The sequence below is a fragment of the Pseudoxanthomonas sp. SORGH_AS_0997 genome (genome assembly GCF_031453535.1).
GTDB lineage: Bacteria > Pseudomonadota > Gammaproteobacteria > Xanthomonadales > Xanthomonadaceae > Pseudoxanthomonas_A > Pseudoxanthomonas_A winnipegensis.
Genome location: NZ_JAVIZI010000001.1, coordinates 339426 through 397096, shown reverse-complemented (window position 1 = coordinate 397096; position 57671 = coordinate 339426). Strand labels below are relative to the sequence as shown.

At 66.2% G+C, this 57671-nt stretch carries 50 protein-coding genes, 2 tRNA genes and 1 pseudogene (1 of these 53 only partly in view); 15 read left to right on the top strand and 38 right to left on the bottom strand.

The genetic code is table 11. The features are described 5' to 3' along the window. Nucleotides 1–712 precede the first annotated feature (712 nt). Both QE438_RS01805 and grxC read right to left on the bottom strand, forming a co-directional pair. Nucleotides 713–1108 carry a carboxymuconolactone decarboxylase family protein gene (locus tag QE438_RS01805; RefSeq protein ID WP_130523499.1) on the bottom strand — a complete coding sequence of 132 codons (396 nt, stop codon included), beginning with the start codon at nt 1106–1108 and terminating at the stop codon, nt 713–715. Further along, nucleotides 1105–1374 carry a glutaredoxin 3 gene (gene grxC / locus QE438_RS01800; RefSeq protein WP_130519979.1) on the bottom strand — a complete coding sequence of 90 codons (270 nt, stop codon included), beginning with the start codon at nt 1372–1374 and terminating at the stop codon, nt 1105–1107. Before grxC ends, QE438_RS01805 begins: the two co-directional genes overlap by 4 nt. A 147-nt stretch (nt 1375–1521) precedes the next feature. Here grxC and QE438_RS01795 point away from each other — a divergent pair, with 147 nt between their 5' ends. The 8 genes from QE438_RS01795 to QE438_RS01760 all read left to right on the top strand — a co-directional run bounded on the left by QE438_RS01795 (nt 1522) and on the right by QE438_RS01760 (nt 12856). Continuing rightward, nucleotides 1522–3186 (top strand): M48 family metalloprotease, encoded by a 1665-nt coding sequence (locus tag QE438_RS01795; protein WP_235871687.1) that lies wholly within the window; start codon nt 1522–1524, stop codon nt 3184–3186. A 95-nt stretch (nt 3187–3281) separates the two neighbouring features. Next, nucleotides 3282–3971 carry a phosphate regulon transcriptional regulator PhoB gene (gene phoB, locus QE438_RS01790; protein WP_306992966.1) on the top strand — a complete coding sequence of 230 codons (690 nt, stop codon included), beginning with the start codon at nt 3282–3284 and terminating at the stop codon, nt 3969–3971. A 139-nt stretch (nt 3972–4110) separates the two neighbouring features. Continuing rightward, nucleotides 4111–5445, top strand: coding sequence for a phosphate regulon sensor histidine kinase PhoR (phoR, locus tag QE438_RS01785; protein ID WP_130519974.1), 1335 nt, complete (start codon nt 4111–4113; stop codon nt 5443–5445). Next, the gene (gene ppk1, locus QE438_RS01780) at nt 5442–7523 is read left to right on the top strand and encodes a polyphosphate kinase 1 (RefSeq protein WP_131659915.1); all 2082 of its coding nucleotides are present in this window, start codon (nt 5442–5444) and stop codon (nt 7521–7523) included. The genes phoR and ppk1 overlap by 4 nt, the downstream gene beginning before the upstream one ends. 58 nt (nt 7524–7581) lie before the next feature. Further along, complete coding sequence (ppx, locus tag QE438_RS01775) at nt 7582–9114, top strand: exopolyphosphatase (RefSeq protein ID WP_130523497.1); 1533 nt, start codon at nt 7582–7584, stop codon at nt 9112–9114. 182 nt (nt 9115–9296) lie between these two features. After that, the gene (locus QE438_RS01770) at nt 9297–10547 is read left to right on the top strand and encodes an EAL domain-containing protein (RefSeq protein WP_309731694.1); all 1251 of its coding nucleotides are present in this window, start codon (nt 9297–9299) and stop codon (nt 10545–10547) included. Nucleotides 10548–11181: 634 nt separating this feature from the next. Beyond that, on the top strand, nt 11182–12327 hold the full coding sequence (locus QE438_RS01765) for a glycosyltransferase family 1 protein (protein ID WP_306992971.1): 1146 nt from the start codon (nt 11182–11184) through the stop codon (nt 12325–12327). Further along, nucleotides 12311–12856, top strand: coding sequence for a phosphatase PAP2 family protein (locus QE438_RS01760; RefSeq protein WP_306992973.1), 546 nt, complete (start codon nt 12311–12313; stop codon nt 12854–12856). The genes QE438_RS01765 and QE438_RS01760 overlap by 17 nt, the downstream gene beginning before the upstream one ends. Before the next feature lie 16 nt (nt 12857–12872). Here QE438_RS01760 and hflX read toward each other — a convergent pair whose 3' ends face one another. The 6 genes from hflX to acnD form a co-directional block, all read right to left on the bottom strand. Then, entirely contained in the window at nt 12873–14231 is a 1359-nt protein-coding gene (hflX, locus tag QE438_RS01755; RefSeq protein WP_130529128.1) for a ribosome rescue GTPase HflX, read from the bottom strand. Between the two features lie 140 nt (nt 14232–14371). Continuing rightward, nucleotides 14372–14656 carry an RNA chaperone Hfq gene (gene hfq / locus QE438_RS01750; protein WP_130533796.1) on the bottom strand — a complete coding sequence of 95 codons (285 nt, stop codon included), beginning with the start codon at nt 14654–14656 and terminating at the stop codon, nt 14372–14374. A 149-nt stretch (nt 14657–14805) separates the two neighbouring features. After that, the gene (miaA, locus tag QE438_RS01745) at nt 14806–15762 is read right to left on the bottom strand and encodes a tRNA (adenosine(37)-N6)-dimethylallyltransferase MiaA (RefSeq protein ID WP_306992978.1); all 957 of its coding nucleotides are present in this window, start codon (nt 15760–15762) and stop codon (nt 14806–14808) included. A 286-nt stretch (nt 15763–16048) separates the two neighbouring features. Further along, a complete protein-coding gene (gene prpF, locus QE438_RS01740; protein WP_306992980.1) occupies nt 16049–17236 on the bottom strand; it encodes a 2-methylaconitate cis-trans isomerase PrpF in 1188 nt (395 codons plus the stop codon). 38 nt (nt 17237–17274) lie between these two features. Further along, nucleotides 17275–17928 carry a 2'-5' RNA ligase family protein gene (locus QE438_RS01735; protein ID WP_309731677.1) on the bottom strand — a complete coding sequence of 218 codons (654 nt, stop codon included), beginning with the start codon at nt 17926–17928 and terminating at the stop codon, nt 17275–17277. 4 nt (nt 17929–17932) lie between these two features. Then, complete coding sequence (gene acnD / locus QE438_RS01730) at nt 17933–20542, bottom strand: Fe/S-dependent 2-methylisocitrate dehydratase AcnD (protein WP_306992984.1); 2610 nt, start codon at nt 20540–20542, stop codon at nt 17933–17935. Nucleotides 20543–20749: 207 nt separating this feature from the next. On the opposite strand from acnD, the gene QE438_RS01725 reads away from it, so the two are divergent. The 3 genes from QE438_RS01725 to QE438_RS01715 all read left to right on the top strand — a co-directional run bounded on the left by QE438_RS01725 (nt 20750) and on the right by QE438_RS01715 (nt 23664). After that, entirely contained in the window at nt 20750–22435 is a 1686-nt protein-coding gene (locus QE438_RS01725) for an electron transfer flavoprotein-ubiquinone oxidoreductase (protein ID WP_306992986.1), read from the top strand. A 161-nt stretch (nt 22436–22596) separates the two neighbouring features. Then, a complete protein-coding gene (locus QE438_RS01720; protein ID WP_130523487.1) occupies nt 22597–23319 on the top strand; it encodes a glycosyltransferase family 2 protein in 723 nt (240 codons plus the stop codon). 3 nt (nt 23320–23322) lie between these two features. Then, nucleotides 23323–23664, top strand: coding sequence for a lipid-A-disaccharide synthase N-terminal domain-containing protein (locus QE438_RS01715; RefSeq protein WP_130519944.1), 342 nt, complete (start codon nt 23323–23325; stop codon nt 23662–23664). Between the two features lie 13 nt (nt 23665–23677). On the opposite strand, the gene QE438_RS01710 is transcribed toward QE438_RS01715, so the two are convergent. The 16 genes from QE438_RS01710 to uvrB all read right to left on the bottom strand — a co-directional run bounded on the left by QE438_RS01710 (nt 23678) and on the right by uvrB (nt 39802). Then, nucleotides 23678–24028: a DUF4189 domain-containing protein gene (locus QE438_RS01710; RefSeq protein ID WP_307184038.1), complete on the bottom strand. Its 351-nt coding sequence runs from the start codon at nt 24026–24028 to the stop codon at nt 23678–23680. A gap of 175 nt (nt 24029–24203) precedes the next feature. Beyond that, the gene (locus QE438_RS01705; RefSeq protein ID WP_306992991.1) at nt 24204–25292 is read right to left on the bottom strand and encodes a type IV secretion system protein; all 1089 of its coding nucleotides are present in this window, start codon (nt 25290–25292) and stop codon (nt 24204–24206) included. Nucleotides 25293–25332: 40 nt separating this feature from the next. Then, on the bottom strand, nt 25333–26100 hold the full coding sequence (locus tag QE438_RS01700; protein ID WP_306992993.1) for a hypothetical protein: 768 nt from the start codon (nt 26098–26100) through the stop codon (nt 25333–25335). A 40-nt stretch (nt 26101–26140) separates the two neighbouring features. After that, nucleotides 26141–28600 (bottom strand): VirB4 family type IV secretion/conjugal transfer ATPase, encoded by a 2460-nt coding sequence (locus tag QE438_RS01695; protein ID WP_306992994.1) that lies wholly within the window; start codon nt 28598–28600, stop codon nt 26141–26143. Nucleotides 28601–28664: 64 nt separating this feature from the next. Next, nucleotides 28665–28976, bottom strand: a complete 312-nt coding sequence (locus QE438_RS01690; RefSeq protein WP_130519931.1) for a VirB3 family type IV secretion system protein — start codon at nt 28974–28976, stop codon at nt 28665–28667. A 3-nt stretch (nt 28977–28979) separates the two neighbouring features. Continuing rightward, nucleotides 28980–29390, bottom strand: a complete 411-nt coding sequence (locus tag QE438_RS01685) for a TrbC/VirB2 family protein (RefSeq protein WP_306992996.1) — start codon at nt 29388–29390, stop codon at nt 28980–28982. Nucleotides 29391–29470: 80 nt separating this feature from the next. Then, the gene (locus QE438_RS01680) at nt 29471–30304 is read right to left on the bottom strand and encodes a lytic transglycosylase domain-containing protein (RefSeq protein WP_306996185.1); all 834 of its coding nucleotides are present in this window, start codon (nt 30302–30304) and stop codon (nt 29471–29473) included. A gap of 202 nt (nt 30305–30506) precedes the next feature. Next, on the bottom strand, nt 30507–31568 hold the full coding sequence (virB11, locus tag QE438_RS01675) for a P-type DNA transfer ATPase VirB11 (RefSeq protein ID WP_306996187.1): 1062 nt from the start codon (nt 31566–31568) through the stop codon (nt 30507–30509). Continuing rightward, complete coding sequence (locus QE438_RS01670; protein ID WP_306992998.1) at nt 31568–32791, bottom strand: TrbI/VirB10 family protein; 1224 nt, start codon at nt 32789–32791, stop codon at nt 31568–31570. Before QE438_RS01670 ends, virB11 begins: the two co-directional genes overlap by 1 nt. After that, nucleotides 32788–33573: a TrbG/VirB9 family P-type conjugative transfer protein gene (locus tag QE438_RS01665; protein ID WP_130519925.1), complete on the bottom strand. Its 786-nt coding sequence runs from the start codon at nt 33571–33573 to the stop codon at nt 32788–32790. Before QE438_RS01665 ends, QE438_RS01670 begins: the two co-directional genes overlap by 4 nt. Continuing rightward, a complete protein-coding gene (locus QE438_RS01660; protein ID WP_306993000.1) occupies nt 33570–34457 on the bottom strand; it encodes a type IV secretion system protein in 888 nt (295 codons plus the stop codon). Before QE438_RS01660 ends, QE438_RS01665 begins: the two co-directional genes overlap by 4 nt. 67 nt (nt 34458–34524) lie before the next feature. Further along, a complete protein-coding gene (locus QE438_RS01655; protein ID WP_306996189.1) occupies nt 34525–34944 on the bottom strand; it encodes a hypothetical protein in 420 nt (139 codons plus the stop codon). A gap of 433 nt (nt 34945–35377) precedes the next feature. Continuing rightward, nucleotides 35378–37048: a type IV secretory system conjugative DNA transfer family protein gene (locus QE438_RS01650; RefSeq protein WP_306993002.1), complete on the bottom strand. Its 1671-nt coding sequence runs from the start codon at nt 37046–37048 to the stop codon at nt 35378–35380. Between the two features lie 43 nt (nt 37049–37091). Continuing rightward, nucleotides 37092–37361: a hypothetical protein gene (locus tag QE438_RS01645; RefSeq protein ID WP_306993004.1), complete on the bottom strand. Its 270-nt coding sequence runs from the start codon at nt 37359–37361 to the stop codon at nt 37092–37094. A 217-nt stretch (nt 37362–37578) separates the two neighbouring features. After that, nucleotides 37579–37653: transfer RNA gene (locus QE438_RS01640), tRNA-Val, on the bottom strand. A gap of 127 nt (nt 37654–37780) precedes the next feature. Further along, nucleotides 37781–39802 (bottom strand): excinuclease ABC subunit UvrB, encoded by a 2022-nt coding sequence (gene uvrB / locus QE438_RS01635; RefSeq protein WP_307184039.1) that lies wholly within the window; start codon nt 39800–39802, stop codon nt 37781–37783. Between the two features lie 157 nt (nt 39803–39959). Between uvrB and QE438_RS01630 the strand changes: the two genes are divergently transcribed. Further along, entirely contained in the window at nt 39960–40511 is a 552-nt protein-coding gene (locus QE438_RS01630; protein WP_130533780.1) for a GspH/FimT family pseudopilin, read from the top strand. A 176-nt stretch (nt 40512–40687) separates the two neighbouring features. On the opposite strand, the gene QE438_RS01625 is transcribed toward QE438_RS01630, so the two are convergent. The 12 genes from QE438_RS01625 to grxD form a co-directional block, all read right to left on the bottom strand. After that, nucleotides 40688–40764: transfer RNA gene (locus QE438_RS01625), tRNA-Asn, on the bottom strand. A gap of 95 nt (nt 40765–40859) precedes the next feature. Then, nucleotides 40860–41270, bottom strand: coding sequence for a type IV pilin protein (locus tag QE438_RS01620; protein WP_306993007.1), 411 nt, complete (start codon nt 41268–41270; stop codon nt 40860–40862). Beyond that, on the bottom strand, nt 41267–44980 hold the full coding sequence (locus QE438_RS01615; RefSeq protein ID WP_306993009.1) for a PilC/PilY family type IV pilus protein: 3714 nt from the start codon (nt 44978–44980) through the stop codon (nt 41267–41269). Before QE438_RS01615 ends, QE438_RS01620 begins: the two co-directional genes overlap by 4 nt. A gap of 8 nt (nt 44981–44988) precedes the next feature. Further along, complete coding sequence (locus QE438_RS01610) at nt 44989–45447, bottom strand: PilX N-terminal domain-containing pilus assembly protein (protein ID WP_306993011.1); 459 nt, start codon at nt 45445–45447, stop codon at nt 44989–44991. 56 nt (nt 45448–45503) lie between these two features. After that, a complete protein-coding gene (locus tag QE438_RS01605) occupies nt 45504–46667 on the bottom strand; it encodes a PilW family protein (protein ID WP_306993013.1) in 1164 nt (387 codons plus the stop codon). Next, a complete protein-coding gene (pilV, locus tag QE438_RS01600; RefSeq protein WP_306993015.1) occupies nt 46664–47155 on the bottom strand; it encodes a type IV pilus modification protein PilV in 492 nt (163 codons plus the stop codon). The genes QE438_RS01605 and pilV overlap by 4 nt, the downstream gene beginning before the upstream one ends. After that, on the bottom strand, nt 47152–47694 hold the full coding sequence (locus QE438_RS01595; RefSeq protein ID WP_309731638.1) for a GspH/FimT family pseudopilin: 543 nt from the start codon (nt 47692–47694) through the stop codon (nt 47152–47154). The genes pilV and QE438_RS01595 overlap by 4 nt, the downstream gene beginning before the upstream one ends. Nucleotides 47695–47852: 158 nt before the next feature. Next, nucleotides 47853–49235, bottom strand: a complete 1383-nt coding sequence (gene ppnN / locus QE438_RS01590; protein WP_130529070.1) for a nucleotide 5'-monophosphate nucleosidase PpnN — start codon at nt 49233–49235, stop codon at nt 47853–47855. A gap of 141 nt (nt 49236–49376) precedes the next feature. Further along, nucleotides 49377–52652, bottom strand: a complete 3276-nt coding sequence (locus QE438_RS01585; RefSeq protein ID WP_306993021.1) for a TonB-dependent receptor — start codon at nt 52650–52652, stop codon at nt 49377–49379. A 384-nt stretch (nt 52653–53036) separates the two neighbouring features. Next, nucleotides 53037–53636 (bottom strand): MarC family protein, encoded by a 600-nt coding sequence (locus QE438_RS01580; protein WP_130519900.1) that lies wholly within the window; start codon nt 53634–53636, stop codon nt 53037–53039. Next, complete coding sequence (locus tag QE438_RS01575) at nt 53633–54379, bottom strand: SDR family NAD(P)-dependent oxidoreductase (protein WP_306993023.1); 747 nt, start codon at nt 54377–54379, stop codon at nt 53633–53635. Before QE438_RS01575 ends, QE438_RS01580 begins: the two co-directional genes overlap by 4 nt. Then, on the bottom strand, nt 54376–54696 hold the full coding sequence (grxD, locus tag QE438_RS01570; RefSeq protein WP_130519896.1) for a Grx4 family monothiol glutaredoxin: 321 nt from the start codon (nt 54694–54696) through the stop codon (nt 54376–54378). Before grxD ends, QE438_RS01575 begins: the two co-directional genes overlap by 4 nt. A gap of 158 nt (nt 54697–54854) precedes the next feature. On the opposite strand from grxD, the gene QE438_RS01565 reads away from it, so the two are divergent. Further along, a complete protein-coding gene (locus QE438_RS01565) occupies nt 54855–55433 on the top strand; it encodes a Fe-Mn family superoxide dismutase (protein WP_130519894.1) in 579 nt (192 codons plus the stop codon). Nucleotides 55434–55522: 89 nt separating this feature from the next. Here QE438_RS01565 and QE438_RS01560 read toward each other — a convergent pair whose 3' ends face one another. Continuing rightward, nucleotides 55523–56668, bottom strand: a complete 1146-nt coding sequence (locus QE438_RS01560; protein WP_306993026.1) for a 5-(carboxyamino)imidazole ribonucleotide synthase — start codon at nt 56666–56668, stop codon at nt 55523–55525. A gap of 34 nt (nt 56669–56702) precedes the next feature. Next, nucleotides 56703–57206 carry a 5-(carboxyamino)imidazole ribonucleotide mutase gene (gene purE, locus QE438_RS01555; protein ID WP_130519890.1) on the bottom strand — a complete coding sequence of 168 codons (504 nt, stop codon included), beginning with the start codon at nt 57204–57206 and terminating at the stop codon, nt 56703–56705. A 58-nt stretch (nt 57207–57264) separates the two neighbouring features. Here purE and QE438_RS01550 point away from each other — a divergent pair, with 58 nt between their 5' ends. Both QE438_RS01550 and nadC read left to right on the top strand, forming a co-directional pair. Beyond that, nucleotides 57265–57531 (top strand): Trm112 family protein, encoded by a 267-nt coding sequence (locus QE438_RS01550; protein ID WP_130519888.1) that lies wholly within the window; start codon nt 57265–57267, stop codon nt 57529–57531. After that, nucleotides 57528–57671, top strand: a pseudogene (nadC, locus tag QE438_RS01545) (carboxylating nicotinate-nucleotide diphosphorylase) (it continues 721 nt past the right edge of the window). The gene QE438_RS01550 and the pseudogene nadC overlap by 4 nt, the downstream one beginning before the upstream one ends.

Below are 57671 nucleotides of genomic sequence, written 5' to 3'. Positions count from 1 at the left end.
GATCTTGTCGCCAACAATAGGAAAACCATGAGTATGTCGATTCAGGTATGCATTAGGAATGCATACCTGAAGGGCCATAAAAAGTGCCGCCGTGCGCAGGATTGGGGCTCCTTTGCCCCCTCCCTTTCGCCGCAGGCGAAGGGGAGGGCCGGGGTGGGGTGCTGTTGCTGTTGCTTCGGCGGCTTGACCGGGAAAGCCCCGGCCCCTCCCCATCCCTCCCCTGCACTACGCGCAAGGGAGGGGGCCTCAAGTCGATGATTTCCCGTCACTGGCCGCGTTCTGCGTGAAGAAAGAGATCAAACGATTCCGTAAGCCGAAGCCCTATGACCTGACGCGCGAGGCAGCGGGCCGGCGGGCGGGGGCCGCGCCTAGCGAGGCAGGACGCCGAGCGCCCGAATCAGGGCAGGATGCCCTGATTGAGGGATAAGCGGCCCCCGCCCGCCGGACCGCTGCCCCTCCGAAGCCAGACGCTCAACGGAAACGCGATCCCACTACTGCGAGAAGAACTCTGATCTTGATACTCCGAGCGAAAGCCCCGGGTTCCCGCGCTCGCTGGAACGACGATAGGGGGATGTAACGCGGGGCAGATGACCCGACCGAGAGAAAGGCGGACACCGCCCGACCGGCCGTTGCCTCGTCGAAGCCGAACCGCAGCCCTTGCAAGCGGCAAGGCGCTCGCGCCGAGCGCCCCGACCAGCAAAAGAACCGCCCGTCAGCCGTGATCGTGCGCGGCAGGCGCCGGTGCGCCGCCTTCGAGCTGGTCGAGGAAATCCACGGCGCGGCGCAGGTGCGGGATCACGATCGAACCGCCCACCACCAGCCCGACCGAAAAGGTCTCGAAGAACTCCTCGCGGGTCACGCCGACCTCCTTGCACTGGGCCACGTGATAGCTGATGCAGTCGTCGCAGCGCAGCACCATCGAGGCCACCAGACCGAGCAGCTCCTTGGTCTTCACGTCCAGCGCGCCGGCCTGGTAGGTCTGCGTATCGAGCGCGAAGAACCGGCGCACGACCTGGTTGGGCTCGGCCAGGATGCGCTGGTTCATGCGCTGGCGGAACTCGGTGAAGGCCTGGACGCGGTCGGCCTCGGTCTCCCCGCCCTGGCTCATGCCGCGTCTCCGGCCAGCAGCGGCTCGAGCTTGCCGGCGCGGTGCAGCGCCATCATGTCGTCGTAGCCGCCGACGTGGGTCTCGCCGATGAAGATCTGCGGCACGCTGGTGCGCCGGGTGCGCGCCATCATCTTCTCGCGCTCGGCCGGATCGGTGTCGATGCGCACCTCCGTCCAGGTCTGGCCCTTGGACTTGAGGAAATTCTTGGCGGCCACGCAGTACGGGCACACGGCGGTGGAATACAAAGTGATCTGGGGTGCGCTCATGGGGAATTCTCGGCACGTGGGAAGGTCTGAAGACGCATCATGGTGGCATGTCACCGGCGGACCAGAGGGCGCAATGCAACGCTGCGGATTAACGACGGATTCACCCCGGGGCACAGGCGCACCGCCATGCTGCGCGGATTTCCGCCGATGCATCGAGGGATCGACCGCGTGCGCCTGACCCTGCTGGCCACTGCCCTGACCACGCTGATCGCCGCACCACTGGCGTTCGCCCAGGCCGACAGGCTGCCCGATATCGGCTCATCGGCCGGTGAACTGCTCACCCCCGCCCGCCAGCAGCAGTACGGCGCCATGACCCTGCGCGAACTGCGCAACTACGGCTATCTGCTGGACGACCCGCTGATCGACGACTGGCTGGACCGCGTGGGCGGCAAGCTGGCGGCCAACAGCGACCGCCCCTCGCAGCCCTTCACCTTCTTCATGCTGCGCGACCGGCAGATCAACGCGTTCGCCACGCTGGGCGGCTACATCGCGGTCAATTCCGGCCTGGTGCTGACCGCCGAGCGCGAGGACGAAGTGGCGGCGGTCCTGTCGCACGAGATCGCCCACGTCACCCAGCAGCACGTGCTGCGCAGCGTCGAGCGCGCCCAGCGCGACCAGATCCCGATCCTGCTGGGCATGCTGGGCGCGATCATCGCCGCGCAGGCGGCCGGCGGCCATTCCAGCGGCGATGCGACCCAGGCCGCGGTGGTCAGCGGCATGGGGCTGATGCAGCAGCGCCAGATCGACTACACCCGCTCCAACGAGTCCGAGGCCGACCGCATCGGCATCCAGACCCTGGCCCGCGCCGGCTACGACCCCGATGCCATGGCCGGCTTCTTCAGCCGCATGGACCAGGCCATGCGCGCCAACAAGGGCGGCGAACGCGAGCGCACGCCCGACTATCTGCAGACCCACCCGGTCACCAGTTCGCGCATCAGCGAGGCGCACGACCGCGCCGAGCGGATCAAGCGCGAGAAGAACGTCATCACCACCGTCAGCACCCCGGGCGGCAAGATCGTCGAATCCAGTCCGCGTGAGGGCGACTACGCCGCCGGCGCGCGCAGCAACAACCCGCTGCTGCCCTTCCAGGTGACCCTGCCGCCGGCCAGCTTCGACAACGGCGCGACCGGGCTGTTCCAGTGGGCTAAGGAGCGCCTGCGCGTGCTCAGCGCCAACACGCCCGACCAGGCCATCCGCGAGTACGAGAGCATCCGCCGCAGCACCGGCGAACTGAGCGAGGCCCAGCAGTACGGCCTGGCCCTGGCGCAACTGCGCAACAACCAGCCCGGCGCCGCCGTGGCCGCCCTGACCCAGCTGCTGCAGCGCGCGCCCGGCAACCAGTGGCTGGGCATCGGCCTGGCCGAGGCCCAGGCCCGGGCCGGCGACGTGCCCGGGGCCAAGGCGCGCTTTAAGGACCTGATGGCGCGCACGCCCAACAGCCGCGCCGTGGCCTTGGGCTACGCCCAGGTGCTCAACGGCCAGGGCGACCGCGCCGGCGGCCAGCAGGCCCAGGCCGTGCTGCAGCCGCTGCTGGACGCCAGCGCGCAGGACCCGATCTTCCAGCAGGCCTACGCCCGCGCCTGCGAGCTGGCCGGCGACAGCGTCCGGGCCGGCGAGGCCTACGCCCAGGTCGCCTACCTCAACGGCCGCCCCGAGCAGGCCCTGACACAGCTCAGCAATCTGAAGAAGCGCGAGGCGCTGGACTATTACGCCCGCGCCCGCATCGACGCCCGCATCGCCGCCATCACCCCGGAGGTGCTGGCCCTGCGCGATGCCGGGGTCAAGGATCCGGACCTGGACCGCAACCGCTGAGGCCTCGGGCGCACCGGTCCGCGGCGGGTGTCACAATCGAGTCACAAAATTGTCGTCTACTGCCGCACGTCCCCAATCCGTCCGGCTCCCGTCCCGTGCAGAAGCGCATCCTGATCGTCGATGATGAACCCGCCATCCGTGACATGGTGGCCTTCGCCCTGCGCAAGGGCGAATTCGAGCCGGTGCATGCCGGCGACGCCCGCGAGGCGCAGGGCGCCATCGCCGACAAGGTGCCCGACCTGATCCTGCTGGACTGGATGCTGCCCGGCACCAGCGGCCTGGAGCTGGCCCGTCGCTGGCGCAAGGACGCCCTGACCCGCGAGGTGCCGATCATCATGCTCACCGCGCGCGGCGAGGAGAACGACCGCGTCGGCGGCCTGGAGGCCGGCGTGGACGACTACGTGGTCAAGCCCTTCTCGGCGCGCGAACTGCTGGCCCGCATCCGCGCGGTCATGCGCCGCTCGTGCGAGGACGAGGAGGACGGCAGCATCGCCCTGGGCGCGCTGCGCATCGACGGCGCCGCCCACCGCGTGTTCGCCGAGGACACGCCGGTGCCGATCGGCCCGACCGAGTACCGTCTGCTGCACTTCTTCATGACCCACCCCGAGCGCGTCTATACCCGCACCCAGCTGCTCGACCACGTCTGGGGCGGCAGCGTCTATGTGGAGGAGCGCACCGTGGACGTGCATATCCGCCGCCTGCGCAAGACCCTCGAACCGCACGGCGTGGACAACATGGTGCAGACCGTGCGCGGCTCGGGCTACCGCTTCTCGGTGTCCACTTAAGGCCCGTAACGAGGGAAATAGGTAACGAGTGGGCCGCCCCGCGACTGGGGCGTCCGCCCCGCTCGTGCCACGTTCCCCCACACGCGTGCCTCGCCTTGCGCTGCTCGCCCTGTCACATGTTCTGACTCACAATCCCCACATGCCTCAGCACCTGCGCTCGGCCTGGAACCGCACCCTGTTCCGCCTCGCCACCCTGCTCCTGATCGTTGCGGTCGCCGGCTGGCTGGCGGGCGCGTTCTGGCCGGTGCTGGCGGTGGGCGCGCTGTGCGTGGTGGCCTGGCAGTTCCTGCGCCTGCGGGCGGTGCTGCGCCGGCTGACGGCGCGCGCGCGGATCAAGCCGGCCGAAGGCGACGGAGTGTGGAACGAGCTGGACCGCCTGCTGCACCGGGGCCAGGTCGAGATGCGCACCCGCAAGCGACGCCTGCTGGCGATGCTGCGCGCCTATCGCGCCGCCGCGGCGGCCCTGCCGGACGCAGTGGTCGTCATCGACCGCAACAGCCAGCGCGTGCAGTGGTTCAACAAGGCCGGCACCACGCTGCTGGGCCTGCGCCATCCCGCCGACCTGCATGCGCCGGTGGTCGATCGCCTGCAGCCGCTGCCGATGGCGCACTGGCTCAGCGCCGGGCGCAACGCCGAGCCGATGCTCGACGCGGCCTCGCCGATCAACCCAGACCTGCGCCTGAACCTGCGCCTGATCCCCTACTCGGACCAGTACTGGCTGCTGGTGGCCCGCGATGTCAGCAAGCTCAACCGGCTGGAGGAAATGCGCCGCGACTTCGTGGCCAACGTCAGCCACGAGCTGCGTACGCCGCTGACCGTGGTGCACGGCTACCTGGACATGCTCGACGCCGACGAGATGCCCGAGTGGAAGCCGATCCTGGACGAGATGCAGAAGCAGTCCGCGCGCATGACCCAGCTGGTCGAGGACCTGCTGACGCTCTCGCGCCTGGAAGTGCAGGACAGCCTGGCCGACGAGGCCATCGCCATGGCGCCGATGCTGGCCACGCTGCGCCGCGAGGCCGAGGCGCTCAGCCGCGGCCGCCAGACCATCGTGGTGGAAGACAGCGGCGACATCGACCTGCGCGGCTCCAACAAGGAGCTGCACAGCGCCTTCTCCAACCTGGTCAGCAACGCGGTGCGCTACACCCCGGCCGGCGGCACGATCACCATCGGCCTGGCCCACGAGGGCGCCGGCGCGGTGCTGAGCGTGCGCGACACCGGCTACGGCATCCCGGCCGCGCACCTGCCGCGCATCACCGAGCGCTTCTACCGCGTCTCGACCAGCCGCTCGCGCGAGAGCGGCGGCACCGGCCTGGGCCTGTCCATCGTCAAGCATGTGCTGAACCTGCATCAGGCGCGGCTGGAGATCGAGAGCGCCGTCGGCCAGGGCAGCACCTTCTCGGTCCACTTCGGCCCGGCGCGCGTGCAGCCCCGTGAGTCCGCCTTCCCCTTCCCGCAGAGCCTTCCCGCATGATCGCCGCCGTCGAGCCGAACCTTGAAGCCGCAGATCCGCTGCGCGATCCGTCGCTGTACTTCAACCGCGAACTGTCGCAGCTGGATTTCAATTTCCGCGTGCTGGCCCAGGCGCTGGATGGCAGCGTGCCGCTGCTGGAGCGGCTGCGCTTCCTGTGCATCAGCTGCACCAACCTGGACGAGTTCTTCGAGATCCGCGCCGCGACCGTGCGCCACGCGCAGGACTTCGGCCTGCCGCCGGGCCCGGACGGGCTGACGCCGGCCACCGTGCTGGCGCGCATCCACGACCGCGCCGCCGAGCTGGTCGATGCGCAGTACAAGTGCTGGAACCAGGTGCTGCGCCCGGCGCTGAACGAGGCCGGCGTGCGCGTGCTCAGCCAGTCGGTGTGGAACGCGCGCCAGAAGCGCTGGCTGCGCGCCTACTTCCGCAACGAGATCATGCCGGTGCTCTCGCCGCTGGGCCTGGACCCTTCGCACCCGTTCCCGCGCATCCTCAACAAGTCGCTCAACATCGTGGTGGTGCTCAAGGGCAAGGACGCGTTCGGCCGCGCTGGCCATATGGCCATCGTGCGTGCGCCGCGCTCGCTGTCGCGCATCATCCACCTGCCCCAGCGCGTGTCCGGTGGTGAGCACGACTTCGTGCTGCTCTCCAGCGTGCTGTCGGCGTTTGTGGACGACCTGTTCCCGGGCATGGAGGTCAAGGGCGCCTACCAGTTCCGCGTCACCCGCAATTCCGAGCTGGTGGTGGACGAGGAGGACGTGGAGAACCTGGCGCTGGCCCTGCGCGATGAGCTGGCCGGGCGCGGCTACCGCCCGGCGGTTCGCCTGGAGATTGCCCACGACTGCCCCAAGGCCATCGTCAACACGTTGTTGGAGAACTTCAGCCTCACCGAGAACGCGGTCTACCGCATCGACGGCGCGGTCAATCTCAACCGCGTGATCCAGGTCTACGACCTGGTGCAGCGCCCGGAGCTGAAGTACCCGCCCTTCACCCCGCGCCAGCTGCGCGATGGCGATGCGATGTTCGAGACGGTGGCCGACGGCGACGTGCTGCTGAGCCATCCCTTCGATGCCTTCACCCCGGTGCTGGAACTGCTCAAGCAGGCCGCCACCGACCCCAACGTGCTGGCGATCAAGCAGACGCTGTACCGCACCGGCAAGGACTCGGCCATCGTCGATGCGCTGGTGCTGGCCGCGCGCAACGGCAAGGACGTCACCGTGGTGGTCGAACTGCGCGCGCGCTTCGACGAGGAGGCCAACCTGGGCCAGGCCGACCGCCTGCAGGCCGCCGGCGTGCAGGTGGTGTACGGCGTGGTCGGCTTCAAGACCCACGCCAAGATGCTGCTGATCGTGCGCCGCGAGGGCCGCAAGCTGCGCCGCTACGTGCACCTGGGCACCGGCAACTACCACGCCGGCACCGCGCGCGCCTACACCGACCTGGGGCTGATCACCGCCAACCAAGACATAGGCAACGACGTGCACCTGCTGTTCCAGCAGCTCTCCGGGCTGGCGCCGACCACCAAGCTCAAGCTGATGCTGCAGTCGCCCTTCACCCTGCACCCGGGGATGATCAAGAAGATCGAGCGCGAGGCGCGCTTCGCCCGCGCCGGGCGGCCGGCGCGGATCATCATCAAGGTCAACGCGATCAACGAGCCGCGCGTGATCCGCGCGCTGTACGCCGCCTCGCAGGCCGGCGTGCAGATCGACCTGATCGTGCGCGGCGCCTGCACCGTGCGCCCGGGCGTGCCGGGCGTGTCGGAGAACATCCGGGTGCGCTCGATCGTCGGACGCTTCCTGGAGCACAGCCGCGTGTACTGGTTCGGCAACGACGGCGATCCGGAGCTGTACTGCGCCAGTGCCGACTGGCTGGAGCGCAACCTGCTCAACCGGGTCGAGGCCTGCTTCCCGATCCTGGACGAGAAGCTGTCCGCGCGCGTGTTCCGCGACCATCTGCAGAACTACCTGGACGACAACACCAACGCTTGGGAGCTGGAGACCAACGGGGTCTACCACAAGCTCTCGCCCGGCCCGGACCAGGCGCCGCATTCGGCCCAGGGCACGCTGCTGGCCAAGCTCTGAGGCCGTGCCCGCCGGTCCAGGCACGGACGAGGGAGCGGCTTCGGCTACCATGCGCGCCATGCCTTTCACGCTCCTCGAGACCCTTTCCAGCCCGCTGCAGGACAACGACCAGCTGGCCGCTGTGGACTTAGGGTCCAACAGCTTCCACATGGTCGTGGCCCGCTATACCCAGGGTCAGCTGCGCGTGATCGATCGGCTGCGCGAGACCGTGCGCATGGCCGACGGCCTGGACGCCCGCGGCGGCCTGTCGCAGGAAGCCCACCAGCGCGCGATCGATTGCCTGTCGCGCTTCGGCCAGCGCATCCGCGAGCTGCCCGCCTCGCGCGTGCGCGCGCTGGCCACCAACACGGTGCGCCGGCTGGCGCTGCCGCAGAGCTTCCTGGTGCCGGCCGAGGCCGCGCTCGGCCATGCCATCGAGGTGGTGTCCGGCCGCGAGGAGGCGCGTCTGATCTACCTGGGCGTGGCCCAGGCGCAGCCGCCCAAGCCGGGCACGCGCCGGCTGGTGATCGACATCGGCGGCGGCTCGACCGAGTTCATCATCGGCAGCGGCCTGCAGACCCTGGAGCGCGAGAGCATCCAGGTCGGCTGCATCGCCAGCACGCGGCGCTTCTTTCCCGGCGGCAAGCTCTCGCGCAAGCGCTGGATGTCGGCGCTGACCGAGATCACCGCCGAGCTGCAGCAGTTCGCCCAGCAGTACCGGGCGCTGGGCTGGCAGGAGGCGATCGGCTCATCGGGCACGGCCAAGGCCATCGGCGACATCTGCGCGGCGATGAAGCTCACCAAGGGCGCGATCACCGCCGAGGCGCTGCCGCAGGTGCGCGAGCGCCTGCTGCAGGCCGAGCGCGTGGACGCGATCGACCTGCCGAGCCTGAGCAAGGACCGCCAGCCGATCATTGCCGGCGGCGTGCTGGTGATGGAGGCCGCGTTCCAGGCGCTGGGCATCGACCGGATGATGGTCAGCAAGGCCGCCATGCGCGAAGGCATCCTGTACGACATGCTCGGCCGCCGCGGCAGCGACGATCCGCGCGAACTGTCGGTGGCCACTATGATGCAGCGCTATGGCGTGGACATCGATCAGGCCGATCGCGTGGACGCCACCGCGCAGCGGCTGTTCGAACAGGTCGCCAAGGCCTGGGACCTGGGCGAGGACGATGCCCGCCTGCTGCACTGGGCCGCGCGCCTGCACGAGATCGGCCAGGCCGTTGCGCACAGCCAGTACCACGTGCACGGCGCCTATCTGCTCGAGCATTCGGACATCGCCGGCTTCTCGCGCCAGGAGCAGCTGATGCTGGCGGCCCTGGTGCGCACGCATCGCCGCGGCATCCCCAAGGCGGCGTTCGACGCCCTGCCGGACCGCCGCATCCCGGCGATCCGGCGCCTGGCCGCGCTGCTGCGCCTGGCCGTGCTGCTGCACCGCGCGCACGACGCCGCGCCGATCCCGACCCTGGAGCTGACGGCCGAAGGCGACACGCTGCGTCTGCTGCTGGACAAGCAGTGGATCGACGCGCGCCCGCTGCTGCGTGCGGACCTAATCGGCGAATCGGACGACATGCCCGGCCTCGGCGTGGCATTCAAGCCCTTCGTCACCTGAATTCAGCGACCGGCGTCACGCCGGTTTGCGCACGTGCACGCATTCTTGCCGTGTCCAACACGCCGCGTTCATCTTCAATCGAGTACGGATGCTACTTTCGAGGAACCTGAACAGGCGAAGTGCGGCAGTGCCGTAATCCCGCTCGCACCTTGCCTTGGGCAACGTCCAAGAGGGCATGCATCGTGCACAACAACTCGGAAGACCTTATCCAGCGTGTGCTGACGCAGATCGCGTCGGCGTCGGTTTCGATCGACCGCAACATCGAGCAGATCCTGGGCGTCATGCGCGAACACCTGCAGATGGACGTGGCGTTCGTGTCCGAGTTCGGGTCGCGCGACCGCGTGTTCCGCCACGTCATCAACCCCACTGGGCGTGTGGTGCTCAGCCGCGGCGATTCCATGCCGATGGAGGCTGGCTACTGTCCGCGGGTGGTCGATGGTCGCCTGCCATCGCTGATCCCCGACACCTCCCGCCTGCCCGAGGCCATGGGGCTGCCGGAAACCATGAGCGTGCCGATCGGCTCGCACATCAGCGTGCCGATCCGGCTTTCCGACGGCAGCGTGTACGGCACGTTCTGCTGCTTCAGTTTCGAGGCAAAGCCGGGGCTGGACGAGCGCGACCTGCACGTGATGCGCGCCCTGGCCCAACTGGTCTCCCTGCAGGTCCAGGGCGACATCGATGCGGTGCGGCTGCACAACGAGAAGCTGCGACGCATCAGCAGCGTGCTGGAGATGGGCCAGCCGCGCACGGTGTACCAGCCCATCTACCGTCTGCACGACCGCGCCCTGATCGGCGTGGAATGCCTGTCGCGCTTCGACATGGAGCCCAAGCGCCCGCCCGACGTCTGGTTCAACGAGGCCAACGAGATCGGCCTGGGCATGCGCCTGGAGATCAACGCCATGCTGACCGCGCTGCAGGGCCTGCGCGGCATGCCGGGCGACTTCTATGTCTCGGTCAACATCTCGCCGCAGACCCTGGTCACGCAGAACATCCTGGGCCATCTGGATGTGATCGATGCCGGCCGGCTGGTGCTGGAGCTGACCGAGCATGCGCTGGTGGAGGACTATCCGGCGCTGCAGACGACCATCAAGCATCTGCGCGCGGCCGGCGTGCGCTTCGCGGTGGACGATGCGGGCGCCGGTTACTCCAGTATGCGCCACATCCTCACACTGCACCCCGAGATCATCAAGATGGACATCAGCCTGACGCGCGATATCGACCACGATCGCGCGCGCCAGGCGATGGCCGCGGCGCTGGTCGGCTTCGGCCGCCAGACCGGCAGTCACGTCACCGCCGAAGGCATCGAGACGCGCGAGGAGCTCGAGGCGCTGCAATCGCTCGGCGTCGGCCAGGGCCAGGGCTACTACCTGTCCCATCCGCTCAAGCACGACGATCTGCGCGCACTGCTGCAGGCCGACGCCGTGCTCGGCTAAAGGCCACCGACGCTCGCCAGGCGGCTGCGCGCCTGCACCCGCGACGGGGCGATTTCGGGTTCCGCTTCGCTGCGCGAAAGGGAAGAGGTCGGGGGGCAACTGTCTCCTCAAATCTCGCGGCGGTCTGCCTGTAGAGCGGAGCTTGCTCCGCTGGGGCCTTTCCCACGAACTGAACGAGGAGCAGCGGAGCAAGCTCCGCTCTACAGGTGGGGGCCGCCCGTGGCGGCGACGGGCTTTCCCCGCTTTCTCGGCCCTCCCAGCTGCACCCAGGAGTCAAACTTTCCTTCCTGAGGAAACCCACACCCGTCGTTCCCGCGAACGTGGGAACCCAGCACCTCGATCCAACGCGCGAAAGTCCCTGGATTCCCGCCTTCGCGGGAATGAGGGTAGGAAGTGGCTGGCGTCTGTCAGTCACCGCCCTTGTGGGAGCCGCCCTTGTGGCCTTTTCGGCCAATGGCGGCGAAGGCTTTACTGGTAAAGCCCCGTCGCCGCCATGGCGGCTCCCACGGATCCCACAGATCCCATAGGCCCCACAGGGTCACGGCGACCGTGGCGGCTTTCATGCAACTGACATCGCGCTGACATCGACGCTGCATCCGCGCCTCCCACCCTATGTCAAACCCGGGAGGCGCCCATGCGCTATGTCATCGTCACCGAGACCTATCCGCCGGAAGTCAACGGCGTCGCCTTGACCGTGCAGGGCCTGGAGGAAGGCCTGCGCCAGCGGGGCCACCACGTCAGCGTGGTGCGCCCGCGCCAGGACGGCGCGGCGCAGACCGCGCAGGACACCGTGCTGGTACGCGGAGCGGGCCTGCCGCGCTATCCCGGCCTGCGCTTCGGCCTGCCGGCACCCCTGCAGCTGAAGGAACACTTCCGCGCCTTCGCGCCCGACGCGATCTACGTGGCCACCGAGGGCCCGCTGGGCTGGTCGGCGCTGCGCGCGGCCCAGCGCCTGGGCATTCCGGTGGCGACCGGCTTCCACACGCGCTTCGACCACTACATGGGCGATTACGGCCTGCCCTGGCTGCAGCCGGTCGCGCTGGGCTGGATGCGCCGTTTCCACAACCGCGGCAACGCCACGCTGGTGCCGACCCACGAGCTGGCGCAGTGGCTGCAAGGCCAGGGCTTCGGCAAGGTCAAGCGGCTGGCGCGCGCGGTGGATACCGGCCAGTTCCACCCGGGCTTCCGCAGCGACGCGCTGCGCGCGCTATGGGGCGCCGGCGAGGCCACGCCGGTGCTGCTGTCGGTGGGTCGCATCGCGGCCGAAAAAAACCTTGGCCTGGCGGTCCAGGCCTTCCGTGCGCTGCAGGCCCGCGTGCCGCGAGCCCGCATGGTCTGGGTCGGCGATGGCCCGGAGCGGGCGGCGCTGCAGCAGGCCAATCCGGACTTCGTATTCTGCGGCGTACAGCGCGGCGCCGAGCTGGCGCGGCACTACGCCAGCGCCGACCTGTTCGTGTTCCCCAGCCGCAGCGAGACCTTCGGCAACGTGACCCTGGAGGCGATGGCCAGCGGCCTGGCCACGGTGGCCTTCGACTCGGGCGCCGCGCACGAGCATCTGCGCAATGGCCTGCACGGGGCGGCGGTCGGCGACGACGCGCAGTTCGTCGCGGCGGTGCTGGAACTGGGCGGCGACGCGCAGCGCCTGCGCGCGATGGGCGCCGCGGCGCACCAGGCGGTCCAGGCGCTGCAGCCGGCCCAGGTGGCCGCGGATTTCGATGCCCTGCTCGCCGGGCTCGCCCATTCCCGCAAGGAGGAGTCCGCCGATGCGCTCGCCGTCTGAACTCTCGCTGCCGCGCGAAGCGCGCGTGTGCCTGCTGGCCAATCGCCTGGGTCGCCGCAGCGATGTGCGGCGCTTCTTCTCCATCGTCAGCCGCCTGGGCGATGGCGTGTTCTGGTACGCGCTGATGGGCGCGCTGATCGTGTTCGACGGCTGGCATGGCCTGGCCGCGGCGGCGCACCTGGCGGCGACCGGCGCGATTGCGCTGGTGCTGTACAAGGGCCTCAAGCGCTGGACCCGGCGGCCGCGGCCGTTCGCCTCGGACGTGCGCATCCAGGCCTGGGTGGCGCCGCTGGACGAGTTCTCCTTCCCCTCGGGTCACACGCTGCATGCGGTGGCCTTCACCGTGGTGGCGCTGGCGCACTACCCGGCGCTGGCGCCGCTGCTGCTGCCTTTCACCGCCTGCGTGGCGACCTCACGCGTGGTGCTGGGCCTGCACTATCCCAGCGACGTGCTGGCCGCCACGGTGATCGGCATCGGCCTGGCCGCGCTGGCGCTGTGGGTGGTGCCGGGCGTCAGCCTGTTCGTCTGAGCGCGTCTAGCGTCGCTCAGGCTTCCCACTGCTCCACTTCCACCGCCGGCAGCAGCGGGCGCAGGGCCTCGCCGCCGGGCTGGGAGAGCAGCTTCTGCGCGTCGCTGCGCGCCATGTCCAGGGTCAGGCGCCAGCCGGCTTCTTCGTGGGCTTCGCCGCGCACGGCTTCCAGGTCGAACAGGCGCGCGCGCAGCCGACCGGCGCTGGACGGCAGCAGCACCTCGCCGCGGATGCGCTCCAGGCCCAGGCGCTGGGCCAGCGCGTCCTGCAGCAGTTCCAGACCCACGCCATCGCGCGCCGAGATCCACACCCGCTCGCGCGCCAGACCCAGCGTGCCCGGTTCGGTGGTCTCGTCCAGCGCGCCCTCGGGCGCGTCGTGGCGCGGCTGTGCGCCCTCGATGCGGTCGATCTTGTTGAACACCAGCAGCTGCGGGATGTCGCCAGCGCCGATCTCGTTCAACACCAGGTCGACCTGGGCCATGCGCTCCTCGCGCAGCGGATCGGCCGCGTCGACCACGTGCAGCAGCAGGTCGGCCTCGCGCGCCTCGGACAGGGTGGAGCGGAACGCGGCGACCAACTCGTGCGGCAGATCGCGCACGAAGCCGACCGTGTCGGCCAGCACCACCGCGCCGCCGGCCAGATTCACCCGGCGCACGGTCGGATCCAGCGTGGCGAACAGCTGGTCGGCGGCATACGCCTCCGCGCCGGTCAGCGCGTTGAACAGGGTCGACTTGCCGGCGTTGGTGTAGCCGACCAGCGCCACGCGCGGCAGCTCGCTGCGCACGCGCGCACGGCGCATCTGGGTGTGCTGCACCTCGACCTTTTCCAGCCGCTTCTGCAGCTGGTCCACGCGCTTCTGCAGCAGGCGGCGGTCGGTTTCCAGCTGGGTCTCACCCGGGCCGCGCAGGCCGATGGAGCCGCCGCGCTGGCGCTCAAGGTGGGTCCAGCCACGCACCAGACGCGTGGCGATGTGCTTGAGCTGGGCCAGTTCGACCTGCAGCTTGCCCTCGTGGCTGCGCGCGCGCTGGGCGAAGATGTCCAGGATCAGTCCGGTGCGGTCCAGCACGCGGCGCTCCAGGGCCTTTTCCAGGTTGCGCTCCTGACCCGGCGTCAGGGCATGGTTGACCAGGATCAGGTCGGCGCCGGTGGCATCGGCCGCGGCCTTGACCTCGTCCAGCTTGCCGCTGCCGATGAAGGTGGACGGGCTGGGCCGGTCGGCACGGGCGGTGACCAGGGCGGCGATGGTGGCGCCGGCCGAGCGCGCCAGCTCGGTGAACTCCTCGGCGGCATCCTCGTCGCTGGAGGCGGCGGCGGTTCCGCCGCGCACCGGCTGGATCAGCAGGGCATGCTCGCCCCGGCGGGAACGTTCGAACAACTCAGTCGGCATCGGTCACGGCAATCACGGGCTAAGGCCACAGGATGGTGGCGACTATCCTCCGCTTCAACCGCGGGCGGACGCGATGCGGTGCGCATCCGACCAATGGACGCCCGGCCTGAACCGGGCGACTCTGGCGACTACTCGTCCTCGGCCTCGTCAGACGAGGGCTCGGCGCCGTCGGCACCTGGCTGCACATAGCCGCCGCCAGGCCCCACGCGCACGTTGCGCGCCGGCACCACGGTGGAGATGGCGTGCTTGTAGACCATCTGGCTCACGGTATTGCGCAGCAGCACCACGAACTGATCGAAGGACTCGATCGTCCCCTGCAGCTTGATGCCGTTGACCAGATAGACCGACACCGGAACCCGCTCGCGGCGCAGCGCGTTGAGGAAAGGATCCTGCAGGGATTGCCCCTTGGACATGCGAATGCTCCCGCCCATTCTTTCGATGGGACTGTTCTTGTAATGGGCCGGCGCGGTGACTGCTCCCCGAACCGCGGCCGGTCACGGGATATTACACAAGGCCGGCGGATTGACCAGACGCCATGTCGCGGTTTTCGCGGCAAGGCGGCTCAGCGGCCCAGGAACAGCGCCAGCGCGTCCTCCAGCCCGGCGCGCTGGGTCGCCGGGTCGAACCAGCGCAGGTCGTGGCGCGCCCGCAGCCAGGTGGACTGGCGCTTGGCCAGCTGGCGGGTGGCGGCGATGGCGCGTTCGCGGAAGTCCTCCGCGCTGCCCTGCCCGTCCAGGAACTCCCAGGCCTGGCGATAGCCGACCGCGCGCACCGCCGGCAGGTCCAGCGGCGCCGGGGCAGCCTGCATCTGCGGCAGGGCCCGCAGCGCACGCACTTCATCGAGGAATCCGGCCGCGAGCATGGTGTCGAAGCGCTGCGCGATGCGCGCGTGCAGCAGCGCGCGGTCGGCCGGCGCCAGGGCCAGCTTGAGCAGGCGCACGGGCAGCCGCGCGTCGCCGCGACCCTTGGCCTGCCAGGCGCTGATCGGCTTGCCGCTGAGGCGGTAGACCTCCAGCGCGCGCTGGATGCGCTGCGGATCGGTGGGCTTGATCCGGGCCGCCGCCAAGGGGTCGACCTGCGCCAGTTGCGCATGCAGCGCGGGCCAGCCCTGCGCGGCGGCCTCGGCGGCAAGCGTGGCGCGCAGCCCGGGATCGGCCTGCGGCATGGCCGCCAGGCCTTCGGTCAGCGCCTGGAAGTACAGGCCGGTGCCGCCGGCCAGGATCGGGATGCGGCCGCGCGCGAGGATGGCCTCGAGCGCGGCGCGCGCCTCGAGCGCGAAGTCCGCCGCCGAGTACGTCTGCCAGGGATCGCGCATGTCGACCAGGTGATGCGGCACCTGCGCCCGCTCCTCGGCGCTGGGCTTGGCCGCGCCGATGTCCAGGCCGCGATAGACCAGCGCCGAATCGACGCTGACGATCTCCCCACCCAGCCGCTGCGCCCAGTCCAGGGCCAGCGCGGACTTGCCCGAGGCGGTGGGCCCGAGCAGGGCGATGGCAGGCGGCAGCAGCAGGTTCGACATGCGCGACAGTCTGCGGGGTGTCGAGCGAGGGGTCCATTGCGCCGGCGATGACTCGCTTCCTGAAGCCGATGGTTGCGAGACTGGAATTCTCCGGGGAAAGCCCTTCGCCGTCATTGGCCAAAAAGCCATAAGGGCGCCTTCCACCTGTAGAGCGGAGCTTGCTCCGCTGCATTTCGGCCGGTGCATCGGGAAGCCGCAGCGGAGCAAGCTCCGCTCTACAGGAAGGCCGCGACATGATTCGAAGGGGCGGTTGCGCCGGCAAAAAGGAAGCGCCGGTGCCCAGGCCTCAGAAGCTGTCACCGGGGACGCGTATCCAGCCTTCCATCAGCACGCGTGCGCTGCGGCTCATGAGGGCCTTGGTGACCTGCCACTGGCCCTCGACCTGTTGCGCCTGGGCGCCCACGCGCAGGGTGCCGGAAGGGTGGCCGAAGCGCACCGCGCTGCGTGCCCCGCCGCCGGCGGCGAGGTTGACCAGCGTGCCGGGAATCGCCGCCGCCGTGCCGATAGCCACCGCGGCGGTGCCCATCATCGCGTGGTGCAGCTTGCCCATCGACATCGCGCGCACGCGCAGGTCGATCTCGCCGGCCTCGACGGTCCTGCCGCTGGAGGCGACGTAGCTGTCGGCCGGCGCGACGAAGGCCAGCTTGGGCGTGTGCTGGCGCCGGGCCGCCTCGTCCAGCGTCCGGATCAGGCCCATGCGCAGCGCGCCGTGGGCGCGGATGGTCTCCAGCCGCGCCAGGGCCGCGGCGTCCTCGTTGATCGCGCCCTGCAGCTCACTGCCGGTGTAGCCCAGCGCCGCGGCGTCGAGGAAGATCGTCGGGATGCCGGCATTGATCAGCGTGGCCTGGAAGCTGCCCACGCCGGGCACCTTCAGGGTGTCGACCACATGCCCGGTGGGGAACATCGCGCCGCCGTCCTCGCCGTCGTCGGCCGGGTCGAGGAACTCCAACTGCACCTCGGCCGCCGGGAAAGTCACGCCGTCGAGTTCGAAGTCGCCGGTCTCCTGCACCTGCCCGTCGGTGATGGGCACGTGGGCGACGATGGTCTTGCCGATGTTGGCCTGCCAGATGCGCACCGTGCACAGGCCATCGCGCGGCACCTTCGCCGGATCGATCAGGCCGGAGGCGATGGCGAACGGCCCCACCGCCGCCGACAGGTTGCCGCAGTTGCCCGACCAGTCCACGAAGGCGCTGTCGATGGACACCTGGCCGAACAGATAGTCCACGTCGTGGTCGGCGCGCGCGCTGCGCGAGACGATCACCGCCTTGCTGGTGCTGGACGTCGCGCCGCCCATGCCGTCGATCTGCTTGCCGTACGGATCGGGGCTGCCGATCACCCGCAGCAGCAGCGCATCGCGCGCCGCGCCGGGCATCTGCGCGCGCTCGGGCAGGTCCTGCAGGCGGAAGAACACGCCCTTGGAGGTGCCACCGCGCAGGTAGGTGGCGGGGATCCTGATCTGCGGCACATGCGACATGAGGACATCCTTTCAGCGTGCGCGCGGCACGCGTTGCATCAGAGGGAAAAGGCCGCCTGCACGGGCTGCGTCGCGGCGGGCGCCAGCGTCCAGCGCGACAGGGTCCGGTAGCGGTAGGGATCGCCGCTGCCGATGGCCAGCTCGAAACTCTCGATCGGCCAGTCGATCGCGCGGATCGGCTTGATGCGCTGGCGCCGGGCCTCGACGTCGTAGCGATAGCTCAGCGTCACGTGCGGGCGGTGGCCCTTGCGACTGGTCAACAGGCCCTGGTCGGCGATGGCCAGCTTCAGCGCGAGCAGCAGTTCCTTCAGCGCGTCGACCGGCTGCGAACAGCACAGCTCGATATTGGCGCTGGCGCGCGCGTTGGGGCTCACCCGCAGCTGGTCCAGCGACAGCAGGAAGCCGCGCGCCTGCACGGCCTGACCGGCCTGCAGCAGCAGCGCGCGTGTCTGCGGTGAATCGATGAAGCGGTCCGACAGCGTCTGGTGCCAGTTGACCAAGGGAAACATCGCCAGCCCCGTGGCCGCCTGGATGCCCTGCTCGCGCGTGGCGACATCGAAGACCTCGCGCATCGCCGCCTCGGGGCGGGCGATGAACAGCAGGCGGTCGCCGCCCATTTCCTTACTCCACAGCCGGTCGAGCAGCTGACCTGGCGGCGGCGCGGGAGGCTGCGGTCGCATGGTGGTCAGCACGCGCTCAGGCCGCCTTGGACGACTCGAGGAAGTCCTGGGCGAAGCGCTGCAGCACGCCACCGGCCTCGTAGATGGACACCTCTTCGTCCGAGTCCAGCCGGCAGCGCACCGGCACCTGTTCCGTACTGCCGTCCTTGCGGTGGACCACCAACGTCAGCGTGGCGCGCGGCGCGCGCTTGCCGAGGACATCGTAGGTCTCGGTGCCGTCCAGACGCAGCGTGCGCCGGTCGGTGCCGGGCAGGAACTCCAGCGGCAATACGCCCATGCCGATCAGGTTGGTGCGGTGGATGCGCTCGAAGCCCTCGGCCACGATCGCCTCCACCCCCGCCAGACGCACGCCCTTGGCGGCCCAGTCGCGCGAACTGCCCTGGCCGTAGTCGGCGCCGGCGATGATGATCAGCGGCTGGCCGCGCTGCATGTAGGTCTCGATGGCCTCCCACATGCGCACCACCTGGCCATCGGGTTCGATCCGCGCCAGCGAGCCCTGCGTCTCCACCCCGTCGATCACCGCCATCTCGTTGAGCAGCTTGGGGTTGGCGAATGTCGCGCGCTGCGCGGTGAGATGGTCGCCGCGATGGGTGGCGTAGGAGTTGAAGTCCTCCTCCGGCACGCCCATGCGCGCCAGGTATTCCCCGGCCGCGCTGCTGGCCAGGATGGCATTGGACGGCGAGAGATGGTCGGTGGTGATGTTGTCGCCCAGCAGCGCCAGCGGACGCATGCCGCGCAGCGTGCGCGCGCCGGCCAGCGCGCCCTCCCAATACGGCGGGCGACGGATGTAGGTGCTCATCGGCCGCCAATCGTAGAGCGGGCTGATCTTCTGCCCACGTTCGACGCGCACGTCGAACATCGGCCCGTAGACCTTGCGGAACTGCTCGGGCTTGACGCTGGCCCTGACCACCGCGTCCACCTCCGCGTCCGAAGGCCACAGGTCCTTGAGCGTGATCGGCTGGCCGTCGGCGTCGAAGCCCAGCGCGTCCTTCTCGATGTCGAAGCGCACCGTGCCGGCGATGGCATAGGCGATCACCAGTGCCGGCGAGGCCAGGAAGGCCTGCTTGGCATAAGGATGGATGCGGCCGTCGAAGTTGCGGTTACCGCTGAGCACCGCGGTGGCGTACAGATCGCGCTCGATGATCTCCTGTTGGATCTTCGGGTCCAGCGCGCCGCTCATGCCGTTGCAGGTGGTGCAGGCGAAGGCGACGATGCCGAAGCCCAGCCGCTCCAGCTCGGGCAGCAGTCCCGATTCCTCCAGATACAGCTGCACCGCCTTGGAACCGGGCGCCAGCGAGGTCTTGACCCACGGCTTGCGCGTGAGCCCGCGCGCGTTGGCGTTGCGCGCCAGCAGGGCGGCGGCGATGACGTTGCGCGGATTGGAGGTGTTGGTGCAGCTGGTGATCGCCGCGATGACCACCGCGCCGTCGGGCATCAGGCCGTTGGCCTCCTCCTCGCGCGCCTTGTCCAGGTCCACCGCGATGCCGCGCTCGGCCAGCGCGCGGGTGGGCAGGCGCCGGTGCGGGTTGGACGGGCCGGCCAGGGTGCGATCGACCGTGGACAGATCGAACTGCAGCACGCGCTCGTACTGCGCGCTGGCCAGGTCGTCGACCCAGATGCCGGCGGTGCGCGCGTAGGTCTCCACCAGCCGCACCTGCGCCTCTTCGCGGCCGGTCAGGCGCAGGTAGTCCAGGGTCTGGTCGTCGATGTGGAACAGCGCGGCGGTGGCGCCGTACTCGGGGCACATGTTGGAGATGGTCGCGCGGTCGCCGATGCTCAGCGTCGCCGCACCCGCGCCGTAGAACTCCAGGTAGGCGCCGACCACCTTCTGCTTGCGCAGGAACTCGGTCAGGGCCAGCACGATGTCGGTGCAGGTGATGCCCTCGCCCGGGCGGCCGGTCAGCTCGACCCCGACGATATCGGGCAGGCGCATCCACGAGGCGCGGCCCAGCATCACGTTCTCCGCCTCCAGCCCGCCCACGCCGACGGCGATCACGCCCAGCGCGTCCACGTGCGGGGTATGGCTGTCGGTGCCCACGCAGGTGTCGGGGAAGGCCACGCCGTCGCGGGTGTAGATCACCGGCGACATCTTCTCCAGGTTGATCTGATGCATGATCCCGTTGCCCGGGCCGATCACCTCGATGTTGCGGAACGCCTTGGCCGTCCAGTCGATGAAGTCGAAGCGGTCGGCGTTGCGACGATCCTCGATGGCGCGGTTCTTGGCGAAGGCCTGCGGGTCGGTCCCGCCGCATTCCACCGCCAGCGAGTGGTCCACGATGAGTTGCACCGGCACCACCGGATTGACCTGGGCCGGGTCGCCGCCCTGCTCGGCGATGGCATCGCGCAGGCCGGCCAGATCCACCAGCGCCGTCTGGCCCAGGATGTCGTGGCAGACCACGCGCACCGGAAACCACGGGAAGTCCAGGTCGCGCCGGCGCTCGATCAGCTGGCCCAGGTAGGCCGGCAGCTGCGCGGGATCTGCGCAGCGCACCAGGTTCTCCGCATGCACCCGCGCGGTGTACGGCAACCCCGCCCAGGCGCCCGGCGCGAGCGCTTCCACCGCGGCGCGAGCGTCGAAATAGTCCAGCGCGGTGCCGGGGAGCGAGGTGCGGTAAGCGGTGTTCATGGCGGGATCCTGCGATCAGATCTGGCGGACGACGTCGGATACGGACGTGGCCCGTACCGGGGCGCAATCTGGCACCGCACGATGCATTGATCAATCTTGAGCGGCAGAATCAACCTGTCTACGGCGCCCGGGCGTGAATTCAAACGCGCGTTTGGCTTCGCTATGATGACGCCCCTTTCGCCATGCCCCGCCGATGGAGCACAGCCGATGACCCCCGACGCGCTACTCGCCCAGTACGGGCCCCGCGAATCGATGGAATACGACGTGGTGGTGGTCGGCGCCGGCCCGGGCGGCCTGGCCACCGCGATCCGGCTCAAGCAACTGGCCGCCGAGGCCGGTCGCGACGTGTCGGTGTGCGTGCTGGAGAAGGGCTCCGAGCCCGGCGCCCACATCCTGTCCGGCGCGATCATGGACCCGCGCGCGCTGACCGAGCTGTTCCCCGACTGGAAGCAAAAGGGCGCCCCGCTTAAGCAGCCGGTGACCGAGGACCAGTTCCTGTTCCTCAGCGACACCGGCGCCAAGGCGACCCCACATGCGCTGCTGCCCGAGTGCTTCCACAACCAGGGCAACTACATCATCAGCCTCGGCGCGCTGACGCGCTGGCTCAGCACCCAGGCCGAAGGGCTGGGCGTGGAGATCTTCCCGGGCTTCGCCGCCACCGAGATCCTCTACACCGACGCCGGCGCGGTGAAGGGTGTGGCCACCGGCAACATGGGCCTGGGCAAGGACGGCGAGCCGACGGCCGAGTTCCAGCTGGGCATGGAGCTGCACGCCAAGTACACGATCTTCGCCGAGGGCTCGCGCGGCCAGCTCGGCCGCCAGCTGCTGGCCAAGTTCTCGCTGGACGCCGGCAAGGATCCGCAGGCCTATGGGCTGGGCATCAAGGAGCTCTGGCAGATCGACCCGGCCAAGCACACGCCTGGCCTGGTGGTCCACACCGCCGGCTGGCCGTTGGATGCGGACACCTATGGCGGCTCGTTCCTGTACCACGCCGAAGACGGCAAGGTCGCCATCGGCCTGGTGGTCGGCCTGGACTACAAGAACCCGTGGCTGAGTCCGTTCGAGGAATTCCAGCGCTTCAAGACCCATCCGGCGATCCGCAAGTACCTGGAAGGCGGCAAGCGCATCGGCTACGGCGCCCGTTCGATCACCGCCGGCGGCCTGATGTCGCTGCCCAAGCTGGTCTTCCCCGGCGGCGCGCTGGTCGGCTGCGAGGCCGGCACGCTCAACGCCAGCCGCATCAAGGGCAGCCACGCGGCGATCAAGACCGGCATGCTGGCCGCCGAGGCCGCGTTCGCGGCGCTGGGCGAAGGCCGCAGCGGCGATGAACTGAGCGCCTACCCGGCGGCCTTCGAGGCCAGCTGGCTGTACGCCGAGCTGCAGCAGTCAAAGAACTTCAAGCAGTGGTTCAAGAAGGGCCGCACGCTAGCCACGCTGATGACCGGCATCGAGCAGTGGCTGCTGCCCAAGCTGGGTATCCGCAACCCGCCGTGGACGTTGCGCCACAGCACGCCGGACCATGCCTGCCTGGAGCCGGCCAACCAGCACCAGAAGATCGCCTACCCCAAGCCCGACGGCCAGCTGACCTTCGACCGGCTGTCCTCGGTGTTCCTGTCCAGCACCAACCACGACGAGGACCAGCCGGCGCATCTGACGCTGAAGGACCCGGCCGTGCCGGTGGAGATCAACCTGGCGACCTATGCGGGCCCAGAGGCGCGCTATTGCCCGGCCGGCGTCTACGAGTTCGTCGCCGCCGACGGCGGCGGCCAGCGCCTGCAGATCAACGCCCAGAACTGCGTGCACTGCAAGACCTGCGACATCAAGGATCCGACCCAGAACATCGTCTGGGTCGCCCCGCAGGGCGGCGGTGGCCCGAACTACGCGGGCATGTAGGCCGGAAGCTTAGCGCCGCGACCTCGCGCCGCCGCTGGCGGCGCCTTCGACCGAATTCCGACAGGGCTACACGGCCTACTGCGCCCGGCCCGGCCTGCGGGTGACACGCGCAGGCGGCGTTCCAGTCGTCCCCCGCCGGCAAAAACCGGATAATGCGCCCCATGCAGAACCCCGCCCTGTCCGTCGTCGTGCCCGTCTTCAACGAGCGGGACAACACCGCTCCCCTGGTCCACGAGATCGTCGCCGCCCTGCGCGGCGTGGTGCCGTTCGAGATCCTCTACGTCGACGACCATTCGCGCGACGACACGCTTGCCACGCTGCAGGCGCTCAAGGCGCAGGTGCCCGAACTGCGCGTGCTGCAGCACCAGACCCAGAGCGGCCAGAGCACAGCCATCCGCACGGGCGTCAAGGCCGCGCGCGCGCCGTGGATCGCCACGCTCGATGGCGATGGCCAGAACGACCCGGCCGATCTGCCCAAGCTGCTGCGCGCGCGTGACGCTGGCGATTCGCAGGTGAAGCTCTATGCCGGCTGGCGCGTGGATCGCAAGGACAGCGGCAGCAAGCGATGGGCCTCGCGCTACGCCAACGCCATCCGCGCGCGCATGCTGCACGACGACACGCCGGACACCGGCTGCGGCACCAAGCTGTTCGAGCGCGACGCCTTCCTCGACCTGCCCTACTTCGACCACATGCACCGCTACCTGCCGGCGCTGATGCAGCGCGCCGGCTGGAAGACCATCAGCGTGCCGGTCAACCATCGTCCGCGCGGCGCCGGCGTGTCCAAGTACAACAACCTGCAGCGCGCCCTGGTCGGCATCCGCGACCTGCGCGGCGTCGCGTGGCTGATCGCCCGCAGCAAGCGCACCGCGGTGAAGGAACTCTAAGGAATGGAAATCCACTGGCTGGACCAGCCGATCCAGGCCTTGTTCTGGACCGGCATCCACATCACCGGCTGGAAGCTCATCGGCTATACCGGCGCCCTGATGTTCGGCGGCCGCTGGCTGGTGCAGTTCATCGCCTCCAAGCGCGCCGGCAAACCGGTGATCCCGCGCCTGTTCTGGTACATGAGCGTCGTCGGCAGCCTGATGACCCTGGCCTACTTCATCTTCTCGGCCAAACAGGACTCGGTCGGCGTCCTGCAGAACCTCTTCCCCGCCTTCACCGCGCTCTACAGCCTGCACCTGGACATCAAGCATCGCGGCTGGAAGCGCGATCGCGCGACGCATTAGGCGCGGGAGATGCCTATTCCCTGTACTTGGGCATGGTGCAGTCGGAGTACACCACCTTGCAGGACGCCTTAGGGCCGGCTTTCTCTGCACAGTACTTAAGACCTAGCTCACTGGCGGTCTCGATCGAATCGGCCGTCTGAGCGAAGTTTGAGGTGCCGAGGATGTTGGGATCGATCAGTGCAACGCACTGGTTGAAGTAAGTGAAGGTCACGACGCATGAATGCCCGCCGCGCTCCTCGCATGCGCCCAGTGCACGCTGCTCGGCGGCCCGCTTGGACAACTCGCCGGTTGACACGCCCCCGATTAAGTTAGGGCTGTCGGCAATCGCGCCCCACGTTTTGTCCCAGTGGCCGACGATCTTCACGATGGTCCTTCCCGAACCAGATCCAGAGTTGGGCAAATCAGGCTGGCACAACACTGAGCCGGCCGCGACTCCGCCAGGACAGCGCGTCTGAGCGCCGGCGTTTGGCAGCATCAGCATCAGCGCGACCAAAACGCCAAGCCACGGGATCAGGAGACGCAATTGCGCCGGCCGCCGCTCAGGCATCGCCCGGCCGATTAGCGGCGCCCAACACGCCTCGTTTTTCGCTTTCAGCATAACGACTGCCTGCACCATAGCTAGAGCTGGAACTCGGAAGAGCCAGCGGCGTCACCGCCTGATTCGAACCGAGCTGCGGCGTTCTTGAGGCTTGGCTCTGCACCGTGATCGGAGCGCTCTGACCGTTGGGCGATGTGGAGGAGCCCGGGCCAATTGCCGCGTAGGGGCTGAATTGTCCCAAGGTTCCCTGGAAGAACATCGCAGCCATCGGCGGAGCGGTTACCAGCATCGCGGTGAGGATCAAGCCTAATCCGCTGGTCTGAATGGCGACCGTACGCAGGCCATCGCCTGACGCCAGGCTCATTGCGCTACTGATCCAGTATGCCGTCGCCACCGACGCCATTGCCCGCGTACAGATCGTGGTCATCACGTACAAGACGGCAAGGGAGAACATCGTTCCCAGCCCGTACAGGAGCCATCTGGAGAACAGGGATTTTGTCGCGTCGAACAGCAGACACAGGATGAACAGCGGCCCGAACCCGGTAAAGAGCGCCATCGCGACCTGATTGAGCGCCAGCATGGTCCCGCCCGCGAGTGCGGGTCCACCCGTGCCCAGGACCGACATGAATCCCATCATCAGGGACTCCCCGGTCACCTGGCCGTCTTCGCCAGACTGGGCGGAGCTCACGGCGCCGAGCGCGATCGTCGTAAGCGCCATGTTCTCGTTCATCGTCTCATAGAGGCCATCCAGCTTGTTCTCTTCGCCAGTTACCGCGCCGTACACCGCGCTGCCCAGTCCAGTGGTCAGGGTCGAATAGAGCGTCGAGGAGTTGCCTGCCCAGCCGGTCGCCACGCCGACGATGATCATCGCCTTCAGCGCATCGCCCACCAGGGCCATCATCGGCTCGCGCGAGCGGCCACTGACCACACGCCAGCCCTGCAAGAAGACCCAGATTGTCAGGATACTCAGTGCCACGATCCCGAGCAGACCGGCGAATCGACTAAGCAATTCACCTTGAAACGCCTCGATTTCATCCTTGATGAAGTTCAGAACAAGGTAATAGAACCCAAGGCTCGTTACACCTTCCACGTGTTACTCCTTGCCGCGTTCGGAGAACGCGGAAATCCGATTAATTTGAGTATTTCTTGGAAGTCTCGAGCGCCGTCTTCAAGATACCGATCGAAGCCGCAGAAGACAGGACCGAGGTCAGCGAAAGCCCGGCCGGGCCGCGCTGCGCCTCTCGCGTGATATCGGCGAGTTCGGCCCGCCTGCCGTTGAGATAACGGTCGTAGCTATCGAGAGTCAGCCGCAGATTCATGGCGTCGATCTGCTGCTGGGCCTGCAACGCGAGCAAGCGATTGGTGTTGGACTGCAGTTGGCCGTACTCGTTCTCGTCGCCGGGCTTGATATTGGCCCGCTCCTCGGTGATGGCCTTGAGCTGTTCCTGCCGGTCCTTGACCAGGTCCAGCATGTCGAGCAGGTAATTGAACAGCTTGTCCTCGTGCTTGACGATGTCCTGACAGATCGGCAACTGCTGCGTGTTGAGCGGGTTGGCGGTCTCGTTCCGGCAGCGCTTGTTCATCACCGTGTCGCCGGAACGCTTCTGCAGTTTGGAATCCCCATCGCCGGACTGCTGGCCTGCCTTACCGTTCTGAAGCGAGAAGCTAGGCTTTTCGGTGGTGTTGAAACTCTTGCCGTCCACGTTCGACTGCTTATAAATCTTTTCCAGCCGCTCATTGACGTCTTGCTTCATGCTGTCAATCTTGGTCTGTGTTGTTTCATCGGTGACATGCCATTGCGCGAACGCCGGCGCACAGGCGGCCAAGAGGCCGAGGCAGACGCACGCCCGAAGCGCCTGCTGGGATCGGCGGCGGAGAGGGATAGCGGTCGTGCTCATGGGAACTCCTTGGATCGAGATACGATTCATCGAATTGTCGTTATGCCAATGCGCTGCGGCCTGCGCGGTGAGCGACACGCCCGCCCTTGCCAGACCCCTTGCGGTTTTCATAGAAGAGCTCAAGCCACTCTTCCGGCGTCAGATCGGCCGCAGGTTTCTCCAGCTGCATCGAACGCTGCGCCAGCACCTGGTGCATGATCTCGATGTTGTCGGTGGAGGCCGAGATCACCGAGAGTGCATCATCGAGCCCACGCAGGTTCAGCTGGCACACCACCGAGCCGTGGCCCTGCTTGACCAGGAAGCAGCGTGAGCGCTCGTCGAGGCTGACGACGACCTGATACTCGGCCTCGGTGAGCTTGAGCCCCTCGATGTAATCCTCGCGACTGGCGTTCGGATTCGGCAGCAGGATCAGGGTCGCGGTCTGCTCGATCAGCGCGGCGGAAATGTCGCTCGCCAGCGCGTCCTCGGGGCTCTGCGTGGCGAAGATGCCCAGGCCATTCTGCTTTCGGATGGTCTTCTGCTTGTTCTTCGCGAACTCCTTCAGCCCGCCCTTTCCGTCCAGGATCTTCCAGAACTCGTCCATGACATAGATCAGCGGACGGCCGTCGATCAACTCCTCCAGGCGGTGCAGGAGATAGTTGATGACAGGCGCGCGGACCTCCGGATTGTCGATGATGTCGGTGTAGTCGAAGCCGATGATGTTGGCTTTCTGCAGATCGATGGTGTCCACCGGATTGTCGAACACCCAGCCGAGCGAATTGCCTGCCGTCCACTTGCGGATGCGTGCGTACAATCCGTCGTCGCCCATGTTGGGCAGACTCTTCTGGAAGTTGGTCATCGTCCGCAGGTGCGGCGGCGTATCCAGAATGTTCTCGACCGCGCGGAAGATGTCCTCCTCCTCGCGCGCGGTGTAGGCGATCTTGCCGGCCAGCACCTTGACCAGATCGGCCAGGAACTGGACGTTGGCCTCGTTACGCTCGCACTGGAAGGGGTTGAATCCGGTCGGCCGGCCGTTCTCCAGCGCCAGATAGTTGCCGCCGCACGCGCGGACGAAGATCTCCGCGCCGCGATCCTTGTCGAAGAAGAAGATCGTCGGCGATGGCGTGTACTTCTGCACCTGGCTCAACAGGAAGTTGATCAGCGCCGTCTTGCCGGTACCCGACTTGCCGATCACCATCGTATTGGCGATGGCCTTCTCGCCGAACGAATTCTCCGCCGGATGCGTGGCGTGGAAATTGAAGTAGTACGGCTGCCCGTTGGTGGTCTGCAGCGTGGTGATGCACTCGCCCCAGGGATTGTTGTCCTTCTTGCCCGTGGCGAAGTTGTGCAGCGGCGAGAGGCCAAGGAAGTTCAGCGAACTGATGTTGGCCGGCCGTGTCCGATACTTCCAGTTGGCCGGCAGCTGCGAGTAGAACGAGGCGGTCACCGCCAGGTCCTCCTTGGCCGAAACGAAGCCCGCATTGGACAGCTCGGCCCGCGCGGTAGCCACGTTCTGCTGCAGCTGCGCCTGGCTATCGGCATACAGCGCCATCACGAAGTGGTACTCGCCCAGCACGAAGTTGCCCGAGGACAGCTGATCCATCGCATGGTCGAGCTCGGCGATCTGGCTGACCGCCTTGTCGCCGGAGGAAATCATCATGCCCTTGGTCCGGTCGAGCACCTTCAGCGCATCGTGCCGGCCCATCGGGCTGAAGGAATGGCTGATGACGTACTCGAAGTCCAGATACTTCAAGCCATTGAGGATGCCCGGGAAGGTGCCGTCGGGGTATTCCTTTACGTTGAGGATCGCGCCGTAGTGCTTCTCGCCGTTGGGCGTGGCGATGATGTAATCGCCAGTCTTGGCCGAGAACAGATGCTTGCTGACCGGCAGATAGTCCTTGATCGACGCGCCCAGCACCGGCACCGGCTCGGTCACGCGATTCAGGATATAGCCCAGGAACTCCAGCGTCTCGGAGAACACGATGCCGTTGCGCGCTTCGTAGATGCCCAGGCGGTACGGCGAATAGTCCTTGAGCACCGCCTCCACGTTGCCCGCCAGCTCAAGGACCTTGGCGACGGCCTGCTCTTCCATGGCCCTCAACCGATCCAGATCGCCGCTCTTCTCCACGAAGGCCTTGCCGGCGACGATGGGGCGATACAGCAACGTCAGATACATCTCGTTGCGCATCACCTTTTGGCTGGACAGACTGTCGAAGTAATCGTCCGACAGCTGCTGGTTGAACTTCTGCGCGAAGGTGCTGCGCTGGCGGATGCTGCCGCGGCGGCGCACGTCGTGGACCCAGAACGCCACATTGACGAAGTCCGGCGCCCGCAGGGTCTGCAGCATCCGGTTGAACGTATTGTGCCGGTGCTCCAGCTCCCACTCCTCGCGGCCGACGAAGGGCAGACCGCCCAGGTGCCAAGTCAGCAGATAGTCCCCGCCCGTGGTCTTGACCACGGACTGCGCCACATGGCTCGAATAGGGAATGAACTCGCTGACGGGCGAATCGGGGTTGAACATAGGACCTTCCTGGTTTACTGCAACTGCCAGGCGACGATCGGCGCCTGGCACAAACTCGAACTGCCTACTCGCGCTCGGCAGGCTTCTTCCGGTACGGGTTGGGCGAAAACACCCAGAGCCCGTCGTTGTGACGGATGTTGCGGGTCCGCATGCGGAACTGCAGACGCAGCCCCATCAAGCGGAAAATCATCTCATCGCGCTTGGCCATCTGCCGCATCACGAAGATCACCACCGGCAAGGCCAGCAGCCAGAGCAGGTTGCCGCTGTACATCGCGAAAAGCAGCGTGCCGCCTGCCCCGATGAAGAACGGGACATACGGCACGCCCATGAACATCGCCGGGCGCGTGCAGCCTCGGAACATGATGTTCTTTTGCATGGATCAGCGGACCTGTTCCACCGGCAGCACGATCATGCTCGCAGTTGCACCGGTCGTCATGCACTTCGAGCTGTTCTCGTTCTTCGGCATGACCATGGCGGCGATCTGGCCTGCCGCGCCGATCAACAGACCGCCGATCAGGATGGGAGCGACATCGCCGATGCGCTTATGGGCGAAGGCGATCTGATAGCCGGCGAAGATGACCGCGATGGTCACCACCGCGATCGAGGCGATCGTCAGGATGTTGTTCACGCTGCCGAAGAAGCCGCAGACGCTGTCGGCAGTATCGCCATAGCCGTTGTTTTGCGCGAACGCCGGCAGCGCAAACACCGCGCCCAGCAGAATTGCAGCCTTCAACATCGCCTTGCACGTTGCAGTCGTCTGGGTCGAGACCAACTTGCCTTGCTTTTTCATGTGACTCTCCTTGCTTCGAGGGTGGTATGGGGGAATGCCTCCCCGGGATCGGCGCCGTTCCCTAGAACGGCGCCAGGAACTCAGAACACGAATGCGTTGTCGCCGGCCTGTCCCTGCGCCTTGCCCGCCGCGTCGGCCACTTGAGGCGCGGCCGCCTGGGCGGGCGCAGCCTCCGGCTTCTGGCCTTGCAGGGGCGTGGGAAAGACGGGCCCGTTGCGGGTCAATCGCACCACGCCGCTGGCCGACGGCGCCGCTTGGGCAGGCCCAGGCGCGGCCGCCGCAGCAGACGCGGCGACATCGCGGGCCGCGCTCACAACAGGAGCAGCGGCGTCCTGCGAGGCGGACCTGGAAAGCGTCTCCTGCCCGTCGTCCTGGCCCACGACCCGGCGCGAGAGCGGCGCTTGCGCGTCCGCCACCGAACCGGCGCGAGAGGCCGACGGCGATACATTCGCCACCACCGGGATGGCGTCGCCGGGGTCCATCCCGGCGCGCTGACCGGCGATGGAAGCGAAGATCTTCTGGACGTAGCCGTGCTGGTACCCGGTCGTGAAGTTGCCCGAGTAGTAACAGCTGAACGCGCTACCCCAGTCTCCCTGCGCGCGCGCATGGCACTCGGAAAGGATCCGCGCGCCTGCTCGCAGATTCACGCAACCATCGAAGGCCTGCGCGTACGAGGCAACCCCGTACTTGCGCAGGTTGTAGCGATTGACCTGGGCCAACCCGACAGAGAAATTGTAGCCACGGCGTTCTAGCATCTCGGCGGTCGCAACCGCTTCGGCGAGATTACGTGGCTGGCGCACCAGACGCCCGCCCACCACGCCGATGGCGTAGGGGTTGGCCGAGGACTCGACCTGCACCACGTGATGCATGACGTCCATGGGCACCGCGAGGTTTTGGCACTGCATCATGTCCACGAAGGGAAGCATGCGCACCTCCTTTGCCTGTAGGCACCATCTGTCCGCTTCCCACGGGGCCGGGCGCGCGATCCATGGCGCGGCATTTGCGATACCGCATCTTCTGCCAGCCTCGAAGGCGATGTCAATTCGTTCACCCCTCCTCCTTCGTGATGGAGCGCACGCTAAATTCGGCTTGAAACATGGTCCTTCGCCCGCGTCGTCAGTCAGTGAAAACGCGGTCCGGCGTGAAATCGATCCCAGTGATATACCGCCCACCGGCGTGGGCCTTGATATGCACCACGATATCGATCGTCATCATCAGCAACCGCTTGATGACGCTGAATTCGAGGCCCGCGCCCTCCGACGAGGCCTTCACCATCAGCGCGAGCTGGTCCCAGGTCTGACCGATGCTGCCTGCATGGCAGCTGGTGATCGAGCCAGGATGGCCTGAGGCGCAGTTGCGGATGAAGTAGAACGACTCGTCGCCGCGCAGCTCGGCCAGGATGATGCGGTCGGGCTTCATGCGCAGGCAGGCCTCCATGCAGCTCTTGGCGGTCACGTTGCTCGTGCTCTGCCCACCCTTGGAGTACAGCAGATGCACGACGTTGGGCTGCTCGATGAAGAGTTCGCGCGCGTCCTCGATGGTCACCAGGCGCTCATCGCGCGGGATGTGATGGACCAGCGCCTTCATGAAGGTCGTCTTGCCGCTGCCGGTGGCGCCGGACACCACGATGTTCTTCTTGTAGAGCACGGCCTTGCGGAAGAACTCGGCGTAATCGCGGCGCCGGCGCAGCTCGAGCAGTTCCTCGTCGTGCGCGCTGAGCCCGGCATTGCCTTCCAGAATCTGGTCGAAAAAGCCTTCCTGCTGATATTGATCGAGCGTGCGCGTCTGATGCGACGGCAGGCGGATCGTGATCGAGACCTTGCCCGGATCGCATGCCGGCGGAATCACGAACTGCGCACGCTGCCCGGTCGGGAAAGTCAGCGACACCACCGGATCGGCATCGGTGATGCGCTGGCCGGTGTTGCTCTCGTTGACCACGGCGGTGCAGAACTGCCGGGCGCGCTCGAAGTTCAGCGACGGCACCTCGACCCGACGCCAGCCGTCGCGCCCTTCCAGATACAGCTCGCCTGGTCGATTGACGCAGATCTCGGTCACGTCGTGGGACGACATGTACTCACGGATGCCGAGCACCTCGTACTGATAGTCGAGGAACTCGTTGGACACCTGGGCGACCGGCCCTTCGGTGACACCGCCTTCCATGAGTCGTCCCTCCAGCATCACTGGTAGCTTGGGAGCACACCCGAGAAGTCCACGTCCTTGGCGACGTAGACATTCAGGACCGTGCCCTGGTTGATGGTGACCGTCGGCGAGCGCGCCATCTGCTGGCTGATCATCTGTTCGGACAAGCGCTGCATGGCCTGCGCGGTTTCGCTCTCGTACGGCTCGATGTAGGTTGTGCCGTTCTCGGTGATCGTGGTCCGCTGCGGGCCATGCTTCTGGCCTTCGTATTTGAAGGCATCGGCGATCAGGCTGATCATCAGCGCCGAGGTGATCTTGCTGGCCCAGTGGTTATTCAGATCGCCCGGATGCCCGGCGCCGCCGAGGTTGTCCACACCGGGGCTCGACATCATCACGTCGATCCCGGTGGGCGTGGTGATGCGATCCCACACGACGGCCACGCGATTGGTGCGTCCGCCGCCGCCCGAGTAGGTGCCGCTGACCTTCGACCCCTTCGGCAGCAGCAGACTTTTGCCGTTCACCGAATAGACCGGCTCGGTCACGATGCAGCTGGTGAAGCCGGACACGTCGGTGACGATATGCGTCTCCAGCACGCAGCGGATGTAGGTGCCGCGCAGCAGCAGGGTGTCGGGCTTCTGCAGGTAGCTCGCCGCGGAGACATCGCCAAGCTGGGCCTGGATGGGCGGCTGCGTCCCGGGCTCGCCGTTCCGGGGCGTCGGCGCGGTGCCGAGGCCATCGGGACCGCCCATCGGCGCACCGCCAGCGTTACCGCCCACGCTTGCGCCGCTGTCGGCGATCCGGCGCTCCACCAGCGAAGGACCGGCTGGACGCTGCTCGCGCCGGGCACCGGCCAGGTTCTCGCGGCCGAACTCCTGGGGCTCTTCCAGCGGCAGCGGGGCCACCGGCGTCGCCGGCTCCGCGCTCGCCGCTGGCAGCGCGGGCTCGACCTGAGGCGCGTCCGGCACGAGCGGCCGCTCGACACGCGCCTGCCGGGTGGCCTCGGGCTTGTCCTGGCCGGAGTTGAACATCTTCAGGAACATCGCCGCCATCACCAGAATCAGCAGCAGCGTCGCGCCCATGAACAGCAGCGCACGCCGATTGAGGCGCTGGCCTTCCTCGGAACGCAGGCTCGGCGCGGCGCTATCGAGATCCTCGACCTCTGGCTGCCTACTCGAGGAAAAATACGGATTGCCCCGGTCCTCCGGCGGCTCTCCTGCGCCGGGAGGATCGCGATGCTCGGGCGGAATGTTGTTCTGGCTCATTTCTGCTGATTCCTCCGCAGCCCAACGACATTCAGTCCATGGCGGATCACCAGATAGGGATAGGTGCCATGAACGACGATCGTGTTCTTGTCGACGGTGGTATTCACCACGAAATCCTCGCCGTGCTCCTCCTGCCGGCCATAGACGCTGGGAAAGTTTCCGCTGGGAAAGCTCACCCCATCATTCATCTTGACGTAGGTGAAGCGCCCATCGTCGTAGACCGTCGTGGGAATCAGCCACTGCGCCTTGCTGCGGGTCGCGTAGGAATAGTCGTAGTAGTAGCGCCGGGACTTGTCGATCCCCAGATCGATCTGCGCCGGGGGCTCGCTCGGTGCCGTCGTCTCGGCCACCGGCGTGGTCGCGAACTGCGTGTCCGGCGAGTAGACGAAGCTGATCTTGTACTGCACGCCGGCGGCGCGCGCCTGGTCGAGCGCCTTCCAGTCCGTGGCGACGACCTTGAGCTCGAAGATGTAGGAATGGGTGGCCGTGCGCACCATCATGTTGGTGTCCACGTCCGTGTTCTTCGGCTTGAGGTAGAACACGTTTTCGCGGCGCGACAGCTCCCAGCCGCTGCTGAAGCCGGTGCTGTAATCGAGGATCTTTTCGTTGGGGCTCAGCTCGATCTGGGTCGTGATGCCCAGCCCGGTCCTGACCTGGTAGATCGCGTCCGGCTTATACTCGTAGCGATCGATGACCTGCGCCCCGACGGACGCCGACGCACACAGGCCCGACAGCAGCAGGAAGAAGACCGGCAGCACGCCGGCGCGACGTGGCGCACTCATTGCGAGGTAGCTCCGTTCTGCTCAGTGGTGGAGGGTTGTGTCGGCGCCGGCTGACCATTGGCCGGCGTCGACTCGACGGGAGGATAGGCAACCTGGCCAGGGGCCGCCGCTGCAGCACCGGCGGCTGGCACCGGCGTTTCGGCGACCGGAAGGCTGGCGGCGTCGCTATCGACGCGATAGCTGGTGACCTGGAACCCCAGCGGGTTGATCACGCGGTCCTGATCCTCGAACTTGAGGTTCTTGTTGTAGCTGTAATCGATCGTGGCCAGCTTGTTGTCCAGCGGCTGGGTCTGGCCAGTCTTCTTGTCGTACTTGAAGCGCTGGAACCGCACTGTCGCTCCGCGGAACCCCTGCCCGTCCGGCGTGCGCACCAGCACCGTGCTGAGGATCTTGACGCGGATGCTGGAGAAGCGACCGTAGGTCTCGATGAGATTGACCGGATTGCTCCGGCTGTAAAGCTCACGATACTCGTTGGCCACGGGCGTGGAGGACATCACGTTCACCTGACGCCAGCCGCCCAACGGTGTGAAAGTCTGGTCCGAGTCGTAAGACTCACGGGCCAGCACATAGCGCTCGACGTTGGCGCGGTTGATCGCCTCGTTGGAGGTGATGGTCTTGTCCATCACATCCGGCACCAGGCGGCTGGCCTGCACGTTGCCGGTATAGGGATCGGCCATCACGATGAACGGCGTGCGCTCCTTCAGCGGCAGCAGCATGAAATAGCCGCCGGCCAGCACCAGCGACAGGACGATGGCACCCGTGGCGACCTGCCAGGCGCGCTTTTCGCTGCGCTTGGCCATGTCGGCGATGGTGAGCTCGTAGTTCACCGCCTTCTGGATGGCCGCCTTGACCTTGGGCGTTTCTTCTTTCTTTCGGGAAATCATGCAGGAACGCTGCGCCTGTCGGGGATAGAGGATGCCGGCGCCGAATAGGACACCGACGCTGGAAGCGTCATGGCTTGGAGGGCGGCGTGGCCGCCGGTGCGGTCGTCGCGGCGGGCGCGGCGGAAGCCGACGTCACCGTGATCCTGTTGCCTACGACCGACACCGCGATCCCGCGTGGACCGTATGCACTGGTGAGCTGCGCGGCCGCATCGCGGATATCGGTGGTGTCGATCTGCGAGACCGGGCCATACAGTGTGAAATCCGAGCCGAAGCGATAGTCCAGCTGCATGCCGCTGTCCTTGGCCCAACGGGTGAGCATGGTCTTCAGGGTGCCGTCCATCGGCGAGGCCTGGAAGATGTAGGTACTCGACAGCGGGATCTCGATCGGCGTCTCGGAGTAGTTGTTGATCGGACGCCACTTGCCACCGAAGTCGGGCGCCGGCGTTGTGCCGCATCCGACGAGCAGCGCGCTCGACACGACCAGCATCGAAGAAAGTTTGACGATGTTCCGCTGCAACACGGCAACTCCTGTAAAGGGCAATCCGGACAAGGCGCACAAGAAACGACGCGCCATCCGCACTCTGGAATGACGATCGATCGTTTCTAGTATCTGAAGATGACAGTGCGTCGCGCCTGATCGATACGATCAACGCGACGCCATTGTTCGACTGGCCTGTCGATGCGACTGTGCGCACAACCTGCGCGATGCGCTCTTAGCGCTGAAGAATCTCCTGACATCCCTTGTCCGCCCCCTTGTTCGACAACCGCCGCGGCAAGCAACACCGCGGCCACCACCACCCGGAAGGACTCCGCTCCAGGTGCCCCGTGCAGTAAAGCTAACGTGCACCTGACGGGTGCGTCAAGGATTCAGCACAGCTTCATCTGTCCTTCACAAGCCATAACGGAACGCGATACGCGCATCAAACTGTGATGCGCTCCACATCCACTTTGTCCATCACGCGCGCAGTGAAGTAGCGCTCCTTGTAGTACTTGATCTTCTCGCACTTGACCGGATGCGCGATGCCTTCGTACAGGAAGACCTCCTGATCAAATCCCATCGCCTTGAGTTCCTGCGGCAGCATCAGCGCGCGCCGCTCCTCCGAAACGCTGCGCGTCACTTCACGCCCGCGGGTGATGTTGCGCCGCTTGAAGGTGGTGTAGCCCAGCATCTCCGAGTAGTCGTTGGCGTCCTGCTGCTCGCGCGGCGCGTAGATGATCTGCAACGCATGGTTGGTGATGATGGTGCGCGAGACGTCCTTTCCATAGGTCGCATCCAGTTGCGCCATCGACTGGATGATCGGCAGCAGGCGGATGTTGTAGCCGGCCATGTACGACACGGCGGAGGCAATGATGTCGACCTTGCCGATCGCCGTGAACTCGTCCATCAGCAGCAGGCACTGGTACTTGAGCTCGGGGTTGTTCTGCGGCAACTCGCGGGTGTTGAGATTGATGATCTGGCTGAAGAACAGATTCACGATCAGTCGGCTCTCGGCCAGCTTGTTGGGCTGGATGCCGACATAGATGCTCATCTTCTTCTTGCGCAGGTCGGTGAGCAGGAAGTCGTCGCCGGACGTGGCGGCATCCAGCACCGGATTGATCCAGGCATTCAACGGCTCCTTCAGCGTGCCCATGATCGAGGCGAAGGTCTCATCCGCCTGCGACAGCAGGTTGGAGAAAGCCGAGCGCGCGTTGTCGCTGAGGAACTTGCGCGAGGCCAGGCCGCGCAGATAGGTCTTCAGATCCGTGCCATCGCCCGAGGACAGGCGATAGATGCGCCCCAGCGTCGGCGGACCGGAAGAGAACGGGAAGCCCGTGGCGACTTCGTCGTCATGATTCTCGAACAGGAACAGCGCGAAGGCCATGAAGGCGTTGCGGGCCTGGCTGACCCAGAACTTCTGCTCGTCCGCGCCATCGGGATACAGCATGGCCGCGATGCTCATCAGATCGGACACGCGGAAGGCCGGGTCGCGCGAGACGTAGGTCAGCGGATTCCAGCGATGGGTGCGGCGGTCTTCGGCGAAGGGGTTGAACAGATAGACCTCGTGTCCCTGCGACTTGCGCCAGCCGCTGGTCAGCTCGAAGTTCTCCTGCTTGATGTCCAGCACCACGACCGACTCGGCGTAATCGAGCAGGTTGGGAATCACGATGCCCACGCCCTTGCCCGAACGCGTGGGCGCGGCCAGGATCACGAACTGCTGCCCCGGCAGGCGCACCAGCTTGCCGCCGAACTTGCCGACGATGATGCCGGTGTTCGACGGCTGCAGCATCTTGTGCTTGTTCAGGTCGCCGGCATTGGCGAAGCGCGCATCGCCATGCAGCGACTGCCGCTTTCCCTTGAACAGCAGCGCCAGGACCAGGACATAGACGATCAGCACCGCGCCGAAGCCGATCCAGCCGGCCGCCTTGATCTTGCCGGCGTAAGGCCGATAGCGCGCATCACCCAGCGCCTGGACGTACTCGACATACGTGTTCCAGTGCAGCGGCGCATGCACCTTGAGCAGCGCCATCGTCACATAGCCGGACAGGTACAGCCCCGCCGCCGCGGCCAGCACCGTCAACACGACGGCCAACCCAAGTTTCCCCTTGCTCAAGCGCACTCCTCCTTGAAGCCGCGCCCGCGCGCGGCGCGAATCATCAACGGATCAACCGGGCCGTCTTGGGCCGAACCGACTTGCGCCGGCGCGGACGCGCATCGTCGGCGCGGATCGGCTGCTCGTCCTCGATGAGCTGCTCCATGTACAGGCGCGCCTGCTCCAGCGAGGTCTCCTCGCGCAGCTTGGCGCCCGAGTCGGTCACCACCGCGTAACCGATCACCTCGTCCGGCGCATAGGCCGGATCGGCATCGCGTGTGATGGCGACAACCTGATAGCCGTGCTTCTGCAAAAGGGTGTGGTGGTATTCCATCCCTGGCGCTCCTCGACGGTCCGAGAGCGCGATCCTAAGCGATCCCGGCGTGACGAGGCCACCTTCGCCCCCAGCCTCTAGGTCGCGGCAGGCTGCGCCTCGCCCGGCAGGCGCTCCAGGATCAGCAAAACATCTTCTGGCAACCTGGCGCCAGACATGAAAAAACCGGGCGCTGCCCGGTCCGTTTCATCTTCACCAGCCTGCTTCTGGCAGGAGGTGGTGGGCGGTACAGGGTTCGAACCTGTGACCCCTACCATGTCAAGGTAGTGCTCTACCGCTGAGCTAACCGCCCGTTGCGACATCGTGTCGCCGCGCCCTCGGTGCGAGGGGGGCGCATCATAACATCACCTGCGCGCGGCGTGAACAGCCCTGCGCGGTTTTTCCTCCTGCCCCGCTCCCTGCCCGGCCAGCCGCCCGCCTTACACGGTCAGGCTGACGGACTTGAGCTTCTGGATCTCGTCGCGCAGGCGGGCGGCATCCTCGAACTCCAGATCACGCGCGTGCTGGTACATGCGTGTCTCCAGCGTCTTCAGGCGCGCCGCGATCTGCTGCGGGCTGAGCGCGCCGTAGTCCTCGGTCGGCTCGGCGACCTTGCGGCCCTTGCCACGCTTGGGCGCATCCTCGTTGGCGGCCTCACGCGCGCCCTCCAGGATGTCCACGATCGGCCGAGCCACCGACTTGGGCACGATGCCATGCTCGGCGTTGTACTCCTCCTGCTTGGCGCGGCGGCGGTCGGTCTCGTCGATGGCGGCCTTCATCGAGGGCGTGATCCGGTCGGCGTACAGGATCGCCTTGCCGCGCAGGTTGCGCGCGGCGCGACCGATGGTCTGGATCAGCGAACCGGTGGAGCGCAGGAAGCCCTCCTTGTCCGCGTCCAGGATCGCCACCAGCGACACCTCGGGCATGTCCAGGCCCTCGCGCAGCAGGTTGATGCCGACCAACACGTCGAACTTGCCCAGGCGCAGGTCGCGGATGATCTCGACCCGCTCGACCGTGTCCACGTCCGAGTGCAGGTAGCGCACCTTGATGCCGTGCTCGCCCAGGTACTCGGTCAGGTTCTCGGCCATGCGCTTGGTCAGCGTCGTCACCAGCACGCGGTCGCCCATCGCGATGCGATCGTTGATCTGCGAGAGCAGGTCGTCGACCTGCGTGCCGACCGGGCGGATCTCCACTTCCGGATCGGTCAAGCCGGTCGGGCGCACCACCAGTTCGGTGATCTCGCCATCGGATTCGCGCAACTCGTAAGGCCCGGGCGTTGCCGAGACATAGATGCTGCGCGGCGAACGCGCCTCCCACTCCTCGAAGCGCAGCGGGCGGTTGTCCAGCGCCGAAGGCAACCGGAAGCCGAACTCCACCAGCGTCTCCTTGCGAGAACGGTCGCCCTTGTACATCGCACCGATCTGGGGAATGGTCACGTGCGATTCGTCGATGACCAGCAGCGCATCGGCCGGCAGGTAGTCGAACAGGGTCGGCGGCGGCTCGCCCGGCGCCTTGCCGGTGAGATGGCGCGAGTAGTTCTCGATGCCACTGCAAAAGCCCACTTCGGCCATCATCTCCAGATCGAACTGGGTGCGCTGCGCCAGGCGCTGCGCCTCGACCAGCTTGTTCTGCTGGTACAGCTGCTCCAGCCGCTCCTTCAGCTCGATCTTGATCGTGTCGACCGCGCTGAGCGTGCGCTCGCGCGTGGTGGCGTAGTGGGTCTTCGGGTAGACGGTATAGCGCGGCACCTTGCGGATGGTTTCGCCGGTGAGCGGGTCGAACAACGTCAGTCCCTCGATCTCGCCGTCGAACAGTTCGATGCGCAGCGCCTCGACATCGTTCTCAGCCGGATGCACATCGATCACCTCGCCACGCACCCGGAAGGCGCCGCGCTGCAGCTCGTACTCGTTGCGCGTGTACTGCAGGTCGGTCAGGTGACGGATCAGCTGGCGCTGGTCGATGTGTTCGCCGCGCGAGAGGATCAGGCGCAGCGACAGATAGTCCTCGGGCGCACCTAGGCCGTAGATCGCCGAGACCGTGGCCACCACCAGCGCATCGCGCCGCGACAGCAGCGTCTTGGTCGCGGCCAGGCGCATCTGCTCGATGTGCTCGTTGATCGAGCTGTCCTTCTCGATGAAGGTATCCGAGGACGGCACATAGGCCTCGGGCTGGTAGTAGTCGTAGTAGCTGACGAAGTACTCCACCGCGTTGTGCGGGAAGAACGACTTGAACTCGCCGTATAGCTGGGCAGCCAGCGTCTTGTTGGGCGCCATCACCAGCGTGGGCTTCTGGATGCGCTCGATCACGTTGGCGATCGTGTAGGTCTTGCCCGAGCCGGTCACGCCCAGCAGCGTCTGCTTGGCCAGGCCCGCCTCGAAGTTCTCGGTCAGCCGGTCGATCGCCTGCGGCTGGTCGCCGGAAGGCGAATAAGGGGAAACGAGCTGGAAGCGGTCTTCGCTCATGGTCACGCCTTCGAAGTCGAAAAAAAGTATAGCGCCGGGGTTGGTGAGCTCCGGATGCAGACATTTCCTACCGATCGCTGCGCCGAGCGCCGATGTCGGCGGCCGGCCGCAGGAGCGAGGCTGACCCTCCCCTCCCAACTCGGACAAGGAATGCCCGATGAACATCCGCCCGTCCCGCAAGGACCGACGACACGCCCGCGGCTTCACCCTGGTCGAATCGCTCGTGGTCCTGGCCGTGGCCAGCATCGGCCTGGCCATCGGCGTGCCGTCCTACAACGCCTTGCTGCGTCACCAGCGCGAAGCGGCCACGACCAACCTGCTCAGCTCCTTCCTGGCGTCCGCACGCAGCACCGCGATCAGCTACCGCATCCCGACGGTGGTGTGCCCGTCGCTGGACAAGAAGGAATGTCGGGACGACAGCGACTGGACACAAGGCTGGATCATGTTTTTCGACGCCGACGGCAACCGTCGCCCCGACCTGAGCGAGGACCTGCTGCGCGTCGAATCGGCCCCGCGCGATCCCGACCTGCGGATCCTCTCCACCGGGGGGCGCCCCAAGGTCACCTTCCTGGCCAACGGCAGCGCCGCCGGCACCAACCTGACCATCCGGCTATGCCGCGGCGCCACCTCTCACGCGGCGGTGATCGTCAATCAGAGCGGGCGCACGCGGGTGGAGAAGCCGCGGACGTCGAAGGGGTGCGAAAGCTGAACAGGGCGAGCAGCGCCGTGCTGCGGCATCAACCAGGGCGGCCCGTCACTGGTCGTGGACTGACCCGCTTGAATCTGAAACGCCGCCTCAAAGCACTAGCTGCGTGGGCCAGCAACGTAGCCCGGAGCACACAAACGCCACGGGCCTGCATCGCTGCAGGCCCGTGGCTTGAATCTTGGCGCCCGAAGTTGGACTCGAACCAACGACCCCCTGATTAACAGTCAAGTGCTCTAACCGGCTGAGCTATTCGGGCGGGGGAGCGCATTCTAGCGGCCGAGGTCCGTCTCATGCAACCGGTTCCGCCGGCTGGCAGACGGGCCAAAGCACTGCCTCCGTCGACAGTGCTCGCTACCAGCAGCTGGCTAGCGTTCCGGCCGTGTTTCCCTTGACGCCGGCCTGATTGATGCTCAGGTTTCCGCACTTGTCCAAGCTCTGCGGCGCTTTGGCGGTCGCGGTGATCATGAAGGTGGACTGCGCCTGGTTGGAAAGCGCCAAGGTGTAGTACGCCGTACCTCCTTCGCGCGGGGACTGTGTCGTCGGCAGCGTAAAGTTTACATACGTGTTGTTGACCGTATGAAAGCGCTCAGCGAGCTGCGCATACTCAAGTAGGTCGGCCTTGGCTTGCGCACGACGCGCCTTCCGAACGTAGTCCTGATAGGACGGAAACGCAATCGCGGCCAGGATTGCGACCACTGCCACGACGATCATCAGTTCAAGCAGGGTGAAACCAAAGGCTCGTTTATCGCCAATCCGATTCATCGAATCTGTCTCCAAGATTGACGCCCACAGGGTCTGGGCACATATAGGGGGTCGGCACCTGCGACTTGGACGACCATGGAGCAGCGTGCGCCCAGCGCACTGTTCTCTTCGGCCGCCGTAGGCGTCGCGCTGGTCAACGGGGCGACTCGTGCCGTGGACATCACGGCCACATCCTTCACAGGAGAAGATCCGCTGGTCGACAGCGTCAAGGCGCCAGTCCCTGTGCCGGGGGTCGAACCAGTTGGCGTCCCAACGCGGACGACCGACAGACCCGCACCGCCCGACAGACCATTCAAACCATACAGTCGATTGATGCCCTCTCCAGCGCAGGAGCCACTACTTTCAGGCGAGTACGTGGGAAAGTACACCAAGCCGCTGTCGACCCGTGGGTAGCCGACGAAACGCTCGCCCGACGCCGCGACCACCCCGCCACTGCTGATGCCAAGATCCAGATACCAGCCTCGCTTGCCAGCAGGCACCACGTTAGACGTCACAGCCCGCGTCTTGCCAGCGGTCTCGGCAGTAATGGTCTGCTGTTGTAGATCGGAGCGGCCATCGATACTCGACCCCGAATCGAGGATCCCGTAGAGCGTCTGAATCTGCTTGTCGCTCTTGTCGTCTTCAAAGGAAAAGCTGCCTGTCCCGAAATACAGCATTACGCCGCCGCCCGCGCCGGAGGCGGCATCAAAGCCACCCATGATTGGCTGACGCACACCGCTGGGATCCTTCGCCACAAACAGCGGCACGGTCTGAGTCGAATTGTTGCGCAGGTCGAACTTCCATACCGCGCCGTTCTGGTCGCCCGCGTAGACCGTATCGGCATAGCCATCGCGCCCTGTGGTCGAACCGGTTCCTATATAGCGATCCAGAACCACCACGTTCCCGAGCCCGTTGGCCACTGCATCGCGCCCAGCCTCCTTTGCCATGATCGTAGTAGCCGCGCCCGTCTCCACATCCACTACGAACAGCACTGCGCGATTGCTCGCGCTGTTGTAGCCATTGCCAAAGATGGCTTTCCATCTGACAGTTCCGTCGTTGGCCTTAACCGGCACGACCACGGGCTTGCCCAACACATAGCCGATGTTGTTCTTGATGTTGCCGGCGCTGACGCTGTCGTTAACTTCCCAGAGCACACTTCCGGTGCCCACACTGGAAGGACTGGTCACATTGATGGCGAATACACCACGCCCCCCGGCTCCCAGTCCCCCGACGATCACCGTCTTCCAGGTTGATCCCCAGTACGCATCGGACACCACCGATGGTCCATCGACGAAGAAGGTGTGGCGGAAGGCCTGGTTGTTCTTGTCATCGGCGTTGTACGGGAACAGCAGATTGCCCATGTGGCCGACCGAGGCCGATGGCGCATAGCCAAAGAGCTCCGCACCGGTCTTGCCATCGAATGCATGGTAAAAGCCATCGTTCGCTCCGACGTACACCATCGGCCGGTCGAGGCTCTTCTTGGTAGCCAGATAGGCCTTGTAGCTACTCGCATAGGGATACGTGTAGGCGCCGTTGCTCTGGATGTCGCGCAAAGAGTTCGCATAACCGTAATCATCGGCCGCTGCACTGATGACGGGCGTCGAGTTGACGAGATCGCCAAGGCGCGTGCTTCGCGTACGCAACGGCGTAGACGCGTCCTTCTCAAGCGACTGGTCCCCCCGCAAATAATCCACTGCCTGATCGAGGGTCACCTTGAGCTTGCTGTTCGGTCCGACAATGCCATTGCTCGAACCATTGGCAGAGCAACGCGTCAAGACATCGGAACAAAGCGCCGAGGCATCGCCGATGTTCGCGCTGGTGAATGACATGACCGTTGGCTTCACACCCCCGGACGTCTTGCCGAACAGAAGGTTGCGCGATGCAGCGGCGGGAATTTTCCCTGCATCTGTGGCCTCCCAAAGCTTGTTGTAGGAGATCGCGCCGGTCAGGATGTTGCTGGAAACCGACTGTGCCGTCAGCGTGCTGTACCAGTCGGTACTGTTGTTGGTGGACGTATAGGCAGGAACCACCGTCAACGAGCCCGCGCCGATGCGGGCGCCGGTCAGCCCGATGCTTCCCGATGGCGTGGTGCCGGCGCCCACCGATGCCAGGATGCGGCGCATGGCTTCCGCGATTTCCGCGGGCGATTGGGCGTTGATGAACTCGCCGCGCGTATTGAGCGCGGCATGCCAGATGTCATCGACATTGGCCGGCTGCAGGTTCATGGAACTCGTGGCGTACCAGGTGGGGGGATTCTTGTAAGGGTCCGCTGTCGCCGCTGCATCGACCCCATACACTCTGCCCACCGCACCAAGCGTAATACCGTAGAAATTGACGTGCTGGTTTTTGTTGCAATCGAGCTTCAGATCCGGGTTGGCGCCGCTGCATGCGTCCGGCACCGGCACCTGACCAGCGACCAGATCAGGCCGGATATTGTTCTCATAGGACCAGCTCGCGAAGTCGGCGATGGTATCTGTCGAGGGGCTTCCTTTTAGCGGAACAGGCAACGACCCATCGACGTCGCCCACCGCGATGCTCCCGCCGCCCGTGTAACTGTCGTTGGTGTATCCATCCGTGAAGAGCATGGAGGCGTTCTTCTGGCAAGACAGCTGGACCGGCGCTCCAATGTCCTTTCGACGAAACTGGTCGCCCATGAAGCGGACCGCCTGACGCAGCGGCGTGGCGGAATTACCAGTCAAAGCACGCATGTTCGAATACAGTGTCTGGCGATCGCCAGCGACGTTCAGATCGAACATCGTCACCGCATTGCGCTTGTTAATCGTGAAGTAGCCCACACGCATGTCTTTCACTTCCGCAATGGACTGGGTCATCGCGGAAATGGTGGCGCGGTTACGGTTGCCGTGATAAGTCCACCAGTTGGCGAAATTCTGAACCGCCGTTGCGCCTCCCGTCGTGAAGTTGCCTTCGAGATACTCGTACTTGTAGAGATTGCTTCCCTTCGGACCGGCACCGGTGATCAGGACGCGCTTGCTCAGATCAAATCCCGGCGGCGGTGTCGCATCCTCACTCAGATAGACGACTGCAGGGTAGTAGCGCAGCTTGATATTGCAGTTCGACGCGAGCGTCAGATTCGAAGAAAGCGTGATCCAGTCATTGGTCGGCGCACCGACTCCTGGCGTAGGCGTATTGCTGCACCTGTCATTATTGAGATAAGTCGTTCCGGCAAAAAGGATCATGCCGGCGGTGTAGGCAATGGCGCCCGAATCAAGCGTTTTGGTGAAGTCGAACGTGGTGCCGGAATTGGACCTGACATCCTCCTTGGCCGCGGTAGGACTCGAATTGGCCTCATAGCTTCCGTCGGACGTCTGCCAGGGCAGATAAGTGACCGCTGGATTGAAGTAAGCGCGGTTGTATTCCGGATCGCGCGCGGCGCCGTACTGGTCAGCCCTGGGCACGCCGCTGCTGACGGCCTTGTTGTAACAAGTGCCCGAGCCCAACGGCGTTCCGTCAGAAGCGAAGAAGCTCTTCGTGTTGTTGTTCCAGCATCCGGAGCCGGACGATGTTGCAAACAACAGTTCATCACTGATCATCGAGCCTGAATCATCGACGCCCATGATGAAAGCGGGCTTGATGTTCGTCTCGATGTTCAACGGCGACTGAGAGAGCGTGCCCGCGCCCTGCGCCGCGAAGACCGAGTAGGCGACGTATCCAGCGCCTCCGGCCAAGGCAAGAAGGAGACTGGAGGACAGCAGTAGGCGACGGTGCTTCATGTCGAGCCTCAGGGGCGGAAAATGGTGTCGACGGCCGCGTCGGCCGACGGCGCGGTATCCACATCGGTGGCGTAGGCGCTGATTTGATAGACGGGATTGGGATCTTCGCTTTCCGGCCGCCCCCCCATCGCCAGGCTGGTGTTGCCGGAGATGCAGCGCCCGATGGATCGCACCTTGGTGCTGTCCGCGGTGGAGTTGTTCATCGAGCGCTGGTACGCCCAGCTCGTGGCGTCGAAGCCGGTATCGCACACCAGATCCACCGTCACCGCGGCACAGGTGGTGGACGCCCGGTTAACCTCGGCTTCGACATAGCACTCCGCCTGACGCGCCCTGGCTTCGGCGTTCTGGAAGGCCATGTTGCTGTTCCGATAGTTCGCGGACATCTTCTCCTGCAGGCCACTGACCTGCATACCGACCACGCCGAGCAGCGCCAGCAGAATCAACATGATCAGCGCGACGTACAGCACCGCACCTTGCTGAGACGATGGGAAAGGACTGGAAGCGGATCGCATCGGCTTGGCCTTCAGTTTCCGTAGAGTCGGTTACGCAGGGCGATGACCGACTCGTATGAGGAACGATAACGTCCATCGTTAGGCGCGGTGAAATTAGTTCCCAGCGCGGTGAGCGATCCTTGCGTCCGCTGCGCGGAGGCAGCAACGTCCGCGCTGCTGGCGATGAGACCGACCCGCACCTGCTCCACGCGACGCCATGCATTCTCATTGGCAATCGGAGCACCCAAGGTATCGGCTGTGGCCAGGATGCCAATATTGCCGGTTAGCGAACTGACGTTGGTGGATTGATCTTGCCCGTAGATCAGCTGCATGCTGTCGATGCCTTCGACCAGCTCCTCGGTCGTGGTCACCACAGCGGTACCGTTGACATTGGTACTGAAGCGGGTTCTGTAGAGCGATGAAACGGTCGAGCCAGTCCGCGTGCCCACGTAATAGACCATCGATTCGGCCCTATATAGCGTGGCTTGGCCTGAGGGCGTGGCCGTGTAGTGGCCAACAAAATCCGGGATGCCGGTCCGCACGCCGCCCGAGTCGGTCGTATTGACGGTCCCGGCGCCCGAGTTCGTCGCACTCGCCTGGAAGACATCCGCGTAAGAGCAATCGCTCACCCCGAACAAGGCTGGATTGCCTACGCCATCGAGCGTCAGCGCGCTCCAGTTTGCCGGAAGTACGGTCAATTGGGTTGGGCCGACGACAGTGATGGGTGCACCGCTCCCGTAGAAGAACCGCAGCACGATGATGTCACTGCCTGGTTTCGGATTAAGTCCAGACAGATAGGCTGGTAACCCCGGCTGCCATCCTGCGGATGGAGAAGCCAAATTCACTGACGCGCCGGGAGCGGTCCCGTTGGCTTCATAGCCCTGCAAAGAAATGGCGAAATTGAGAGGATTGTCGCCGGTGGTTACGTGAGAGGTGAGGAGACCCGGTGTCTGCAGTCGGGCCTGATCGTTGACGCAGCCATAATGGCCAACCATGCGTACGTCGCGCTGGAGAAAGTCCACTGCAAAGCGGCCGTTCTCCTGCACGCGGGCCATGCCTTGAGAGAGCTGATAGGCGTTGCGTGAGGCGGCGAAGACCTGGATGACGCCGATCATCAGAATCGAACCGATCAACAGGGCGATCATCAGCTCGATAAGCGACAGACCGTGGGCATGCTTTCGCGCAGAGGCGTTCACAGGCGAGTGCTCATTCTGACATTGCCTGTCTGGAACACACCGGTGGTGCGGGACGCGTCCTTCTCCCATCGCTGATCGTTCCAGTTCAAAGAGACGGTCGCCACGCCGTCGACATAGGTCACCACGGCCGAAGAGCCTTCTCCCAGTGTGGCGCGCGCGCGGCACTGCCAGAGCGTGATGTTGGCCGAGACGCTGACTGCAGCGCCGGAGGCTGGATAGGAACAGTTCGTCCCGGTCGCGGTCGCGGTGAAACTGGCTGCAGTGTATTGGGCAACCAGCAGCCGATTGGAACGCATCTGGTCAAGCAACTCGTAGACAAGATTCGTGGCCTGCGTGCGTTGATTAGAGCTTTCGCTGAAACGCACGCTCATGGTCTGCATCATGGCCAACCCCAGCAGGCCGAACCCCAGGATGAGAATGGCGATCATCACTTCCAGCAGGGTGAAGCCGCCGGCGCGATGTCCGCTGATTCGCTTGGCATGGTTCATGGGCAAGTGACCTGCTCGCGCGTGACCTGGCCGGTCGGACTGACCGTGAGGACATTCCTCAGCCGTTGTCCGGACGGACAAGGATCAGAAGAGATCGTCAACACGGTGCCGCCCGTGAGCGCCGTGTTCGAGGAATCGCGGCCGGTCGCCCTGCCCCTGGCATCGAAATTGATCTGATTGGCCTCGCCACCGGTGATCGTGATGCTCGCCGGCTTGGCGGAGTAACTCACGATTGGCTCGGTGCCATCGAGGTTGCCATTACGATCGAGATCCTGCCAGACCAACCACCCGTCGGACCAGTCGCCGCTACAGGAGGTGGCATTGGCGCTGGGGCAAAGTCCCGAAGCGCGCGACTTGATGGCCTCCGTACGCGCCAGCGCGACCGCCGTCAGCAGTTGGTTGGTCGTCGTGGCTACCCGCGTCGAACGGATGGTATTCCGGAAACTCGGAAACGCGATCGCCGCCAGGATTCCCAGCACGGTAACCGTCACCATCAGCTCCAGCAGCGTGAAGCCCCTCGTTTGCGAGCGTCGGCCCATTCCCGGTCCCATCCCCTTTTCGGCAGATGAAGGTTACGGAAGCCGCCGCCGCCCGCCCAGCGTGGCACGATGGGCGGTCGGTTCAGGGAGACGAACGATGCGGACCGTGTCCTTGGGCACGTGCGCGCACGGCCCAAGGTCCGACAGGTGCGCAATCCTCAGGTCACGACCCGATAGCAGGGCTTGTAATCGCCGGCGATCTTCATGCGGCGCTGGGCGACGAAGGCCTGCAGCAGGTCATCCAGCGCGGCCATGATCTGCGGGTCGCCGTGGATCTCGAAGGGCCCGAACTCCTCGATCCGCCGCATGCCGTCCTCCTTGACGTTGCCGGCGACGATGCCCGAGAAGGCGCGGCGCAGGTCGGCGGCGATGGCGTGCGGTGCGCGCCCATGGTGCAGGTCCAGCTGGGCCATGGCCTCATGGGTGGGCGCGAACGGCTGCTGGAAGGCCAGCGGGATATCGATCGACCAGTTGAAGTAATACGCATCGCGCGCCTCCTTGCGGTGCTCGCGCACCTTGGCGATGCCGGCCTTCATCGCCTGCGCCACGGCGACCGGGTCACCGATGATGATCTGGTAGCGCGAAGCGGCGGCCTCGCCCAGCGTCAGCCGGATGAAGGTGTCGATCTGCTCGAAGTAAGGCGCGGCCACCACCGGACCGGTCAGCACCAGCGGGAACGGCAGGTGCGCATTCTCTTCGCGCAGCAGGATGCCCAGCAGATACAGGATCTCCTCGGCGGTGCCGACGCCGCCGGGGAAGACGATGATGCCGTGGCCGATGCGGACGAAGGCCTCGAGGCGCTTCTCGATGTCCGGCATGATCACCAGGTGGTTGACGATCGGGTTGGGCGACTCGGCGGCGATGATCCCCGGCTCGGTCACGCCGATGTAGCGCACCTGCTTCTGACGCTGCTTGGCGTGGGCGATGGTGGCCCCTTTCATCGGGCCCTTCATCGCGCCCGGGCCGCAGCCGGTGCAGATGTCCATGCCGCGCAGGCCCAGCTCGTAGCCCACTTCCTTGGTGTAGAGGTATTCCTCGCGCGAGATCGAGTGGCCGCCCCAGCACACCACCAGGTTGGGCTCCTGCGGCTTGATGATGCGCGCATTGCGCAGCTGCCCGAACACCGCATCGGTGATGCCGGCCGAGGTCTCCAGGGCGCTCGCGTATTCCTCACCCAGCTCGATGGCCATGTAGGCCAAATCGCGCACCACGGCGAACAGCAGCTCGGCCACGCCGCGGATGATCTCGCCATCGACGAAGGCCATCGCCGGCGCGTTGAGCAGCTCGATACGGACACCGCGGTCGCGCTGCAGCACCTGGATGTCGAAGTCGGGGTAGAGATCGCGCGCGGCGCGCGGGTCGTCGGAGGCGCTGCCGCTGGTCAGTACCGCCAGCGCGCAGCGACGCAGCAGCTCGTGCATGCCGCCGGCCGAGGCGTCGCGCAGGCGCGCCACTTCGGTGCGCGACAGGATATCCAGCCCGCCGCGCGGGTAGATGCGGGTGCTCACGACCGGCAGCGCCCGGGTTTCCACTTCACTCATTGCATGTTCCTGCTTGTTCGTCTGTCTTGTCCCGGGACTGTAGCGCAGCCGGCCGATGGCGCATATGTCATGGCCGCGCACAGGAAAACGGCCGGGTTGCCCCGGCCGCTTTCCGTTACGTATCGCTTCGAATTCGATGGATCAGAACTCGTAGCGCAGGCCCACCTGCAGCGACCACTGGGACACACCGACATTGAAGCCGTCGGCGTCGGAGTTGGCAACGGTCGGCGAGCTGGCACCGGTGAAGTTGTACACGTACTTGCCGTCCCGACTGATGCCCACCAGCGAGGCGACCGAGGCATCGGCGTAGAAGCCGTAATCGTAGATGTTGCCCCACTTCTTGTTCAGCAGATTGCCCACGTTCTGGATGTCCACCCAGACCTCGGCCTTGTTGCCCTTGAAGAAGCCCGGGATCTGCTGGCTCAGACGCAGATCAAAGGTATTGATGAAGCCGGTACGGAACGCATTGGCCGGGGCGTAGCTGCCCTTGTATGCCGCCAGTTCCGGCTTCGTGGCGAGCCAGTCGTAGAACCGCTTCTCCATCGCCGAATCCACCGCGACCGTACCGTTGGCGTTGAACTTGCCGAAGTACACGTCACCGGTGCCCTTGGGCACGTAGAACAGGTCGTTATAGGTCCGGCTGTCGCCGTTGGCGTCACCGACGAAGACGTAGCTGTACGGACGTCCGCTGCGACCTTCGTAGACCAGACCCACGCTGGTGTCGTAATCACCGAAGAACTTGTGCTTCCAGTTCAGCGATCCGGAAATGCGATCCTTGATCTCGTAACGCGAGGTCTGCGCGATGTCCTCGCCGGAATTGAAGCTGTACTGGTAGGTGTAGCCGGAGCTGGCGGTCGAGCTGGTCAGCGGACCGACCTCGGTCGCGTGGGTGTAGGTATAGCCCAAGGTCCAGGACCAGTCGCTGCCCGGGCTCCACGGCTTGGTCAGCGAAGCGGTGAACTGCTGGCTCTTGCCCTTGCTGGTGTTGTCGATCAGGTACACATCGCCGAAGCGGGTGTCGCGGCCGTACTGGTTGTCGGACGTCGCATAGGCGGCGCCGCGCTTGGTCGGGTTCCAGTACAGCGAGCGGCCATCGGGGCCGGTGAAGCCCGGACCCAGGTTGAGGCGGCGGTAGTAGAGCGCATTCTTGACGTCGGTCATGATCAGCTCGGCCGACGCGACCACGCCGTACCACGGCAGCTCGTGGTCGAACGCCAGGTTGGCCTTCCAGATCGACGGCAGCTCGAAGTCCTTCTGCGTGAAGTTGACGCTCATCTGGCAGCCGGTCCGCGAGCTCGGATACGGATTACAGCTGCCCGAGCCCGGCTGGTTGTTGCCATCGGGCGAGAAGCGCAGCGTCGGATCGTATGCGGTCGCCTGCAGCTGCGCGTAGTTGTAGCCGTTGTTGGCGTAGCTGTTGCCGATCCACACCTGGGGCGCGTCGCCCTGGAACAGGCCCACGCCACCGCGCACCTGCATCGGGCGCTCGGAGTTGAAGGTGTAGTTGAAACCGAAGCGCGGCTGCACCAGGAAGTCACCGCTGAACACCTGGCTGTTGTCATAGCCGAACACCTGGTTGGCCAGCGCGTTGTAACGCGGCTCCGGGCTGACGTCCGGCCGATCGCCGCGCACGCCCAGCGTCAGGGTCAGGTTGGGGCTGACGTACCAGGTGTCCTGGATGAACAGGCCCAGGTTGCTGTTCTTGTAGTCGGCGGCGAACGAGCCCGGCGAATACTCGGTGCGATGGTTGTAGGTGGCCCAGCGGCCGTTCTGGAAATTGGTCAGCGCATGGTTGCCGTTGGCATCCGCGGCGCCGGCCCAGAAGGTGTACACGCCCCAGGCCTGCGCGCTGTACAGGTTGTAGATGTCGTTGGTGGCGTAGTCCGCGCCGAACTTCAGGTCGTGGTCGCCAAGCGTCCAGGTGCCCGAGCCGGTGTAGTTCCAGGTCTTGGTGCGCAGGTAGTTGCCCTGCGAGTTGACCTCGGTGCCGAAATACAGCGAGTCGCCGCTGACTCGGGTGCCGTTGGTGGTGGAGGTGGCGTCGCCGAAGAAGATCTGGATGCTCGGCAGGTTGCTCGGCACCACGCGCTCGGCGGTGTAGTCGCGGTAGGAGGCCTTGAACTCGGTGGAGAAGTTGTCGCTCCAGTCGCTGAACAGCTGGCCGGTGTAGCTCTCCACGGTCTTGTTGTGCTGGTACCAGTAGGTGCTCAGCGACACGCCGGTGCTGCTGATGCCGTTGATGCGCAGCTTGCTCTGGTCCAGCTTGCTGTAGCGGAAGCTGGCGCGATGCGCGTCGCTGATGTTCCAGTCCAGCTTCAGTGCGTACTCTTCCAGATCGGTGTTGCCGTTGCTGGCCAGCTGGCCCGCATCGAACCCGTAGACGTTCTGCGCGATGCTCTGCGCCAGCGCCACGTCGGCGTTGGTGATGACGTGGCCGGCCTTGCCCAGCGCGCTGCCGGACAGGTCGCCGCCGGGCGCGTCCTGCTGGAACTTCTCGTAGTTGGCGAAGAAGAACAGCTTGTCCTTGACGATCGGGCCGCCGAAGGTCGCGCCGTAGGTCTTTTCCTTGGTGAAGCCGTTGAACTTGGTGCCGTCCGGGTTGTCGCCGAACCAGTCGCCATCGCGCATGTAGCCGTAGACCGAACCATGGAACTCGTTGGTACCGGACTTGGTCACCGCATTGACGGTCGCACCGGCGGCCGCGGCGATGCTGACGTCGTAGTTGGACAGGTTGACGTCGATGGCCTCGATGGCCTCCATCGACACCGGCTGGCGCCGGGTGGTCATGTTGTTGCCTTCCAGGCCGAAGGTGTCGCTGGCCGAGACGCCGTCGATGTTGATCGAGTTGTAGCGCGGATTCTGGCCGCCGGCCGAGATCGTGCCCGAGGCGCGGTCGACGAAGGCCACGCGCGGATCCAGGCGCATGTAGTCCTGGATGTTGCCGTTGATCGAGGGCAGCGCCTGGATGGTCTGCTGGTTGACGCTGGTGCCCGAGCCCATCTTGGTGGCGCTGAACACGTCCGAGCCGCCGCTGTAGCCGATGGCCTGCACCGAACCCAGGTTGGTCACATCGCCGGTCAGGGCCGCGTCGACGGTGTTGATCTTGTTGAGATCCAGGTAGACGCCGTCTTCGGTCTTGGTGCCTTCGCCGGGCTTGGTGATGGTGATGGTGTACGGGCCACCCACGCGCAGGCCGCGCGCGGTGTAGCGACCGGCGGCATCGGTGGTGGCGTGGCTGACCGTTCCGGATTCCACGTGGGTGATGGTCACCTCGGCGCCGGCAACCGGCGCACCGCCGGAACCGACGACCTGGCCGCCGACGCCGGCGGACGTGGTCTGCGCCATGGCCGGCGCAGCGGCCAGCGCGGCCAGGAGGCCAAGGGCAAGTTTGGAAGTCCGGATACGATGATGTGTCATTGCGCTGCCTCGAAGTTTTGTGGCGGTCAGAAGAAAAATCGTGCCGGCCGGCCATGCTGTGTGGCATGGCTCTCATGGACTTGCTTAGGATGTGGCCCCTGGAACACGCGGCAGGCACGGCAGCCGCGCGTTAACGACAGGTTAACACGGTAAAGGCGCGATGTGACCGGATCGTGACGACTTTTGCGCGCTGCGGCATTCGCGCGAAAGCGGGGGGAGAATCCCCTTCCAATCAATGGCTTAAATGGTATTTGTGCGACTGCGCCTGCCGGTCGCCGTCACTTAAATGACATCTTTGGGCGAATAAACGCCTACGGCCCGGACTCGGGGCGGAGCATGAAATACGGACACGGGCTGGCGTCCAATCAGACGCCCCCTCAGGTCTCAACCGCCGCGAAGCGCGCCGAGATACGTGCCGATCCCGTCGAGCAGCATCTGCACGGAAATGGCCACCAGCAGCATGCCCATCAGCCGCTCGATCGCGGTCAGCGCACGCATGCCCAGCCACTTGTAGACCAGCGTGGCCGAGAACAGGATCACCGCCGTCGCCAGCCAGGCCAGCCCCAGGGCCAGGCTCCAGCCGAGCAGGCGCTCGGGCTCGTTGCTGCCCATCAGCATCACCGCGGCCATGCCGGAGGGGCCGGCCACCAGCGGGATGGCCAGCGGCACGATGAAGGGCTCGCCGCCGGGGATCTCGCCCATCAGGCCTTCCGGCCGCGGAAAGATCATGCGGATGCCGATCAGGAACAGCACGATGCCGCCGGCGATCTGCACCGACTCCTGGCGCAGGTGCATGAGTTCCAGGAAGTACTTGCCGCCCCACAGGAACCCCATCAGCACGACCAGCGCGATCAGCAGCTCGCGGATCAGCACGATGCGTTGGCGCTGCGGCGGCAGCGGCCGCAGCACCGACAGGAACACCGGGATGTTGCCCAGCGGGTCGAGGATCAGGAACAGCAGCAGCGCTGCGGACAGGATGGTCATGCCAGGGGATTCCAGACCAGGCCGCGCCGCTCGGCGCCGTCTGGAGAAAGCAGGGTCACGCAGTGTGCGGCGTACTGGTCGGCATCGGCCAGCGCCGGATCGGTGTCCTCGGCGTAGGCGCGGGCGCGCAGCATGGTGCGCATCGGCCCGGGCTGCAGCGCGCTGACCCGCACCGGGGTGCTGGCCAGCTCGGTGTGCAGCATCTGCACCAGCGCGGCCAGCCCGTGCTGGGCAACGCCGTAGCCGCCCCAGTAGGCGTGGCCGACGCGGCGCGGATTGTCCAGGGTGAACACCAGCGCGCTGTCCGCCGCACGACGCAGCAGCGGCAGGCAGGCCTGGCTCAGCCACCACGCCGCGGTGAGATTGACATGGATGGCGCGCGCGAATGCGGCCGGGTCGGTGTGCTCCAGCGGGGTCAGGCCGCGGAACTCGGCCGCGCAGTGCAGCACCCCGTCGAGGCGGCCGAGGTTGGCCTCGATGCGCTGGGCCAGTTCGGCGTAGTCGTCCGGTGCGGCGCCTTCCAGGTCCAGCGGATAGAGCAGCGGCTCGGGGCCCAGCTGGGCGCAGGCGTCATAGATGCGGGCGAGCTTGGCCGGCCGGCGGCCCAGGAGCACCAGGGTGGCACCGGCCTGCGCGCAGGCGCGGGCGCTGGCCTCGCCCAGGCCGCCGTGCGCCCCGCTGATCAGCACCACACGCCCGGCCAGGGACTGCACGGGGCGCACGGGCACCTGCAGCAGACTCACCGCGGCATGGCCTCGGCGACGATGCGTTCCAGTTCGCCGGACTCGTGCAGTTCCAGAGTGATGTCGCAGCCGCCGATCAGCTCGCCATGGATGAACAACTGCGGGAACGTCGGCCAGTTGGAAAAGCGCGGCAGGTTGGCCCGGATCTCGGGTTCTTCCAGCACGTTGATGGCGCGCAGGTCCACCGCACCGGCCGATAGCAAAGCCTGGACCGCGCGGCTGGAGAAGCCGCACATCGGGTACTCCGGGGTGCCCTTCATGAAGAGCACCATGGGGTGGCGGTCCAGCTCCGCCTGGATACGTTCCAGCACCGGCATGTTGCGTTCTCCTGCGTTGCCGCACGCCCTTGACGGCATGCGCACCCTCGTCGAGTAAACTGCGCGGCGCTTTCCATCGCCGCTGGTCGGACGCAATTGTAAGCCCTGCGCCCCCGCCCCCGGCATCTGCCAGACACGCCAAGCCAAGAGGAACCGCCATGGCCATCGAGCTCCCCGCCCTGCCCTACGACCGCACCGCACTGGAACCGCACATCTCAGGCGAGACCATCGACTTCCACTACGGCAAGCATCACAAGGCCTATGTGGACAACCTCAACAAGCTGATCGAGGGCACCGAGTTCGCCGACCAGCCGCTGGAGAGCATCATCAAGAAGTCCCAGGGCGGCGTGTTCAACAACGCCGCGCAGGTGTGGAACCACACCTTCTACTGGAACTGCCTGTCGCCCAACGGCGGCGGCGCGCCCAGCGGCAAGCTGGCCGAGCTGATCAACGCGGCCTTCGGCGACTTCGAGAAGTTCAAGGAAGAGTTCACCAAGACCGCCATCGGCACCTTCGGCTCGGGCTGGGGCTGGTTGGTGCAGAAGAAGGACGGCAGCGTCGGCCTGGTAAGCACCTCCAACGCCGCCACGCCGCTGACCGGCGAGGACACCCCGCTGCTGACCATCGATGTGTGGGAGCACGCCTACTACATCGACTATCGCAACGCGCGTCCGAAGTACGTCGAGTCGTTCTGGTCGCTGGTCAACTGGGACTTCGTGGCCAAGAACCTGGCCTGATCCTTCGCTGGCTGTACGAAAAGGCCGGGGATTCCCCGGCCTTTTTCATGGGCGCGTTAAGCGGCGCCAAGACGCGGGAGGCACTCCGCTCAGCTGCGCGCCAGGCGCTCCAGCACCGGCTGCACCTGGGCCTGACGCGACAGCGCCTCACCCGCCGCGGCCAGGGCGACGGACAGCGCCTGCGCGGTATCGGCACGCAGCGTGGCGTGGCCGACCTTGCGGCCCTCGCGCGGCGACTTGCCGTAGTCGTGCCAGTGGCCTCCGGGCTGGTCGAGCACCCCGTTGGCGTCGGGCATCTGCCCCAGCCAGTTGAGCATGCAGGCGTGTCCGCGCATGGCCGGCTCGCCCAGCGGCAGGCCCAGCACCGCGCGCAGGTGCGCCTCGAACTGCGAGACCTCCGCGCCTTCGATGGTCCAGTGCCCGGAGTTGTGCACGCGCGGGGCCATTTCATTGGCCAGCAGCGTCTCGCCCTGGCAGAACAGCTCCAGCGCGAACACCCCGACATAATCCAGGCGCTCGGCCACGCGCCGCGCATAGTCGACCGCCTGCGCCTGCAGGGCCTGGCTGGCCTGCGCCGGCGCCAGGCTGGCCGACAGCACGCCGTCGACATGCCAGTTCTGGGTCAGCGGGAAGGCCTTGAACGCACCATCGCGGCCGCGCACGGCCACCACCGACACCTCGCGGTCGAAGGCGACGAAGCCCTCCACGATCAGCCCGACGGCGCCGGCCTGCGCGCCCAGCGCGTCCCACGCGGCCTGCGCGTCGGCCGGCGACTTGATCCGGAACTGGCCCTTGCCGTCGTAGCCGAAGCGCCGCGTCTTGAGGATGCAGGGCGTGCCGATCCGCGCCAGCGCCGCGTCCAGCCCCTCGCGCGAGTCGACCGCCGCGAACGCCGGCACCGGGATGCCCAGCTCGCCGAACAGCGTCTTCTCCGACAGCCGGTCCTGCGCCACGCCCAGCGCCTGCGGATTGGGATACACCGGCACCCGCTCGGCCAGCCACTGCGCGCTGGCGGCCGGCACGTTCTCGAAATCGAAGGTCACCACATCGACCTTGGACGCGAACTGCGCCAGCGCCGCCTCGTCGTCGAACGCGCCCACCTGCAGCGGCGCGCACTGGCCGGCGCAGGACTCGGCCGACGGGTCCAGGACGAGGAACTTCAGCCCGAGCGGCACGCCCGCCAGCGCGAGCATGCGGGCCAGCTGCCCGCCCCCCAGGATCCCCACCGTCGTCATGCGCGCCCCCGCTGCGGAAGAATGCCGACCGTGCTCATCGCCGCGGATCGTCCTGGTCCATGACGTCCTGGGTCTGCTTGGCCCGGAAGGCGTCCAGCGCCTGCGCCACCGCTGGCGCCTCCGGCGCCAGCATCGCCGCGGCGAACAGCGCCGCATTGGCCGCACCGGCGTTGCCGATGGCGAAGGTCGCCACCGGGATGCCGGCCGGCATCTGCACGATGGACAGCAGCGAATCCATGCCGTTCAGGGCCTTGGACTGCACCGGCACGCCCAGGACCGGCACGGCGGTCTTGGACGCCAGCATGCCCGGCAGGTGCGCCGCGCCGCCGGCGCCGGCGATGATCGCGCGCAGCCCGCGCGCGGCGGCCTGCTCGGCATAGGAGAACAGCACGTCGGGCGTGCGGTGGGCCGAGACCACCTTCACCTCGTAGGCCACGCCCAGCGCATCGAGCTTCTGCGCGGCGTGCTGCATGGTCTCCCAATCCGAACGCGAGCCCATCACGATGCCCACGCGCGGCGCTGCCAGATCGTCGGTCATTGGCCCTGCCCTGCGACAAAACGATATTCTAGCGATCTTGTTCGCCAACGGACCTTCCATGGACCGCAAACTGCTCGACCTGCTGTGCTGCCCCGTCTCGCGCCAACCGCTGGGCCCGCTCGAGGCCCGCGGCGTGGAGGCGCTGAACCGCGCCATCGCGGCCGGCGCGCTCAAGCGCGTGGACGGCAGCGCCCAGGCCGAACCGCTCAAGGAAGCCCTGGTCACCCGCGACCGCAAGACCGTCTACCGCGTCGAGGACGGCATCCCGGTCCTGCTGCCCGAGGAAGGCATCGCCACCGTCCAGGTCGCCGACTTCCCGGCGTGAGCGCCCCCGCGCCGCTGCCGCCGCCCGAGGCGGTGGTCCTGGACGATGTGCGCCGCGCCCTGGCCGAGGACCTCGGCCCGGGCGATGTCACCGCCGCGCTGCTACCGGACACCGACGATGTCGCCTATCTGCTGTGCAAG

Coding starts and splice junctions, on each gene's coding strand:
- QE438_RS01805 (WP_130523499.1), bottom strand. CDS start 1,108: ATGAGCCAGGGCGGGGAGACCGAGGCCGACCGCGTCCAGGCCTTCACC.
- grxC (WP_130519979.1), bottom strand. CDS start 1,374: ATGAGCGCACCCCAGATCACTTTGTATTCCACCGCCGTGTGCCCGTAC.
- QE438_RS01795 (WP_235871687.1), top strand. CDS start 1,522: ATGCATCGAGGGATCGACCGCGTGCGCCTGACCCTGCTGGCCACTGCC.
- phoR (WP_130519974.1), top strand. CDS start 4,111: ATGCCTCAGCACCTGCGCTCGGCCTGGAACCGCACCCTGTTCCGCCTC.
- ppk1 (WP_131659915.1), top strand. CDS start 5,442: ATGATCGCCGCCGTCGAGCCGAACCTTGAAGCCGCAGATCCGCTGCGC.
- ppx (WP_130523497.1), top strand. CDS start 7,582: ATGCCTTTCACGCTCCTCGAGACCCTTTCCAGCCCGCTGCAGGACAAC.
- QE438_RS01765 (WP_306992971.1), top strand. CDS start 11,182: ATGCGCTATGTCATCGTCACCGAGACCTATCCGCCGGAAGTCAACGGC.
- QE438_RS01760 (WP_306992973.1), top strand. CDS start 12,311: ATGCGCTCGCCGTCTGAACTCTCGCTGCCGCGCGAAGCGCGCGTGTGC.
- hfq (WP_130533796.1), bottom strand. CDS start 14,656: ATGTCCAAGGGGCAATCCCTGCAGGATCCTTTCCTCAACGCGCTGCGC.
- miaA (WP_306992978.1), bottom strand. CDS start 15,762: ATGTCGAACCTGCTGCTGCCGCCTGCCATCGCCCTGCTCGGGCCCACC.
- prpF (WP_306992980.1), bottom strand. CDS start 17,236: ATGTCGCATGTGCCGCAGATCAGGATCCCCGCCACCTACCTGCGCGGT.
- acnD (WP_306992984.1), bottom strand. CDS start 20,542: ATGAACACCGCTTACCGCACCTCGCTCCCCGGCACCGCGCTGGACTAT.
- QE438_RS01725 (WP_306992986.1), top strand. CDS start 20,750: ATGACCCCCGACGCGCTACTCGCCCAGTACGGGCCCCGCGAATCGATG.
- QE438_RS01720 (WP_130523487.1), top strand. CDS start 22,597: ATGCAGAACCCCGCCCTGTCCGTCGTCGTGCCCGTCTTCAACGAGCGG.
- QE438_RS01715 (WP_130519944.1), top strand. CDS start 23,323: ATGGAAATCCACTGGCTGGACCAGCCGATCCAGGCCTTGTTCTGGACC.
- QE438_RS01700 (WP_306992993.1), bottom strand. CDS start 26,100: ATGAGCACGACCGCTATCCCTCTCCGCCGCCGATCCCAGCAGGCGCTT.
- QE438_RS01695 (WP_306992994.1), bottom strand. CDS start 28,600: ATGTTCAACCCCGATTCGCCCGTCAGCGAGTTCATTCCCTATTCGAGC.
- QE438_RS01690 (WP_130519931.1), bottom strand. CDS start 28,976: ATGCAAAAGAACATCATGTTCCGAGGCTGCACGCGCCCGGCGATGTTC.
- QE438_RS01685 (WP_306992996.1), bottom strand. CDS start 29,390: ATGAAAAAGCAAGGCAAGTTGGTCTCGACCCAGACGACTGCAACGTGC.
- virB11 (WP_306996187.1), bottom strand. CDS start 31,568: ATGCTGGAGGGACGACTCATGGAAGGCGGTGTCACCGAAGGGCCGGTC.
- QE438_RS01670 (WP_306992998.1), bottom strand. CDS start 32,791: ATGAGCCAGAACAACATTCCGCCCGAGCATCGCGATCCTCCCGGCGCA.
- QE438_RS01665 (WP_130519925.1), bottom strand. CDS start 33,573: ATGAGTGCGCCACGTCGCGCCGGCGTGCTGCCGGTCTTCTTCCTGCTG.
- QE438_RS01660 (WP_306993000.1), bottom strand. CDS start 34,457: ATGATTTCCCGAAAGAAAGAAGAAACGCCCAAGGTCAAGGCGGCCATC.
- QE438_RS01655 (WP_306996189.1), bottom strand. CDS start 34,944: ATGCTGGTCGTGTCGAGCGCGCTGCTCGTCGGATGCGGCACAACGCCG.
- QE438_RS01645 (WP_306993004.1), bottom strand. CDS start 37,361: ATGGAATACCACCACACCCTTTTGCAGAAGCACGGCTATCAGGTTGTC.
- uvrB (WP_307184039.1), bottom strand. CDS start 39,802: ATGAGCGAAGACCGCTTCCAGCTCGTTTCCCCTTATTCGCCTTCCGGC.
- QE438_RS01630 (WP_130533780.1), top strand. CDS start 39,960: ATGAACATCCGCCCGTCCCGCAAGGACCGACGACACGCCCGCGGCTTC.
- QE438_RS01620 (WP_306993007.1), bottom strand. CDS start 41,270: ATGAATCGGATTGGCGATAAACGAGCCTTTGGTTTCACCCTGCTTGAA.
- QE438_RS01615 (WP_306993009.1), bottom strand. CDS start 44,980: ATGAAGCACCGTCGCCTACTGCTGTCCTCCAGTCTCCTTCTTGCCTTG.
- pilV (WP_306993015.1), bottom strand. CDS start 47,155: ATGAACCATGCCAAGCGAATCAGCGGACATCGCGCCGGCGGCTTCACC.
- QE438_RS01595 (WP_309731638.1), bottom strand. CDS start 47,694: ATGGGCCGACGCTCGCAAACGAGGGGCTTCACGCTGCTGGAGCTGATG.
- ppnN (WP_130529070.1), bottom strand. CDS start 49,235: ATGAGTGAAGTGGAAACCCGGGCGCTGCCGGTCGTGAGCACCCGCATC.
- QE438_RS01585 (WP_306993021.1), bottom strand. CDS start 52,652: ATGACACATCATCGTATCCGGACTTCCAAACTTGCCCTTGGCCTCCTG.
- QE438_RS01580 (WP_130519900.1), bottom strand. CDS start 53,636: ATGACCATCCTGTCCGCAGCGCTGCTGCTGTTCCTGATCCTCGACCCG.
- grxD (WP_130519896.1), bottom strand. CDS start 54,696: ATGCCGGTGCTGGAACGTATCCAGGCGGAGCTGGACCGCCACCCCATG.
- QE438_RS01565 (WP_130519894.1), top strand. CDS start 54,855: ATGGCCATCGAGCTCCCCGCCCTGCCCTACGACCGCACCGCACTGGAA.
- QE438_RS01560 (WP_306993026.1), bottom strand. CDS start 56,668: ATGACGACGGTGGGGATCCTGGGGGGCGGGCAGCTGGCCCGCATGCTC.
- purE (WP_130519890.1), bottom strand. CDS start 57,206: ATGACCGACGATCTGGCAGCGCCGCGCGTGGGCATCGTGATGGGCTCG.
- QE438_RS01550 (WP_130519888.1), top strand. CDS start 57,265: ATGGACCGCAAACTGCTCGACCTGCTGTGCTGCCCCGTCTCGCGCCAA.